Origin of the sequence: Devosia beringensis (assembly GCF_014926585.1) — a bacterium.
GTDB lineage: Bacteria > Pseudomonadota > Alphaproteobacteria > Rhizobiales > Devosiaceae > Devosia > Devosia beringensis.
Map to the genome: position 1 here is coordinate 57,672 of NZ_CP045422.1, position 51,911 is coordinate 109,582.

Annotated in this window: 70 protein-coding genes and 3 tRNA genes (2 of these 73 cut by a window edge); 26 read left to right on the top strand and 47 right to left on the bottom strand. The window is 60.3% G+C overall.

What is annotated here, in order from left to right; all coding sequences use genetic code 11:
• From GDR53_RS00300 to GDR53_RS00315, 4 genes are all read left to right on the top strand, one after another.
• Positions 1–1,005: the 3' portion of a LacI family DNA-binding transcriptional regulator gene (locus tag GDR53_RS00300; RefSeq protein WP_193337892.1), read on the top strand. The gene continues 33 nt to the left of window position 1, outside the view; only the last 1,005 of its 1,038 coding nucleotides appear in the window; its start codon lies off the left edge, out of view; it ends in the stop codon at positions 1,003–1,005.
• A gap of 32 nt (positions 1,006–1,037) precedes the next feature.
• A tRNA-Arg gene (locus GDR53_RS00305) sits at positions 1,038–1,114 on the top strand.
• A gap of 213 nt (positions 1,115–1,327) precedes the next feature.
• Positions 1,328–1,471 (top strand): hypothetical protein, encoded by a 144-nt coding sequence (locus tag GDR53_RS00310; RefSeq protein ID WP_193336150.1) that lies wholly within the window; start codon positions 1,328–1,330, stop codon positions 1,469–1,471.
• Between the two features lie 12 nt (positions 1,472–1,483).
• The gene (locus GDR53_RS00315) at positions 1,484–1,810 is read left to right on the top strand and encodes a hypothetical protein (protein WP_193336151.1); all 327 of its coding nucleotides are present in this window, start codon (positions 1,484–1,486) and stop codon (positions 1,808–1,810) included.
• 12 nt (positions 1,811–1,822) lie between these two features.
• Here GDR53_RS00315 and GDR53_RS00320 read toward each other — a convergent pair whose 3' ends face one another.
• Together GDR53_RS00320 and GDR53_RS00325 are read right to left on the bottom strand one after the other, a co-directional pair.
• Positions 1,823–2,056, bottom strand: coding sequence for an alpha/beta hydrolase family protein (locus tag GDR53_RS00320; protein ID WP_193336152.1), 234 nt, complete (start codon positions 2,054–2,056; stop codon positions 1,823–1,825).
• A gap of 47 nt (positions 2,057–2,103) precedes the next feature.
• A complete protein-coding gene (locus GDR53_RS00325) occupies positions 2,104–2,409 on the bottom strand; it encodes a hypothetical protein (protein WP_193336153.1) in 306 nt (101 codons plus the stop codon).
• A 51-nt stretch (positions 2,410–2,460) separates the two neighbouring features.
• Here GDR53_RS00325 and GDR53_RS00330 point away from each other — a divergent pair, with 51 nt between their 5' ends.
• Complete coding sequence (locus tag GDR53_RS00330) at positions 2,461–3,150, top strand: SOS response-associated peptidase (protein WP_193336154.1); 690 nt, start codon at positions 2,461–2,463, stop codon at positions 3,148–3,150.
• Between the two features lie 451 nt (positions 3,151–3,601).
• Here the strand turns inward: GDR53_RS00330 and GDR53_RS00335 are convergent, their stop codons facing one another.
• Genes GDR53_RS00335 through GDR53_RS00345 form a run of 3 tightly spaced genes read right to left on the bottom strand, consistent with a single transcriptional unit; the run spans position 3,602 to position 5,422 of the window.
• Positions 3,602–3,982 (bottom strand): DUF1515 family protein, encoded by a 381-nt coding sequence (locus tag GDR53_RS00335; RefSeq protein ID WP_193336155.1) that lies wholly within the window; start codon positions 3,980–3,982, stop codon positions 3,602–3,604.
• 56 nt (positions 3,983–4,038) lie between these two features.
• Positions 4,039–4,416, bottom strand: a complete 378-nt coding sequence (locus GDR53_RS00340) for a hypothetical protein (protein WP_193336156.1) — start codon at positions 4,414–4,416, stop codon at positions 4,039–4,041.
• A 1-nt stretch (position 4,417) separates the two neighbouring features.
• Positions 4,418–5,422 (bottom strand): N-acetylmuramidase domain-containing protein, encoded by a 1,005-nt coding sequence (locus tag GDR53_RS00345; protein ID WP_193336157.1) that lies wholly within the window; start codon positions 5,420–5,422, stop codon positions 4,418–4,420.
• A 431-nt stretch (positions 5,423–5,853) separates the two neighbouring features.
• Between GDR53_RS00345 and GDR53_RS00350 the strand changes: the two genes are divergently transcribed.
• A complete protein-coding gene (locus tag GDR53_RS00350) occupies positions 5,854–6,357 on the top strand; it encodes an acyltransferase (protein ID WP_193336158.1) in 504 nt (167 codons plus the stop codon).
• A gap of 2 nt (positions 6,358–6,359) precedes the next feature.
• The gene (locus tag GDR53_RS00355) at positions 6,360–6,587 is read left to right on the top strand and encodes a hypothetical protein (protein WP_193336159.1); all 228 of its coding nucleotides are present in this window, start codon (positions 6,360–6,362) and stop codon (positions 6,585–6,587) included.
• 9 nt (positions 6,588–6,596) lie between these two features.
• Here the strand turns inward: GDR53_RS00355 and GDR53_RS00360 are convergent, their stop codons facing one another.
• The 21 genes from GDR53_RS00360 to GDR53_RS19670 form a co-directional block, all read right to left on the bottom strand.
• A complete protein-coding gene (locus GDR53_RS00360; protein WP_193336160.1) occupies positions 6,597–8,963 on the bottom strand; it encodes an SGNH/GDSL hydrolase family protein in 2,367 nt (788 codons plus the stop codon).
• 67 nt (positions 8,964–9,030) lie between these two features.
• Positions 9,031–11,109 carry a phage tail protein gene (locus GDR53_RS00365; RefSeq protein WP_193336161.1) on the bottom strand — a complete coding sequence of 693 codons (2,079 nt, stop codon included), beginning with the start codon at positions 11,107–11,109 and terminating at the stop codon, positions 9,031–9,033.
• Positions 11,110–11,637 (bottom strand): DUF6950 family protein, encoded by a 528-nt coding sequence (locus GDR53_RS00370; RefSeq protein ID WP_193336162.1) that lies wholly within the window; start codon positions 11,635–11,637, stop codon positions 11,110–11,112. It lies immediately after the preceding gene.
• A gap of 2 nt (positions 11,638–11,639) precedes the next feature.
• On the bottom strand, positions 11,640–12,209 hold the full coding sequence (locus GDR53_RS00375; protein WP_193336163.1) for a hypothetical protein: 570 nt from the start codon (positions 12,207–12,209) through the stop codon (positions 11,640–11,642).
• Positions 12,206–12,931, bottom strand: coding sequence for a hypothetical protein (locus tag GDR53_RS00380; protein WP_193336164.1), 726 nt, complete (start codon positions 12,929–12,931; stop codon positions 12,206–12,208). The genes GDR53_RS00375 and GDR53_RS00380 overlap by 4 nt, the downstream gene beginning before the upstream one ends.
• Before the next feature lie 6 nt (positions 12,932–12,937).
• Complete coding sequence (locus GDR53_RS00385) at positions 12,938–15,238, bottom strand: tape measure protein (protein ID WP_232846683.1); 2,301 nt, start codon at positions 15,236–15,238, stop codon at positions 12,938–12,940.
• Positions 15,239–15,242: 4 nt separating this feature from the next.
• A complete protein-coding gene (locus GDR53_RS00390; RefSeq protein ID WP_193336165.1) occupies positions 15,243–15,485 on the bottom strand; it encodes a hypothetical protein in 243 nt (80 codons plus the stop codon).
• Positions 15,486–15,505: 20 nt separating this feature from the next.
• A complete protein-coding gene (locus GDR53_RS00395; protein ID WP_193336166.1) occupies positions 15,506–15,901 on the bottom strand; it encodes a gene transfer agent family protein in 396 nt (131 codons plus the stop codon).
• A complete protein-coding gene (locus GDR53_RS00400; protein WP_193336167.1) occupies positions 15,901–16,350 on the bottom strand; it encodes a phage tail tube protein in 450 nt (149 codons plus the stop codon). The genes GDR53_RS00395 and GDR53_RS00400 overlap by 1 nt, the downstream gene beginning before the upstream one ends.
• Positions 16,351–16,359: 9 nt before the next feature.
• Positions 16,360–16,821, bottom strand: a complete 462-nt coding sequence (locus tag GDR53_RS00405; protein ID WP_193336168.1) for a DUF3168 domain-containing protein — start codon at positions 16,819–16,821, stop codon at positions 16,360–16,362.
• Between the two features lies 1 nt (position 16,822).
• Positions 16,823–17,290 carry an HK97-gp10 family putative phage morphogenesis protein gene (locus GDR53_RS00410; protein WP_193336169.1) on the bottom strand — a complete coding sequence of 156 codons (468 nt, stop codon included), beginning with the start codon at positions 17,288–17,290 and terminating at the stop codon, positions 16,823–16,825.
• Positions 17,291–17,674 (bottom strand): head-tail adaptor protein, encoded by a 384-nt coding sequence (locus GDR53_RS00415; RefSeq protein WP_193336170.1) that lies wholly within the window; start codon positions 17,672–17,674, stop codon positions 17,291–17,293.
• Entirely contained in the window at positions 17,667–17,858 is a 192-nt protein-coding gene (locus GDR53_RS00420) for a hypothetical protein (protein ID WP_193338188.1), read from the bottom strand. The genes GDR53_RS00415 and GDR53_RS00420 overlap by 8 nt, the downstream gene beginning before the upstream one ends.
• Positions 17,858–18,493, bottom strand: a complete 636-nt coding sequence (locus tag GDR53_RS00425; protein ID WP_193336171.1) for a head-tail connector protein — start codon at positions 18,491–18,493, stop codon at positions 17,858–17,860. The genes GDR53_RS00420 and GDR53_RS00425 overlap by 1 nt, the downstream gene beginning before the upstream one ends.
• A gap of 385 nt (positions 18,494–18,878) precedes the next feature.
• Positions 18,879–19,787 (bottom strand): type 1 periplasmic-binding domain-containing protein, encoded by a 909-nt coding sequence (locus GDR53_RS00430; RefSeq protein WP_193336172.1) that lies wholly within the window; start codon positions 19,785–19,787, stop codon positions 18,879–18,881.
• 278 nt (positions 19,788–20,065) lie between these two features.
• Positions 20,066–20,467, bottom strand: coding sequence for a hypothetical protein (locus GDR53_RS00435; RefSeq protein ID WP_193336173.1), 402 nt, complete (start codon positions 20,465–20,467; stop codon positions 20,066–20,068).
• A gap of 53 nt (positions 20,468–20,520) precedes the next feature.
• A complete protein-coding gene (locus tag GDR53_RS00440) occupies positions 20,521–21,786 on the bottom strand; it encodes a phage major capsid protein (RefSeq protein ID WP_193336174.1) in 1,266 nt (421 codons plus the stop codon).
• A gap of 9 nt (positions 21,787–21,795) precedes the next feature.
• Positions 21,796–22,674 (bottom strand): head maturation protease, ClpP-related, encoded by an 879-nt coding sequence (locus tag GDR53_RS00445; RefSeq protein WP_193336175.1) that lies wholly within the window; start codon positions 22,672–22,674, stop codon positions 21,796–21,798.
• Positions 22,664–23,944: a phage portal protein gene (locus GDR53_RS00450; protein ID WP_210321373.1), complete on the bottom strand. Its 1,281-nt coding sequence runs from the start codon at positions 23,942–23,944 to the stop codon at positions 22,664–22,666. Before GDR53_RS00450 ends, GDR53_RS00445 begins: the two co-directional genes overlap by 11 nt.
• Positions 23,945–23,950: 6 nt before the next feature.
• Positions 23,951–25,720 carry a terminase large subunit gene (locus tag GDR53_RS00455; RefSeq protein ID WP_193336176.1) on the bottom strand — a complete coding sequence of 590 codons (1,770 nt, stop codon included), beginning with the start codon at positions 25,718–25,720 and terminating at the stop codon, positions 23,951–23,953.
• The gene (locus GDR53_RS19670) at positions 25,720–26,286 is read right to left on the bottom strand and encodes a hypothetical protein (protein ID WP_210321374.1); all 567 of its coding nucleotides are present in this window, start codon (positions 26,284–26,286) and stop codon (positions 25,720–25,722) included. Before GDR53_RS19670 ends, GDR53_RS00455 begins: the two co-directional genes overlap by 1 nt.
• Before the next feature lie 166 nt (positions 26,287–26,452).
• Between GDR53_RS19670 and GDR53_RS00465 the strand changes: the two genes are divergently transcribed.
• Positions 26,453–26,740, top strand: a complete 288-nt coding sequence (locus GDR53_RS00465) for a hypothetical protein (RefSeq protein ID WP_193336177.1) — start codon at positions 26,453–26,455, stop codon at positions 26,738–26,740.
• On the opposite strand, the gene GDR53_RS00470 is transcribed toward GDR53_RS00465, so the two are convergent.
• Entirely contained in the window at positions 26,734–27,087 is a 354-nt protein-coding gene (locus tag GDR53_RS00470) for an HNH endonuclease (RefSeq protein WP_193336178.1), read from the bottom strand. The genes GDR53_RS00465 and GDR53_RS00470 overlap by 7 nt on opposite strands.
• 210 nt (positions 27,088–27,297) lie before the next feature.
• Between GDR53_RS00470 and GDR53_RS00475 the strand changes: the two genes are divergently transcribed.
• Positions 27,298–27,561, top strand: coding sequence for a hypothetical protein (locus GDR53_RS00475; RefSeq protein ID WP_193336179.1), 264 nt, complete (start codon positions 27,298–27,300; stop codon positions 27,559–27,561).
• Positions 27,562–27,757: 196 nt separating this feature from the next.
• The gene (locus GDR53_RS00480; RefSeq protein ID WP_193336180.1) at positions 27,758–28,372 is read left to right on the top strand and encodes a hypothetical protein; all 615 of its coding nucleotides are present in this window, start codon (positions 27,758–27,760) and stop codon (positions 28,370–28,372) included.
• 143 nt (positions 28,373–28,515) lie between these two features.
• Here the strand turns inward: GDR53_RS00480 and GDR53_RS00485 are convergent, their stop codons facing one another.
• From GDR53_RS00485 to GDR53_RS00535, 11 genes are all read right to left on the bottom strand, one after another.
• Positions 28,516–29,148, bottom strand: a complete 633-nt coding sequence (locus GDR53_RS00485; RefSeq protein ID WP_193336181.1) for a hypothetical protein — start codon at positions 29,146–29,148, stop codon at positions 28,516–28,518.
• Between the two features lie 71 nt (positions 29,149–29,219).
• Positions 29,220–29,804: a hypothetical protein gene (locus tag GDR53_RS00490; RefSeq protein ID WP_193336182.1), complete on the bottom strand. Its 585-nt coding sequence runs from the start codon at positions 29,802–29,804 to the stop codon at positions 29,220–29,222.
• Position 29,805: 1 nt separating this feature from the next.
• Positions 29,806–30,705 carry a helix-turn-helix domain-containing protein gene (locus GDR53_RS00495; RefSeq protein WP_193336183.1) on the bottom strand — a complete coding sequence of 300 codons (900 nt, stop codon included), beginning with the start codon at positions 30,703–30,705 and terminating at the stop codon, positions 29,806–29,808.
• Positions 30,706–30,919: 214 nt separating this feature from the next.
• Complete coding sequence (locus tag GDR53_RS00500) at positions 30,920–31,525, bottom strand: helix-turn-helix domain-containing protein (protein ID WP_193336184.1); 606 nt, start codon at positions 31,523–31,525, stop codon at positions 30,920–30,922.
• Positions 31,522–32,124, bottom strand: coding sequence for a class I SAM-dependent methyltransferase (locus GDR53_RS00505; RefSeq protein WP_193336185.1), 603 nt, complete (start codon positions 32,122–32,124; stop codon positions 31,522–31,524). Before GDR53_RS00505 ends, GDR53_RS00500 begins: the two co-directional genes overlap by 4 nt.
• On the bottom strand, positions 32,121–32,327 hold the full coding sequence (locus GDR53_RS00510; protein ID WP_193336186.1) for a hypothetical protein: 207 nt from the start codon (positions 32,325–32,327) through the stop codon (positions 32,121–32,123). Before GDR53_RS00510 ends, GDR53_RS00505 begins: the two co-directional genes overlap by 4 nt.
• The gene (locus GDR53_RS00515) at positions 32,324–34,270 is read right to left on the bottom strand and encodes a DNA cytosine methyltransferase (protein ID WP_232846684.1); all 1,947 of its coding nucleotides are present in this window, start codon (positions 34,268–34,270) and stop codon (positions 32,324–32,326) included. The genes GDR53_RS00510 and GDR53_RS00515 overlap by 4 nt, the downstream gene beginning before the upstream one ends.
• A 3-nt stretch (positions 34,271–34,273) precedes the next feature.
• The gene (locus GDR53_RS00520) at positions 34,274–34,837 is read right to left on the bottom strand and encodes a hypothetical protein (protein WP_193336187.1); all 564 of its coding nucleotides are present in this window, start codon (positions 34,835–34,837) and stop codon (positions 34,274–34,276) included.
• 817 nt (positions 34,838–35,654) lie between these two features.
• Complete coding sequence (locus GDR53_RS00525) at positions 35,655–36,695, bottom strand: DUF2312 domain-containing protein (RefSeq protein WP_193336188.1); 1,041 nt, start codon at positions 36,693–36,695, stop codon at positions 35,655–35,657.
• A 3-nt stretch (positions 36,696–36,698) separates the two neighbouring features.
• A complete protein-coding gene (locus GDR53_RS00530) occupies positions 36,699–37,049 on the bottom strand; it encodes a LexA family protein (protein ID WP_193336189.1) in 351 nt (116 codons plus the stop codon).
• Positions 37,046–37,243: a hypothetical protein gene (locus GDR53_RS00535; RefSeq protein ID WP_193336190.1), complete on the bottom strand. Its 198-nt coding sequence runs from the start codon at positions 37,241–37,243 to the stop codon at positions 37,046–37,048. Before GDR53_RS00535 ends, GDR53_RS00530 begins: the two co-directional genes overlap by 4 nt.
• Positions 37,244–37,335: 92 nt before the next feature.
• On the opposite strand from GDR53_RS00535, the gene GDR53_RS00540 reads away from it, so the two are divergent.
• A complete protein-coding gene (locus tag GDR53_RS00540; protein ID WP_193336191.1) occupies positions 37,336–38,100 on the top strand; it encodes a S24 family peptidase in 765 nt (254 codons plus the stop codon).
• A 203-nt stretch (positions 38,101–38,303) separates the two neighbouring features.
• The gene (locus GDR53_RS00545) at positions 38,304–38,816 is read left to right on the top strand and encodes a hypothetical protein (RefSeq protein WP_193336192.1); all 513 of its coding nucleotides are present in this window, start codon (positions 38,304–38,306) and stop codon (positions 38,814–38,816) included.
• Here the strand turns inward: GDR53_RS00545 and GDR53_RS00550 are convergent.
• Positions 38,809–39,123 (bottom strand): hypothetical protein, encoded by a 315-nt coding sequence (locus GDR53_RS00550; RefSeq protein ID WP_193336193.1) that lies wholly within the window; start codon positions 39,121–39,123, stop codon positions 38,809–38,811. The two genes, GDR53_RS00545 and GDR53_RS00550, sit on opposite strands and share 8 nt — an antisense overlap.
• Before the next feature lie 178 nt (positions 39,124–39,301).
• Here GDR53_RS00550 and GDR53_RS00555 point away from each other — a divergent pair, with 178 nt between their 5' ends.
• From GDR53_RS00555 to GDR53_RS00565, 3 genes are all read left to right on the top strand, one after another.
• Positions 39,302–39,550, top strand: coding sequence for a hypothetical protein (locus GDR53_RS00555; protein WP_193336194.1), 249 nt, complete (start codon positions 39,302–39,304; stop codon positions 39,548–39,550).
• Between the two features lie 21 nt (positions 39,551–39,571).
• The gene (locus tag GDR53_RS00560) at positions 39,572–39,889 is read left to right on the top strand and encodes a hypothetical protein (protein ID WP_193336195.1); all 318 of its coding nucleotides are present in this window, start codon (positions 39,572–39,574) and stop codon (positions 39,887–39,889) included.
• A gap of 83 nt (positions 39,890–39,972) precedes the next feature.
• Positions 39,973–40,347 carry a hypothetical protein gene (locus GDR53_RS00565; RefSeq protein WP_193336196.1) on the top strand — a complete coding sequence of 125 codons (375 nt, stop codon included), beginning with the start codon at positions 39,973–39,975 and terminating at the stop codon, positions 40,345–40,347.
• Between the two features lie 193 nt (positions 40,348–40,540).
• Here GDR53_RS00565 and GDR53_RS00570 read toward each other — a convergent pair whose 3' ends face one another.
• Entirely contained in the window at positions 40,541–41,203 is a 663-nt protein-coding gene (locus GDR53_RS00570) for a hypothetical protein (protein WP_193336197.1), read from the bottom strand.
• Between the two features lie 269 nt (positions 41,204–41,472).
• On the opposite strand from GDR53_RS00570, the gene GDR53_RS00575 reads away from it, so the two are divergent.
• Positions 41,473–41,919: an HNH endonuclease gene (locus GDR53_RS00575; protein ID WP_193336198.1), complete on the top strand. Its 447-nt coding sequence runs from the start codon at positions 41,473–41,475 to the stop codon at positions 41,917–41,919.
• A 2-nt stretch (positions 41,920–41,921) separates the two neighbouring features.
• Here the strand turns inward: GDR53_RS00575 and GDR53_RS00580 are convergent, their stop codons facing one another.
• Positions 41,922–42,158 carry a hypothetical protein gene (locus GDR53_RS00580; RefSeq protein WP_193336199.1) on the bottom strand — a complete coding sequence of 79 codons (237 nt, stop codon included), beginning with the start codon at positions 42,156–42,158 and terminating at the stop codon, positions 41,922–41,924.
• Positions 42,159–42,266: 108 nt separating this feature from the next.
• Here GDR53_RS00580 and GDR53_RS00585 point away from each other — a divergent pair, with 108 nt between their 5' ends.
• Positions 42,267–42,452: a hypothetical protein gene (locus GDR53_RS00585; protein ID WP_193336200.1), complete on the top strand. Its 186-nt coding sequence runs from the start codon at positions 42,267–42,269 to the stop codon at positions 42,450–42,452.
• 7 nt (positions 42,453–42,459) lie between these two features.
• On the top strand, positions 42,460–43,569 hold the full coding sequence (locus GDR53_RS00590; RefSeq protein WP_193336201.1) for a tyrosine-type recombinase/integrase: 1,110 nt from the start codon (positions 42,460–42,462) through the stop codon (positions 43,567–43,569).
• A 122-nt stretch (positions 43,570–43,691) separates the two neighbouring features.
• Here GDR53_RS00590 and GDR53_RS00595 read toward each other — a convergent pair whose 3' ends face one another.
• From GDR53_RS00595 to GDR53_RS00610, 4 genes are all read right to left on the bottom strand, one after another.
• Positions 43,692–44,339 carry a hypothetical protein gene (locus GDR53_RS00595; protein WP_193336202.1) on the bottom strand — a complete coding sequence of 216 codons (648 nt, stop codon included), beginning with the start codon at positions 44,337–44,339 and terminating at the stop codon, positions 43,692–43,694.
• Between the two features lie 3 nt (positions 44,340–44,342).
• Entirely contained in the window at positions 44,343–44,984 is a 642-nt protein-coding gene (locus tag GDR53_RS00600; protein WP_193336203.1) for a hypothetical protein, read from the bottom strand.
• Positions 44,977–45,729, bottom strand: coding sequence for a hypothetical protein (locus GDR53_RS00605; RefSeq protein ID WP_193336204.1), 753 nt, complete (start codon positions 45,727–45,729; stop codon positions 44,977–44,979). Before GDR53_RS00605 ends, GDR53_RS00600 begins: the two co-directional genes overlap by 8 nt.
• A gap of 469 nt (positions 45,730–46,198) precedes the next feature.
• Positions 46,199–46,639, bottom strand: a complete 441-nt coding sequence (locus tag GDR53_RS00610) for an ArsR/SmtB family transcription factor (protein ID WP_193336205.1) — start codon at positions 46,637–46,639, stop codon at positions 46,199–46,201.
• A 185-nt stretch (positions 46,640–46,824) separates the two neighbouring features.
• Between GDR53_RS00610 and trhA the strand changes: the two genes are divergently transcribed.
• The gene (trhA, locus tag GDR53_RS00615; RefSeq protein ID WP_193336206.1) at positions 46,825–47,505 is read left to right on the top strand and encodes a PAQR family membrane homeostasis protein TrhA; all 681 of its coding nucleotides are present in this window, start codon (positions 46,825–46,827) and stop codon (positions 47,503–47,505) included.
• A gap of 97 nt (positions 47,506–47,602) precedes the next feature.
• Here trhA and GDR53_RS00620 read toward each other — a convergent pair whose 3' ends face one another.
• Entirely contained in the window at positions 47,603–48,082 is a 480-nt protein-coding gene (locus GDR53_RS00620; RefSeq protein WP_232846685.1) for a DUF192 domain-containing protein, read from the bottom strand.
• A 10-nt stretch (positions 48,083–48,092) separates the two neighbouring features.
• Positions 48,093–48,716, bottom strand: a complete 624-nt coding sequence (locus tag GDR53_RS00625; protein WP_193336207.1) for a cold-shock protein — start codon at positions 48,714–48,716, stop codon at positions 48,093–48,095.
• Between the two features lie 181 nt (positions 48,717–48,897).
• Between GDR53_RS00625 and GDR53_RS00630 the strand changes: the two genes are divergently transcribed.
• The 7 genes from GDR53_RS00630 to GDR53_RS00660 all read left to right on the top strand — a co-directional run.
• A complete protein-coding gene (locus GDR53_RS00630) occupies positions 48,898–49,314 on the top strand; it encodes a VOC family protein (RefSeq protein ID WP_193336208.1) in 417 nt (138 codons plus the stop codon).
• A gap of 139 nt (positions 49,315–49,453) precedes the next feature.
• The gene (locus GDR53_RS00635; protein WP_193336209.1) at positions 49,454–49,930 is read left to right on the top strand and encodes a YcbK family protein; all 477 of its coding nucleotides are present in this window, start codon (positions 49,454–49,456) and stop codon (positions 49,928–49,930) included.
• Positions 49,931–50,002: 72 nt separating this feature from the next.
• Positions 50,003–50,077, top strand: a tRNA-Glu gene (locus GDR53_RS00640).
• Positions 50,078–50,125: 48 nt separating this feature from the next.
• Positions 50,126–50,200, top strand: a tRNA-Glu gene (locus GDR53_RS00645).
• Between the two features lie 211 nt (positions 50,201–50,411).
• Entirely contained in the window at positions 50,412–50,954 is a 543-nt protein-coding gene (locus tag GDR53_RS00650) for a sigma-70 family RNA polymerase sigma factor (RefSeq protein WP_193336210.1), read from the top strand.
• Entirely contained in the window at positions 50,951–51,610 is a 660-nt protein-coding gene (locus GDR53_RS00655) for a ChrR family anti-sigma-E factor (protein ID WP_193336211.1), read from the top strand. Before GDR53_RS00650 ends, GDR53_RS00655 begins: the two co-directional genes overlap by 4 nt.
• Positions 51,607–51,911, top strand: partial view of an SDR family NAD(P)-dependent oxidoreductase gene (locus GDR53_RS00660; protein ID WP_193336212.1) — the 5' end (the start) only. 454 nt of this gene lie beyond the right edge of the window; the window shows 305 of its 759 coding nt (coding positions 1–305); the start codon lies at positions 51,607–51,609; the stop codon falls past the right edge of the window. Before GDR53_RS00655 ends, GDR53_RS00660 begins: the two co-directional genes overlap by 4 nt.

The following is a 51,911-nucleotide window of genomic DNA, read 5'->3' on the forward strand; positions in this document are numbered from 1 at the left end:
CGTCCCGAGCGGGTCAGTTTGCAGACCCGCGAGCGGATTTCGGAGGCGGTGCGCCTGACGGGCTATACGCTCAACCAGGCGGCCCGTTCGCTGCGTCAACGGACGGCCCGGACGATCCTGGTGGCCCTGCCCGACATCCGCAATACGTTCTTCTCCAGCATCCTGGACGCCATCGAGCGCGAGGCCTGCGGGCGCGGCTATGGCGTGCTGGTGGTCAACCGTTTTGCCGGCGACGGATCGGTCCGCCGGCTGCACGATTATTTCCTCTCCAACCGCGCCGATGGCCTGCTGCTGCTCGATGGCTCGGTCGAACTGGCGCAGTTGCTGGTGCTGACCGGAGAACCAGCCAATGTGCCGCTGGTAATGGCCTGCGAAACCATTGCCGGCGCGCCATTTCACAGCGTGACCACCGACAATGTCTTTGCCGCCGAAGTCGCGACCCGGCACCTGATCGGGCTGGGCCATACCCGCATTGGCCATATAAGGGGCCCGGCCCATAACGGGTTGACGCTGGCCCGAGAAACCGGCTTTGGCAATGCCATGGCGGCGAGCGGATTGGCGATCAATCCGCAATGGATGTTCGCCGGCGGCTTCGAGATGGAGCGCGGCCTGGCGGTCGCCGAGCAGTTCATGGCCCTGGACGAGCGCCCCAGCGCGGTCTTTGCCGCCAATGACGAATCAGCCATCGGCTTTTTGTCGGGGCTGCGCCGGCATGGCGTGGAATGTCCGCGCGATGTGTCGGTGGTGGGATTCGACGATCTGGCCGTGGCGGCGCATGTCTGGCCGCCCCTGACCACGATGCGCCAGCCTCGTGAGGCGCTGGGCCGGCTGGCCGCCGAGGCGCTGATCGACCTGATCGAGGGCAAGCCGCGCAACCGCGTGCCGCTGCATACCGTGCTCAGTTCAGGCTTGGTGGTGCGCGGCAGCACCGCGCCGATGGTGGCGGCCGCCGAGACAGTTGTCCCGCAACGACGGGAGAACACGGCTGCGGCCTTCCTTTTGTGACAGAATCCGCTACATGGAGCAGGTCTGGGTGTGGTCCCGTAGCTCAGCTGGATAGAGCAGCAGCCTTCTAAGCTGTTGGTCGCAGGTTCGAGTCCTGCCGGGATCGCCAGTACCTTATATAAAACAACAGCTTATCAGAATAGTGCGGGGAAACGGCCCCATTGAAGTGTAAGGGAAATTTTCAGCGGTCCCCGCACCTTCCTTTGATGCCCATTGGTACAGGTCGCTAGGGCACCGCATCCTTATCAGTGCTGGCCGAGAAATCTGGCTAGCATGAACCTTTCAAGCGCCCGCGGATTTACTCGTTTCGTAGGAGGTCCACATGCCCGAAGAAAAGCCAAAGCCCGCCCCGCTGGAAACCGAAGATGGCGAACAGATCGATGACAACATCGATGATCTTGGAAACAAGAAGGATGGCTCGGAGCACGACCAGCCAGAAGCCAAACCGCCTGTGAACCCCACGTAGTCTATGTCGGCCATGACCACTTACGCCTGGACCACCGATGATGACGAGATCGCACTCGATGCAATCATCGTGGGAATCGGCGACGACGCCCCTGCCCTGATTGCCGCGGGTATGACGCCTGCTGAGCCGCTGGCCAATGTCTATTGGCCGGACTGGATCAGCCAAGGCGACAAAATCAACGCCGCTATGGAAGGGCCCTACCCCGTTGCCGAGGCGTTGGAGCGGGCCGAAATCCTGTGCGCTGTATGGGCCTATGAGCGGGTCGTGATCTCGCTGCAGGACCGCGCAACGTGGCGCAGGGAGTGGGGCGAGCTTCGAGAAGTGGAAGGGCTAGACTGAAAAGGCGACTGCCTACCAGTTAGCTTCCAGTGCCTCGCGTGCCTGCTCATCGGTCCACTCCGCAGGGACCCACAAGCCAACTTTACCGCCCTCGCGATCGATGAGAGCGTGCCGCATCAGCGTTGGGCCGTTGTCGCCAAGATTCTCATCGTGGTCATATACCGGCATTTCGTGGCTGAACTCTTTGCCTTGCCAAGCGCCCTGGTGAAGCCAACGCCCGGCAAATTTCCCTGTAGTGTCCGTCATAAGGAATCCATGTTCTCTGGTGGGGACCTATTTCGCTTGGGTTCTGGCTACCGCTGGTCGTTGTAGCTGTCCTTGGTTTGCCCAACCAATTTCGCTAACTCTGAAAACGACTGGATGTCGCGGTCGGCAGATCCATTGTTTGCCAGACGGAGCAGCCGTATTGGGAAAGCGATAGCGTCGCGCTGCGCCGGGTCCAGCTCGTCCGTGCGGTAATCGCCCAACACCGTCTGTTCGGCTCGTTCAAGGGCGCCGATAACCTCCTCGGTGCTGATCAGGCCCTTGGTCACCAGCATGTTGTTCATCGACGCCAGCGCTATCAGCAGGCCCTCGAGTTGCAAATTTGCGGTGTTCATCGTTTTCCTCCATGGTTTCGATCGACAACGCCGGCCAGCGGGATGCGATGCATGTGCGGACGATTCACCAACGAGATGACCTGGGCCGAGCTGCACGCGCTCTACAAGCTCAGCGACAAGCTGCACCCGATGGCGCCATCCAACATGCAGCCCCGGTACAATATCGCGCCGACGCAGGACGTGGACTTTGTCCACCTGGATAAGGCCGGAAGCCTAGAATTCGATAGGGGCCGCTGGTGGCTGGTACCCTTCTTTGCCAAGGAACTCCCCAAGGCCGCCATGTTCAATGCCCGCATCGAAACAGTCGACACCTCGGGCGCCTTCCGCGAAGGCTTCAAGTCCCGCCGCTGCCTGATCCCTGCCGATGGCTATTTCGAATGGACGGTCTCTAACGAGGACGGCAAGAAAGATCCATGGCTGCTGCAGCTGCCCGGTGGCGCCGGCTTCAGCTTTGCCGGCATCTGGGCTCACAATGACAACCTGGGCGTCACCAGCTGCACGATCATCACTGCGCCGGCAGTGCCGGAGATAGCCCAAATCCACACCAGGATGCCGGTCATCCTGTCGCCGGACGCCTATGGTGCCTGGCTCGACACGGACGTCCAAGGCGCCGATGCCAAGGCGCTCCTGCTCGGGGCCCAGATCGATAGCCAGCTTGAATTTCACCGCGTTGTCCGCGACGTGAACAACAGCCGATACGAAGGCACCGGCACCAAGAAGCCGCTCATCAACTCTCTATAGGCGGAGCATTGCGCTTTGCTGCCGCTGCCGCGGCCTGCCTTGCCGCCTTCCGTCGGGCTATTCCCTCAAGATGGAGCCGGCGCCGCTCGGCGATTGCGGCCTCGTGGATTAGGCGAGCCTGCTTGAAATCAATGTCGTGAGAATGAGCCCCGCTGGCGTCGAAGGCGCCCCCTGTATCTCGTGCCATCGTGTTCTCCTGAATGAGAACAAATATGGAACGAACAGCGATTCCGCGCCAGCCGCTAGGGCTTGGGGCTCAGGCGTAGCAAGGCCACAAGTCAAACATCGATCAGGTCGACAGGCACCAACGGCCGAGGCTCTCTCGGTCGCTCTGGCCGTGATTTCAATTCATCAATGCAGTCCTGAATGAAAAGGTCGACGTCCCGGACGCCCCGCAGGTCCGGCCGGCGGCGCAGCACGATGGAATAAAGGTCGGTCAGCTCAGCGAGGGTCATGAGATGCGCAGAAAGCCCCGGATGGCGGCAATCATCTGCTCTCCCCACCAGATCAGTGACGCGCCGAACGCCGTTCCGCCTAGGGCTATGACGCCCACAGCGCTTAGACCAATGGCGCGCATGCGGGTGAAATCCTCGACGGCTGGCTTCATGGCATTGAGTTCGTTGCGGACCTGGACGTCAATCGCTGCCGCCACGGTGATCGAACTCTCTGCCTTCGTCATCCGGTCGGTTAGGTCATCCAACTTTTGATGAATGGCCGCACGATTGTCACGGGCGTGCTCCTGCTCTTTATCGAGATCCGCGCGGACGCGATCCTGTTTCTCCTCTATGCGCCCGAGCTTCTGGAGAATTTCATGCAGTATGGGATCGGACATAAGCCAGCGTCTCGCTGTCTAGTGTTGAAAGTCTGACGCTGGCGAAGGGTGCGGAGCTACTGCCTGGTCAGGCGTTCCCAGAGCGTCCGAGGCCTGGGGGCAGCAGTGGCTACCGCCTCGATCTGGCTAGCGGCCCGGGTATTCTTGGCTACTGGGATCTTCTTACCGTCGCCGGTCACCACCTGCGGAACCACAGTGGCTCCAAAGGACTGCCACTGCGTCCACAGATACCAGGCGAGGCCCAGGACGGCGCTGACAGACAATCCCCCGCCCTGCCCCGTGAGGATTTCTCTGATGGTCTCCTGATGCGCCGCCGGTAGCGATAGATACAGCGGGACCAGCGTGAAGGCCCAGGCGACCAGCTCTTGGGCGCGGCGCCAAAGCCAGCCAAGAACGACATTCTGGGCAATGCCCACTGCGATGGAAGTCAGCATTTCAAAACCTCACAAAAAAGCCGCCCAAGATGGCGGCGATGACGACGACGGCGAAAATGATTGCCCAGGGAGGGCCGCTGGAGCGCGTGTCCTCCTGACCGGGCCAGACGGGCGGTGGGAGCGCCAAATCCTCCTGCATGACCGCGAGTGCAGTGGCGATGGCCTTGCTGGTCTTGCTGCCGACCTTGCCGTCGACGGTCAGCTGGTTGGCCGCCTGGAAAAGCCGGACATTGGCCTCGGTCTCGGCGCCGAACCTCCCGTCAACGCCTTTGGTGAACTTGAAGCCCAGCGCCTGCAGGTCTGCCTGCAGCACGCGGATGGCCTCGCCCTTCATGCCGGGCTCGAGCAGCACTGCACCCGACGGCACCACGACCTTTGGCGGCAGCGCCGCCCCAGTCTCGGCGTCGATGCCCTTGTCGTGCTTGACGAAGGCGGCAGCTGCCTTGACGTGGTAATTGTTGGCCTCATAGCCCTTGCCGTTGTAGCGGCTGACCGCAGTGCGCCAGCTGTCGGGCTTCGAGAAGTCCTTGCCCGTCAGGTGGGCTGCCAGACCCCAGGACTTGAGCAGCGTCACCATGGCGAGCAGCTGCTCGCGCTCGCCCTGCTGCATGGCGGTAAACATTTCCTCGGCCGAGGCAAAGCCGGCGGCCTTGAAGTTCTCGCCCAGGATCTGCGGCAGCCCATAGGAGGCAGACCGGAATCCCTGCTCGCGCGCTATGTCGATGGCTTTGGCCAGCCGCGGGTAACTGTCGGCCGGGTAGTTCCGTTTCCACTTGGCATAGGCGATGCCCGCTGCCGCCGCCATGTCGCGCAGCTTGCCGGCGAGGTTGCGCCAGAGGACATGCGGTTCGAACAGCATCTTGGGCCGGTTCTGGCTGTCAAAGCCCCTGCCGGCAGCCTCGACTTCGAGGAAGGCCAGCAGCACGGCGGTCGATACGCCAATGGAGAGAGCGGCATAGCCGACATCGCCTTGGGCCAGGCGGCGGCCCGTTCCGACAAAGTTCATCACGCACTCCCAGCCATAAAGAAGTCGCGCCAGCTCTTGTAGAGCTTGCTCATGGTAGTCTCCTATGATGTTGGGATATTGCGTGCAGAACCCCGCCGTGCCTCAATGGGCAATGGCTTGGGAGGGCTCAGCGATGAACGTGAGTGTCTTCGTTACTCGAGTAGATGGGGCACTGCATACAAAAAGCGCCTTGAAGGAATTCGGACGGCTGTCTAGGTTGCGACGATGAAGGGTATCTACATCATAACAGCGGAGATAAGCCGCACACCAATATTCGATCTGCCATTTCCATCAGTGCTCGCTTGCGATGGCAACATCTGGCAACTGCGAAGGCGACACGCCGATGGCAGTGAAAGTTTGATCAGCGGGCAAGGACTTCGAATTGAAGTCGGAGACGCAGTTATATTCGACACGCTTGCAAAGGCCGGGGCATGAACGACGATATTGAAGAATTTCGCAGGGCGCGCCAAGCTGAGAAGATCGACAAGCACAAACGCCGCGTCTCGTTTGGCGACCTAGTGACCGACCGATGGGAAAATGCGCGCGAGTATGGTTTCGGCAAAGGCTCGTCTTGCTACGACAACGTCTTGATCATTGGCGACGTGCAAGTGGGCGAGAATACGTGGATCGGCCCAAACGTCATTCTAGACGGATCGGGCGGCGGCCTTGAGATAGGCGACCATTGCTCGATCTCGGCGGGTGTTCAAATTTACACCCATGACACCGTGCAGCGCAGCATTACCATGGGCGCGGCTCCTACCGATACCAGCCCCACTAAGATCGGCAACGGAGTCTATATTGGCCCTAACTCGGTGGTGTCACGAGGCGTCACGATAGGCGACCGCGCTGTGGTTGGAGCTATGTCGTTCGTCAACAGCGACGTGCCAGCTGATGCGAAGGCTTGGGGAGCTCCCGCCCGGGTTCAGGGAGTTTAGCTATGGTCAACAGCATCTGGCAAAAGGTACGTGATTGGCTGACGCCAAAACTAGATGCCGAGGGTTGGGAGGTTTATGCTTCGACGGTGCTTTGGGACGAACACGATGCGAAACATGTGTTTCGCCAGTATCGTAGGAAGCTGTCGCGCTTTAATTACGAATTCAAGGAAGACCCGATGCCTTTATGGGCGGACAACGCCGAGCAAGCCTATTACAAACGACAGTATTGAGGTCGACGCTTAATCCAGCGTCTCGATATCGACATAACCGTTGATAAATTCTGCTGCACCGCCGACACTGCGCACTAGCTGCACAAACTTCCCATTTGGATCTGGCGTGACTAGAACCGGCGTATCATCAAAGCCCGACGTCAAGCTCGTAAGTGTGGTCAGAGCTGTATGGCTCGCGCCTTCGTTCACCGCGATGGCATGGCTCATATAACGTTCGCGAATATAGAACGGCGCGTTCTGGATGCCGAGAGACAGAATCGGAGCACTCAGCGATGCAGGGGCATAAACCGCCACTGAGTGCCGAACGACCGTTGGCAGAGTTTGCTCGTAGTAGGGAACATCAGCCATGTACCGGCGAGCAAAATCGATGCGCGTGGGAACGTCGGTGCAGCCGGTATAGGGCGTGAAGATGATCGGGGTCGCGCCGATCGCCTGTATCTTGTTGATCAATGCCGCCAGACCGACTGAAAAGGTTGCCGGCGCATCGCTTCCTGCGATGTCGTTGGTTCCGACAACAACCCAGACGTAGTCGAACGGGCCGGCCGCGGTCACGTCTGCGTCGAAGCGGGCCAGAAGGTCGGCGACCTTGTTGCCGCCGACGCCAGAGTCGGCAACGGTGGCACTTGTCAGTCGGGCAGCCAGGCGAGCAGCGGGGCCAACTGGATCAAATACCCAACTATCGCCCAATACCATGTGCGAGCCATAGTTGATCGGCGCGATAGGCATTTCTTCAAGCTGGAATATCTGCATGTTGCTGACGAGGAACGCAGTCGCAGTGCGGGTCAGGCTGATGGCCACTTCGCCAGGGGCGTAGAACTCGAACTCGTGCCGACCAGCAGTTGCGGTCTTAATCACGCCCGAGGCGATCGTCGTTCCCGCGTGCGTGATAGCCAGGTCAATATCGGCACTGCCGGTCGAGACCTTATTGCACTCGAAAACCAGCCTGTAGATGCCGGCCATTTTCGGCTTGAACTGCCAGTACGCACCGCCGCCGGCACCGGACGGCGTGACAGTCCAGCCAAAGTTGGAATTTGCCGAGCCCGGGTTTGAGAAGGCGTTTGATGTGGCGACCACAACAGTTGCCGGCGGATCGATGCGGGGCGGCCGCTGATAAATTTTGCGCCACACAGCCAGATCCTGGCGCAGCCCATAGTCTGCAATGGCGGCATAACCCTTGGAGTTTGGGTGGGCGTTATTGTCCCAAAATGACCAGGCGTTCTGGCCAGATGCCACATTGCATGGCAACGGCTCCAGCAGACTGCATGTCCCGCCCGTAGAAGACGCCACGACTACCGTGTAATATTCTGCGTCGGTGCCCAGCAGGACAATCAGCTGGCCCGACCCAGGCGCCGTGCCTGTGTAGGCGAAGGACAACGCGCCTTTCGACGCGCCAGACGACAGCGTATAGTTGATCGTCCCGCTGTCTACGCCGCTAATGAAGCCTACGCCGCGAGCGCAGCCAAAGTGGAAGTCGATGACGCGCTGCCGGAGACTTGGCGCCGACGCACCGCCTAGCGCGCCGAGAGATACCCATAACCCGTTGGCACCCAGAACCCGGCCCGCTGCGCCGTAACCGGCGGCCGGTGCAGGCACAAGGCCAGCAACCCCGCCGGTACCGGAGTCCCCAGTGAATGGGGCGAGACCTACCCATTCCGATCCATCTTCATCCCCATTGACCTGCAATACCTTGCCCGCATCACCAGCAAGGATAGGGGCTATGTTGAGCCCGGCAGCATATCCCGCAGCTTCCGCAGCACTGTCGGAGGCCTCCCCGGCTTTGGTGTCGGCGATAACTGCCGATGCGGCCGATGCTGCCGCGGCGGCATCGGCATCCGGGTCGCTGAGCAGCCGCCATTCCGTCGTGCGGTTCACCAGCAGGATCAAGCGGCCAGCCGGCCATTCCCCAGGCGCCAGTTCGTCGCCATTGACGTTGCGGACTGGAAACCCATTCAGCACGACATCATCGCTGTTGGTCAGCAGGGGCTCGATGAACCAGACCTTGATATCGGCTGGGTTGACGCCAGCCTCGACGCCGGCCAGGACCGCATTGGCGGTACCTTCAACTTCCACCAGTTCGGCAGCAGTGTCGGGGAAGCCCCTGCCCTTAACCCAATCGCCAGCCGCCCGGAAATAGTACCCGTTATTGTCGGGCTCCGGATCATTGAGCACCTGACCGCCATAGGTCTCTTCCGCCGGCGTCACCAGTTCGAGATCAGCAAGGGTCTCGCGAACCACGGCAGGAGCCAACGAGGAAGCCTGAATCTGCTCGAGCAATTGCACGATCTCGGATTTCTTCGGCTTGTGCTCGGTACCAGGCGTGGGGACGCCGTCGACTTCCCAATTCCGATAGACAGATTTTGGCGTCAGAATGGTCATAGAATTCTCCAAACAGAAGCGGCCCGCCGTAGCGAGCAAGATCAGGTTTCAGGTGTTCAGGGGACGGCTAGGTGACGGTGACGGGGCCGGTTGCGACCGGCGTGCCCTGGATGCCAGAGCCATTAATGCTGACGACAAACCCATATCGAGTGCCGGCACTGATGCCGGTAACCACGCGGCTGTCCGCAGCATTGGGAGCGCCATACTCCGTCGCCGCCAGGGTGGCGCCAACGATGGTGTTGGTGGTGTTCCAGAAGAGCCGAGCGCCGGCATAGTTGGCCGAGTTCGGAGCGGTCCAGTTGAACGTGATCTGCCCCGCCCCGCCCGACGCCGAGACGCCGACGACAACGCCCGGCGCAACTTGATCGGCTGTTGCCGTCAGCACCTGATAAGCGGACCAGACTGAAGGCACACCCGCCGACCAGGTGCGCGATCGGAAGCGGTACAGCACGCCGTCGGCGAGGTAGCTGCTTCGGATCTCCAGCGCGCCCGCTGCACCGGTAACGGATTGCTCCGGGCCGCCCGCCGTCGGCTGCCATTGGAGCTCATAGACAAAGGCGGCATTCTGCAGGGTATACGTCGCCCTGGCGTATGCCGCCGACGCGCCGCCGCCTACATCCTCTGTTTGGATCGAAACCGAAAAGCCCGCGGGAGCCGGCACGTCCTGCCGAGCCACTGGGATGACATTGGCGCCTGGTGCGCCCTCCTCCGTTACAGCAGTGAACGCATAAAGCGCCGCCGGAATGACAATACCCTCGACCTCATAGGTGAGATTTCGCAGCGACAGTGTGGGCCGGCCCGTGATCTCCACAATGGCTTCGGTCATCTTGGGCGGATAATGCACCTTGATGAAGCGGCGATAGGGAAAATTCTGGGCTGGTTCATAGTGCGCAACCAGCCGAACGCGCGGGGCATTGGCGCGGATGTATGCGATCTTCTGCAGCCGGGCGATGTGGTTGTGCTTCTGCACCGCCACGTTCTCGACCGTCTTTGTGCGCTCGTCATCGCTGGGATAGGGCAGTCCATAGATCGCGGCGTCGGTTGTGTTGTAGCCCTTGTCCGGGTCGGTATACCGGCCCCGCACGGCCAGCACATTGGTCGAACGGCGCTTGTTCGGGTCATAGCCAACCGAAACGAGGTCGTTGGCAGTCAGCCGGATATCGGGCTCGACATATTCGCCAGCGTGAACTCCGATCTTACCGTCGGCGCGTTCGTAGATGACCATTTCGGCGGCTTGATCCAGCGTCCGTCCGACCTGGACAGGGTCGGTATTGGCGCGGAACCAGAACCCGCCATGATAACGAGACTCGATGCCGCCCGTGCGATTGGTGACGACTTGGTCGCAGACATCGGCGGCATGGGCCCAGTCAGGCGTATAGAGGTCTTCGGTGGTCAACTTTCCGCCGACCGGATGTGTCAGGTGCCAATAGCGAAAGATCGCCAGATTGGTGCTGTAACCTGGAACGCCAGTTCTCGGGTCAATCAGCTCGTCGTGACCCTCTCCAATGGCCTGGTGTTGCGGCATCCCGCTTGGATAGACGCGCTGAAGGGCTTCAGGAGGGACTGAGCTCGCTCGCATTGCCACGGTAGCTAGGCCGTCACCCCGATGGTCGGCCGTCCAGATCGATGGGAAGAGCGCGGCGACTGTCGGATAGACGGTTGAGGCCGCGTCCCCACGGCGGGTGTCAATATTCACCTGGGCTTCGAAATGTGCGGGGCTGATGACGTTTCCGGAGCCATCAAGCGTAACCTGCTCATCGTGCAGCCAGTGCGAGACATATCCTTTGACGTGATGGGCTGCCCAGACCGTGATGTGGTACGCGACCCCTCCAGTCTCTTCCAGAAAGGCGTAATCCCCCGCCTTCTTGACCTTGCCGAGAACATAGACCAGTGGGGGCACAGACTGCTTGAGGTTATACTTACCGTCCTCTGGTTTTGGGGCCTCGGGCCGCTGCCCTTGCCCCCCCATAGCCCCCTGCGGGCTAAACGCGGACGACAGCAGGTACGCGCCGCCGGCCAGCAGTAGATAGGAGGCACCCGTCGCGATCAGACCGATGGTGGCGCCGAAGGCAAGCCCCGGCAAACCAATGGCGATGAACAGATTCGAAAGCAGCGGCACCAAGGCGCCAGCAATGGCCTGCGGCATCTATATTCTCCACATTCCAATTGCAGGCGCGGCAAATGCCGCCCAGGTCGGGTCATCTTTCGACAACCAACGCACCATCCAGTGATGGCCATCCCAGATCGCCGACCATTGACGGTCGGGTCGGGCTGCAGCGCCGATCACAGCGACACAACCGAATTCCGGCTCATAGAGCGGGGTTAAGCCAATGCTGGCTGCGCAGGCGCCGACGACAGCGCCCAGCCCGCCTAGCGAAGCCAGCAGCCCGCGGCATTCGGCTTCCGTGCTGTACTGGCCCCGCAGATGCGCTGCCGGGTCGGCATATCCATTCGCCATTGCCCAATCAGCGATCAGTAGCGAGCAGTCAGACGCGCCCCAGATGTGCGGCGTGGCATTGGTGGCCAGCATGAAGTTTTCAAAGCGCGCCATGCGCTCGACCAAATCATCCTCGCCATGATGTCGGCGGATCGTCTTGACCACACCGATCGACATGCATGGCCTGTCGGCCGCAGCCTCAAGGAGGGCGCGGGTATCGTGACGGGTCCAGTTCATGGTCAGCTAAATCGCGGCCAGACGATCGAACGGTCGGCCAGGCCGGGAATTCTCTCGGCAAATAGGTCAGGGTCCGCGCTCGGATTGATCACCGCAGACCTGGCTCGCTGATCCACGTCGGACAGTACCGACCCGCTGGTCAGCGTTCGCAGATCGAACCGGTTGCGCACTTCCAGCACGATGGTCGAGACAACCTGGTCGCCATTGACCGCGTCATCGCTCGGCATATTGTCAACGAAGCCAGTGAACTTTACCTCGGCGGCGCCAACCGGCTGATCCCATTCATCGCAGGGCTGGATCATCAGCTGCACCTTGGCGCCGATGACATTGCCCGCGTCGAGATCTTCATAGGCGAGCTCGGAAATCGTCTGGTCGACACCCGACAACGACAGCTGCAGCGTGGCCGCCTCGCCGTTCATTGCGCTTTCGATCTGGTCCAGGCCTTCGTTCAACCGCGCGCCGGCATAGACCTCGCCGTCGGTGCCGAGCATGGGCCCTGCCCCATCCCAGAGCCTGATCGTCTTGCTTGGAAACTCCATGACGCAGAGGACGCGAATGGACTTGATCGTCATTCTTCGAGCCCCAGCGCCACGTCGTTCCAATAGTCAACTGCTTCGACAAAGTTGACCGATGGCCGCGGCATCCCGCCCGCGGGAAACTCAATGCCCATCTCGCTATCGCTGGCCAGATGGCAGAGCACTGTCGGCCGGTCAGCTTCGAGCTTTGCCCCAGCAGGGATTGGCACCCGGATTGCCGGGGTAATCTCCACCTGAAAAACGGTTTCCGACGTCTGGCTGATGATCTGCCCGCTTTCGTACATGGCGTGCTGGTAGCTGAACCGGATGCCGGACGCCGTCGGCGCATGAACCAGGCGCAACTGCACGACCGTCGACCCAAGCGGCGCGTAGCGCGCCATCTCGATATCGACCGTCCCCTGAGAGTAGAGCGTTCCGTCATCGAATGGCGTGTCGTCATCGTGCGGCGTCAGGACGGGGGCGAAGCCCGAAAAGCCATCCGCCGCCCAAAGCCGTGTTGCGCAGACCGGGACAGCGATAAGCCCAACCGATCCGCCCAGCGCCGTCCGGATAGCATTCCAAGTTCTGGCCTGGGCTGACTGGCTGCCGCGCCGAAACACGATGCCGTTCAGCGAACCCTGCCAAAAGCCGCGATCTGTCCGGACAGACCGGTTGATGCCGCCCAGCGTCCGTCCGCCAGACCGCGAAAAAGCCGTGACGTCAAAAGGCGACGACTGCGGCGTCAGCAGCTGTGCCGGCCAGTGGATGATATCGACCATGAAGCCTCAACTTGTCCGGTAATCGCTGCCGCCGCGTTGCTCGCGGAACTTTGCGACCGCTGCAGGTGCTGTCTTGTTGGCCTGGTTGACCGAGGCGCCGACGATAGAAGGCGAAGCCTGCGCCACGACGGCGCCAGCCTTGTCGATCACATAAGCAGAGAACTTCTCGTCATCAGAAACGACGTGGACAGTCAGCGACCCAGCCGAAGGGCCTGCGCTAGGCAGCGAGGGCAAGCGAAGATCGACAGGCACCTTACCGCCGCCTGGCAGCGGGATAACCGCTTCCTGCCCGTGCACGACGCCACGCGGCTCGCCACGCTTGCCGCCCGTGTTGGCAGTGCCGGAAGCGAAGCCAAACAGCCCGCCGAGAAAGCCCAGCGGATTGAATCCACCTGACTTCATCCCGCCGCTGATGGAGTTGATCCCCATGTTGAGCAGGTTTTTGGCCAGATCCTTGAGCACTGAATTGAAGATTTCGCCGGCGTCTCGGCCGTCACGGAAGCCGTCAACGATCGTGTCCAACGCCTGCCGGCCTGCCTGCGCCATTTCCTCGGCGCTCTGTTTGACCATGTCCTGGGCTTCGGCCAGCCGGGCTGCATCAGAGGTCGCTTGCGCGAAGCCCTGAGACAACAGTGCAATCTGGGCCTGCCGCTCTGGCGTAAGTGCCAGTCCAGCCTCTGTCGCGGCGTTCTCCAGCTCCATCTGGGCATTGAGCCGTTCCAACGCAAAACCATAGTCATTAACCAAGGGATTAAGCTGAGCCTGCAGCTGCGATTTACGCTGCAGTGCAGCGATCTCTCGCTCTTGATTGGCGACTGCTGAGACGAACTGGTCAGCACGCGAACTTCCACCGCCTCCAACGCCGCCACTCCCACCCGCCGCTGTCGGCGCCGCATAGTCGGACAGCGATACCGGCTTGACGGCAGCCTTTGGGCGATTGCCCAGCTGCTCGGCGCGCTGATCGGCGATATTGCCGCCTGAGCTGTCGCCACGCGCTGCGGCCGCCACGGCACCGGCAGTTGCAACAGCCTCACTCCGCACTGCGAACAGTGCGTTGACCAGGGAACCCAGATCACCGATCAGCGTGCCGAAGTCCTGGTTCTTCCCAATCTCGTTTATCGCCTCGTTGGCGAGGTTTGCGGTTCCCTTACCCTCAAGCAACTGCTGAATAAGATCCTGAACAACAGGTTCAAGATCGCCAAATCCAGCGGCAGCATTGGTCGAGAAATTCACCAGGGCCTGCTCGGCCGCTGCTGTTGCCAGCTCGGCATCCGTGACCGATGCGCCGTACTTGTCCATTTTGCCGGCGACAAAATTGACCGCCTCGGCGATGGCTTCGAATTCGGCTGCCGTCTGATCGAGCGCACCCCGGCCGGCCTTGTCGCCAGCCTCAAGGATGAAATCAAGGAATCGATTGATAGCTGGAGCATTTGCATCGGCGGCATTGCCGAGGCCTGCGATCCTATTGGAAATATCCGTCAGGAATGTTGCCATTCTGGACGACGCATTGGTGGCATTGTCGAACTTGCCTGCCGTGTCGATGAGCACGTTTTGCAGGCGGATAAAGCCCTGTGACACAGTCAGTTCAGAACTGGCGACCTTGTCCCGCAGGATCACCGACCCGGCTTCGAAAGCCCGGAAGAACGCCTCGCTGCTGACTTTCCCGTCCACAACCAGACCGCGGAGCTTAGCCACCGATCCGCCGGCTTCCTCAAGCCCTGCAGCCGCTGCCTGGGCAACCGGCAGCGCGCCTTCCAGGATTGAGTTGAACTCTTCGGCGCGAACCGTGCCGGACCCGAGGGCCTGGCTCAGCTGCAGCAGTGCACCGGATGCGGTCTGGGCATCGGTGCCGGCCACGCGCAGCGCCGTAGCGACGTTGTCGGTAAAGCCGAGCAGCTCCTGAGTGCTGACCCCTAACTCTTTCTGCACGATTGCCGCGCGACCATAGAGCGTGACCAAGCTTTCTAGCGGAGCGGCATTGCGTTGCGCGGATTCGAACAGGCTATCGTAGACGCTGGCGAGTTCTTCCCCGGCCAGACCGGCAACCTTGAGACTGTTTTCGATGCGGGTAGATGCGTCGATCAGCTGCTGTGCGCCCCGAAGGGCGAGAGCCCCACCGAATGCCGCTGCTATGCCGCGCTGCAGGCCCGAATAGCCCTTCTCCAGGCGCTGAGCCATGGTGTCGTGCCGGCGCTCGATCTTTTGCATGCTGGTGTTGGAGATGCCGACGGCACGCTGCATATTTCGGTCAAATTTCGTGAGAGAGGCTTCTAGCGAAACCACGAGCCGTTCGACGTCTGTGGCCATGCTGCTAAACCTCGAATGTCACGACGCCGGCCGGCACCAAGCGGGCGCCGTTCAACTGATAAGTTTGAGTTGAGAGGCTTGTTGGGCTTGGCGCATCAAGTTCCTGCATCCGTTCCCAGATGCGATCCTTGTCGTCTTCGCTGAGCTTGTTGCCCTGCTTGGGCGTATTGGCGTCGACATAGCCATTAAAAGCAGAGAAGAACTCCCAGACCGACGCCTGTTTGACGTCGTGGACTGTCCAGCCCATTGCGGCGCCTAGGCCATAGATCAGGCCGAACCGCCACTTTCCGTTGGGGAGGTCGTCGAGCTTTTGGCCTTCGCCCTCCCCTGCGGTTTTTTTAGCGGTTCGTCTGGAGCCCCCTGCACTCCTGCCGAGACGATAGCCCAGGCCAGCATGTGGTTTTCCAGAGGTGGGCGCTTCTCGACATACGCCTCGACCAGCTTGAGGGCTTCCGCCGGCGGAGTGCCGCCGCCGATCAGCGCCAGCCGGATTGAGTGGCTGATGTCCTCGATGCGCCACTGCCGGCCGCCGAGGCGGTCGAGCAGCGCAAGCGGGCCGCAGTCCGTCTTTTCCTGCAGAAGAGCCAGTTCGCCCCAGCCCAGGCGAAAGGTGAACTTGCCATCGGCCCAAGGGAGCGGGCCGATGGATGCATCGCGGCTCATCAGGACGTCGCGACCGATGTGCGGACCATCTCGCCATCCGACTGCAGCGAGAAGTTGCCGGTGACGCGACCGGTATTGCTGGCGGCGCCGAGCTCGGCCGTCTCGACATGCATCAAGCCGGTCCAAGTCCACGTGGTCGTGGGAAACTCGAGCTCGATCTTCACTGGTGTGGAATCTGGGCTTTCCTGAGCATCGAGCCAGGCGTCCATACTGGCCTCTGCCAGAACGCCTTCGCCCGACACCGACATGCTGAGGGAAACTGCATCGCGGCCGAGCCAATCGATCGCCAGAGGGTCATCGCAGTCTGGGATGCTTACCTCTTCCAGGCCCTTGCTGAGCGTGAGGGACTTGGAAGTCAGGCCGCAGGGAGCAGCATAGACGACGGGACCGGTGCCGCTGCCCAGCAAAATGCGCAGCAAGCCACCTTTGGTAGTGACGGGTTTGGCCATGCGGCCCTCCTATGTTGAAGTTCTGTTGCTCTCGACCAAGGCAGTGAACTGGATCACGCCGTGATTGGTGATGCCGTCGCTGTCGCGAAGGATGCGGGTGAGAACGTGCCGGATGGACACCAGGGCATGTGTCGTCAGCTGCAGATCGGCCTTGTGGAGCGCCTTTTTCACCAAGCCCGATATCTGACGGCACTGAACCGACCCATAGGCCAGCCCTGAACCCCAGGACCAGACATCGATCTGGAAAGTGATTTCCTCGCTGTCGATGCAGTCGGAATCGTCTGCCTCGTCTGGCAGAGAAGTCACCGGGCCAAACGAAATATACGGACTGACCACATCTGGAACGAGCTGGCCATTGACCTGCTTTTCAGGCACCCGGTCGTAAATCTTGGCCCCGACCATTGCGGTAAGCGCCGTCGATGCTCGGAGCGCATTGAGCGCCGCGAGCTGCAATTCATAGGTCGGTTCCATATCAGCCCCCGGCTGCAACTCGCTTGGCGGCTTTATTGATTGCCCGGGTCACCCGGCCGCGAACGCGTTTCCGATAGGCGCGCCAGCTCGGATAGAAAAACGGCTGCGCTGCCGTGCCCGGATTCTGCGAACCGGCAAACCGTCCGCCGTTCACATGCGGGGCAGTCCCAAACTCAATGAACCGGGCGTAGTAGGCATCCGGGCCGCCGGCATATATGGTAATCTTGAGGTTTCCCGACTGGCTCTGTTTGACCTTGCCGAGCACGATCGCCCCTTGCGGCGCATCGCCGTAGGTCCATGCAATGGAGTTGACCAGGTCGCCGCTATCGGTCGGCGAAAGCGACTTAGCCAGTGCCACAACTTCGTCGGCGCTCTGCTCCATGAACTTGCGGATCTCACCCTCAACAGCAGCGGGAAAGCTCCGCAGTTTCGTCCGCAGCCTATCCAGCCCAAGGATGCGCGTAGCCATCTATTCCAGAACCGCCGTTTCGCCATTGTCCACGGCCAGGAATTCCAGCCACTGGTTCCGTCCGTCCGGATCCGCAGGCGGCGACGTGATGGCCAGCACCCGATTCCCGCCCCTGGTATCGACCAGGCGCCAGGCGGGCGTAATCTGCCGGGTCTGCGAGGTATTGCGGACCGTAACCACAAATGGCTGACTTCCGCCCAGGCGGGCCGCATCCACCCCTTCGCCACCGGTGCGGGGCTTCATCCCTGCCGACACGATAAACTGCGTGGTAAACTCGCCAGCGCCGGAAATCGGCCCGCCCCAGCCGTCATCTGTCGGAGTAGACGCGAACTGGCAGGCCAGCCGCTCGCGCAGCGCCCCTGCCCGGCGGAAATCCTCAGCCATTGGCCTTGGGCTTCTCGGCGGCACCGTTGGTCAGGTCGGCTGCGCCAGCCTTCACAGCGACTTCAGCGCAAGCCTGTGTTACTGGGCCTTCCCATCCCGCCTTATAGCCGATGGTCGACTGGCTCGACGGCTTGAAGTCGAAGTCGCGCTTGAACTTCAAGCGGGGAATTGTGCGTTCAGTCATCAGATAGATATCCTTCTGAAAGGCGCAATGAGCGCATTGACGGCAAAGGGTAGTTCTGAGGAGTTGCCGGAGACGGTGGCCTCGCGGTTGTCGAACCAGGTGCCCACCAGCAGCAGAATGGCGACCTTGAGTGCTGCGGGAACAGTGCTAACTGCTGGGACGGCTTCAACCGGCGGCTCTGCCTCTGGATCGGCCTCAACGGCCGGCGTGGTCGAGTATCCGGCTTTCACCTGGACCGAAACCGCCGCGCTCTCATAGAGCCCAGACGGGGACCCATACGCCCGGTCCCAATAGACATAGGCGCCGCGCTCGTCAGAGCGCAGGGCATAGTTGCTGTCGCCGATCGTGGCCACCTGCCCGGCTTCGTTCCGCCAAGTGATGGATTCGATCTCTATGATCGGCCAGAGCGGAAGCCGCATGCAGCGGCCGAAGGTGTCGAAATCCAGCCGCCACGTCTGTTCGACAAGGCAGCGCCCAAGAACGCCGGTCCAGCCATCTAGATGCGAGACTGCCGCCCGCAGCAGCGCATTGATCAGCGTGTCTTCATCATTGTCCTCGACGCGGAGATGCAGCTTGGCTTCCTCGAGCGAGACCGGCAGTATTTCCGGAGGTGTGACGAGAATGGGCGCGATCATAAGCGCTCCTAAAAAACCGCCGAGGCGGGTTGGTTGGTCCCTGATAGACTTGGCTATCGGTCTGGCATGACTATCGAAGAACTGACACCCGAAGCCGTCGCCCTGGTCCGCAGCCTCGTAAACAATCCCCTGCCATCGATGACAGCTCGACGCTGCGGCTGCCAATGGTCGATCGAATGGTGATGGGATTGCCGGCGAAGGTGCATATCAGTCGCGCCGGAGGCCGCCTGCTGGCAGCATAAGCAGCGGCAGAGATGACTGCTTGAACCCCCACAATGGAGCAGATGGGTTACGTTCGCCTCGGATGGCCTATTGCTTACATAGAGAAGCCCACTCAGCAGGTTTGCTGGCGGGCTTGGTAGAGCTTGGTCAGTGCGGCGCTAGGTTACGGGCCAATGCACCATAATTTTCCGTCGATGTACGTGCAACCTGGCAGCTCCGGCGGCGGCCGGCCGCATCCATCGGTTGGGCACGTATTAACTTGGACAATATCATTGCCGTCGACCAGTACGGCGCTCAGCGGGGTCTCGAAGTAGTTTTCTTCCCCCGTCGTTGTCATTTGCAGGCTACGCACTAGTTCATGTCCCAACTGGAAAGGGTCCTCCCGGGCAATAAAGACGTTCGGGTGACCGGCGATTGCATCAGCAGATACGTCTCTTAAGAATAGTTTGAATTCCGACATGCCTTGAGACGAAAGAAGGTTGGACGCCGCAGATTCTCCAGAGGCAACAATCGTGTTGCTTCCAGCATGCAAAGATAGCGCGTGCGAGACGGCAGTAGCCAATGACGTGGACCCGTCATGCTGCATGGAATGGATGACCCGACAATCGGGCAGCTGAGGGCGGTCTTTTCCGTCTTCAACTAGCAAGACATCGCCGATCTCTGGAATCTCACAAAGGCCCCTGCCGAGCGCGAGGTCGAACTGTGTCCCTTCCGCGGTAACGATAGATTGGGGGCGCCCTTCGGGCGTTCTGCCGTAAGCCAGATAGGGTAACTCTGCATCGTCGGCTTTTTGGAGAGCGGCCGCCAAACTGGGAGAATAAGGTGCGACGAATGGAAAGCCGTCCGCGATCGCGTTTTCAACGGCCGCGTTAATCACATCCCATTGGTCGGCAAACTTAGGTGTGACGAGAACTAAACTGATATCACCCGCCTCAGCGGCATCAGTAGCGCCGTTGCTGACCTGAGACCAATAATCCGAGGTCTGGGGCCCGTTGAGAATTACTACAAACTTTGGTGCAGCATTCACCGCTACGGTCGAAAGGCCGACTAAAAGGATAGCAAGGCGGAACATGGGTTCTCCTTAGTCCTGCAAGTAAGCGATCACACTTTTACAGCAATAATACCTGCGGAACAACAGCCTTCCCCCTTCCCAGTCAGCAAACGAACTCCTGCCGCCAAGTCTGCTGAAACGGGCGCCGACCGAGAATGCCAGTCCACCCATCGAGGTGTGAGGCAGCGGCCTCGATCAGCACATCGATTCGTGAATGGTACGGGCGCCAACTGAATTAGGCTTCAGCTCACACCATTGGTGAGGGAATGGCGTGGCAGGTTCACCGCCACGCTCTTGAGTTACTTCTTCGTCTGTTCGGCCTTGCCGTACACGCTCATGTCGAGACCCTGGCCAAGAAAGCCGGGGTCCTCCGGATCGCGAACAGGATCGTTGAAATCCTGACCGTTTTGCACGGCCGAGGTGGCTTTGCGCGGGTTGTTCTCGACAGCGGGATGGTCGGCAGGGACACCCATGATGATCGCTGGCTCAACGAATGCGCCGCTCGCCGGGTCCATGGTGTTGCCAGGTGCCGGATTGGTGACGGCGGTGTTTTCCGGCAGACGCCCTTCGCCGGCAGCCTTGGCGGTTGCGGCTTCGGCCGCCGCCTTGGCTTCCGCGGCAGGCTTTTCCGCCAGTTCGGCAGCAGTCTTCGCTGCCGCCTCGGCCGCATCAGCAGCCTGATTGGTTTTCTTCACGGCCATGTTGGCCTCCATGATGTTGGAAGGAGAGGCGGGGGATCCCCCCGCCCCGAGGCTTACGCCATCTTCAGAACCTTGATGGTGTCCGGGTTCAGCAGGCCGCCGCCGACGCGCTTCGTGGTGTAGAACATTACGTAGGGCTTGTTGGTGAACGGGTCACGGAGGACACGAACGCCGACGCGGTCGATGATCAGATACCCGCGTTTGAAGTCGCCGAAAGCGATCGGCAGAGCGCCGGTCGTCATGTTCGGCATCGCCGCCATCTCGGTCACGGGAAAATTGAGCAGCGTGGCAGGCTCGCCGGCCTGATACGAGGGCTGCCACAGATAGTTGCCCTGGCCATCCTTGAGCGCCCGGATCTTGCCCAGGGACAGACGGTTGAGCACCCAGCGAGCGGCGTCGCTGTAAGCCTGCGGCAGGGAATAGGTCAGCGCCAGAAGCTCGTCCGACGTGACAGCGGTAGTGCCGACCACGGTAGTGGCTGTGATTGCGCCCCACGGATGGGCCGCGGCATTGGCGGCGCCGGTCGCATAAGTCAGGAAGCCGTTGGGCTTGTTCGTGCCGTTGCCGGACACAAAGGCGATGCCTTCCTGGTACGCGAACTCGGTTTCGACATTGTCGGCCAGCCAGGCCTCGATATCGACTTCGGAGTCATCGAGCAGACCCTGGGTGACCGAAGGATTGGCGTAGATTTCGCCCAGGGCATAGTTGAGCGTGCCAAGCGTCGGCGTGGTGGTCTCTGGGCGAGCGGCGGTCTCACCGACCCAGCCAGAGCCAGTGCCGCGGTTGTTGAACAGCTTCGAAAAGCCGGCGCCGCCAATGGTCTGGATGGAAGCGATCTGCCGCATGGCAGAGAGGATAACAAGCCGGTCGGTGATGGTGCGATCCCATTCGATCGGGGCGGTATAGCCGCCTTCCGATGCAGCGCCCTTATTGAGGGACGCCTGCAGGTCGTGGTCGCGCAGTTCGCCCTTGCGGACATGCGCGGCGAAGGCCTTGGTATAGCCCGGGTCTCGGACCTGCGCGGTGCCGGCGCCGAGTTCGGCAGCAGCCAGTTTGGCGTTCAAATCATCGATCGCCTTCTGGAAGTCGCCGACGCTGAGATTGATCTTGTCGATCTTCTCATTGAGCACGACGTCATCGACCTTTGCCTTGAGCTTCTGGTCGTGGGCGGCCTTGAATTCTTCGAACGAACGGTTCAAGGCGTCGATGAGAGCCTTGGGGTCGGTGGCATCGGCACGAATCTGGAGAGATGCGATGGCGCGCGGGGTGACGAGCGCCGTCGACCGCGCGAGGAGCGCGGGCGGTGAGAAATGCTTCATTGGGTCCTCCTAGGACTGAAGCGTTGCAAGGAGGTCGGTAAGTCCCGACCAGTCGGCGCCAGCGCCCGGCGTGGCATCATCGAGGGCAGCGCCTGGCGTGCCCTTGATTTTGTTGATGCGGGCCCGCGCATCGGTGCGCGTGCTGCCCGCAGAAACCAGTTGAAGCTCCATTGCGCGAAGATCATTGATCTCGCGATCCTGCGCCTTGGCCTTCTCATCGACCTTCACCGCGTCGGCATCGAGCAGAGCGTCGGCAAAGCCGCGCTCGATGGCCATCGATCCGGACATGAAGGTCTCGTCGTCCATCCACTCGGCGATCTTCTTGGCATCGCCACCGGTGCGCTGCGCATAGACATCGACCATCGCCTGGTCGAATGGCTCGAGGAACTCGGCCGTTTCGCGCATGTCATGCCGGTTTCCCATCGCGAGTACCCAGCAGTTGTGGATCATGATGAAGGACGCGGCGCCGATTTCGATCGTGTCGCCGGCCATCGCAATCACTGAAGCGGCCGAGGCCGCCATGCCCATGACCTTGATCGTCACGGGCTGGGGATGCTCACGCAAAACGTTGTAGACGGCGATGCCCTCGAACATGTCGCCGCCTGGCGAATTGATCTGCACTTCGACCGGACGGGTGCCGATCGCGCGCAGCTGAGCAGCAACCTTTTTCGCTGTGATGCCGCCGCCAGACCAGTAATCTTCACCGATGACGTCGAACATGGTGATGACGTTGTCGCCCTGCTCCACAGCGTTGGGCCGCAGCCCCGCCGCTTCGTCCGACCACTTCTCGAATACCTGCGGCTTGGTGAAAGCCGAGACATCACGATGAGCGGGCAGGGGCAGCGCGCCGGGACGAGCCTTGGCGAAAACGCGAGGATTAAACCGCATCAGAATTCTCCTGGGTCGGCGCTGACTTCGCGCTTGTCATTGGGTTCGGGGCGACTTCGCGCTCTGGAAGGTCCATCGTCTCGCGGACCTCTTCGTAGTCCATCCAAGGCTGATGCCCACCGGCGCCAAGCGCCTTGCTGAAGAAGTCGGCCTGGTCCTTCATCGAGCCGCGCAACAGAGCGCCCTCGTTGAATTTGGCCTCATATTCGTCGACTTCGTCATCGGTTAGGAGAGAGCGTTCGATCGCCTGCTCCCAGGCCGTGAACCATGGATTCAAGCCATACCGGACGAAGAACTGCCCAAGAACATCGATACCAGAGCCCCAGGAGGTGTCATCCACGCCCAGAAGTGGCCGCGGCACACCGAATGGACGGGCAATTTCCTCGATCTGGTGCTTGGAGGTTTCGATGCGCTGACTGTCCCGGCCATTGGCCGTGAATGGCTTGGCTTCGAGCCCCTGCTCCGCGACGATCCACTTGTGCGCCCGGTCGGCGCCCTCGCGCTCGTCCATCTGCGCCTTCAGGCGCTCATAGGCCTCGGGCGAGAGCTTGTCCTTCACGGCGAGCACGCCGCCGACGATCATTCCATTGCGAAACAACCGGGCGGCCGCCTTATCGGTCTGAATTGCGAGGCCGATTGCCTCTGCGGACTGCTTCACCAGCGAAAGGCCGGTGATCCCATCGACCGACATGCCGTAGCGCAGATGAAACACCTCGTCCGGCGCCAGAACCGTCTGCGTCCCATCGGGCCGGGTCCAGACATACTCGATCTGCCAGTCCGACCGTTGCCGCGGCGCGACGCGCTCAGGATCCAGCGGGATCATCGCCTGTGGCACACGCTGCCGACGCACCACGTCGCGCGTCCAGACAATTCGTGCGTATGCGCTGCCGTGGGTCAGAGCCCGCTGCTGCATCAGCACTCGGAATTCGAACGATGTCTGCCAGGGATTGGGCTTCCGATGCAGAAGCCGAAACAACGGATGGTCGGTGGCCTTTTCCTTTGTCGCTTTGACCCGCAGGTGAAGCGGCAGATAGCCGATCGCGAACGAAACCAGCGAAACGCAGCGCAGCACGGTCGGGTTCTTCAAGGCAGTCTTGACGCTGACGGTCACGCCGCTTTCAGTCATGCCGCCAGAGCGCATAAACTCAAGCAAACGCGGGTCGTCCAAGTCGTAAAATGCCGATACCTGCCCAATTTGGACGCTTTGCATATCCACGGCCGGGAGCGCTGCTGCCGGTTCGGCGCGGTGGAATAGATCAAGAAGTCTCATTCCACCTCACAGGGTCAAAAGGCCGCGGTCTTCGTAGACTGATCGACCCTGGGCGACCGGGTTACGGCTCATCAGGGTGACCGAGTTGAATAAGGCCATCGCCGGATCGATCTTGGCGTCGCCGGCCGTCTGCTTCGTGGCCCGGATGCCAGTTGCCGTAGGCTCAATCTTAAGGTTCGGCACGCACCAGTTCATCAGCGGGCCGCCGGCATGCTTGAGCAGCCCCGACGCCAGCCGGCGCTCTGCGCCCTTGATGCTGCTCATCATCCAGCCGCCCTGCGGCGCCGCCACGAGCAGACCGGCCTCTTGGGTGACCTCGATTTCATCGAGGGCATCTTCCATTTCGCCCAGGCCGGAGGCGTCGACCGCCACCCCGCCCAGGAGCCCCATGCTTTTGATGCGGCTGATGTGCTCGATGATGGTCGCCACGTCGCCAAGAGGATCTTCCAGGATCGTCAATTCGTCCGCGGACTGAATTTTCTGCAGGGTCGTGACGATCTTTGGTCGCCGTTTCAGAACACTCGAGTGGCACCACGCGTGCGACCAGGCGAGCCAACGTTTCATTTTGCGAACGACCGGAACGCCATCAATCTCGATACGAACTTCGATCTCGCCTGGCTCCCTGCCCAGGATGTTCAGGCCGAACAGATCATCCAAGCCGCCTCCGTCGATCCCGACGACCACCACTTCGCTGCGCTCGAGCAAACGGTCGAGAGCCTCATAGTGGGGGAGTGCGGCGAGCTCGGCATCCTCTGCAGCTGCCCAGTGATCAGCACCAGCCCAGCGGTTAGACCGCAGGTTCATGCCGATCTCGACGTTCAGATGCTTCGCCAGGAAGGTCGCTAGCGTGGTCTTGTCGCCCGAAAGCTCCTTGATCATCTCCTCTTCGAGCCATTCCTGGCTGACTGACCGACCCAAATTTGGGTTGGTCACATAGAAATTGGCCGGATCCTCGTAGGCTTTCGCCTCGACCATGGCGTCCGGGAACTCATAGAGCACCGGCAGAAACTTGCGGTTGACGATCTGGCCGTCCCGCACCTGGCGGGCATAGTCCAATTTCGCCTTGAAAACCCCGGCCGGCGGATCATTGCTCTGCGTCGAGAGCGAGATCACGAAGCCTTCCGGCCGAGAGACTAGACCACCAGTGGCCTCGCGCAGCATGGCGTCAGCCCCTGCCCGCTTGCCGAACACCCAAAGCTCATCGATCAGGATGCGGCCCGACTTCTTGCCCGACACGGTGTCGGTATCGGCCGCCACGACTTTGAGCACCGCGTCATTGCCGAGGTGCTTGATGGTCCGGATATGATCCTGAACCGTGAGAAACCCGCCCTCGCCCGCATTGGCGTCGAGCTCCGGATCGGCGCGCACCATGGCGGCCGCCGGCTTGTAGCTGTTCTGCGCGACCTCGATCGTCGGTGCCAGGATCAGCAATTCTTCGTTGTGGCGCCAGTTCACGATCAGCGCCGTCAGCATGATCGCCGCGGCGATCGTAGATTTCGTGTTCTTCTTGCTGATCAGCAGGAAGAACTCGGTCACCAGCTGCTTGCCGGTCTCGGCATCATAGGCGCCGAAGATGGCGGCCACAAAGTCGAACACCCACTGGTCGCTGACCTCGCCGAATGTCGGCTGGCCCGGCAGATCGACCACCTTCAGAGCCTTGAACACGCCCAGGGCATACTCAGCTTCGGCCGGAAACAGCGGCCGAAACGGGATCAATGACCGCTGCGCGACGATCCGCTTCTCCCAATCTGGGCATGCGGTCGTCCATTCCGGCATCACTTACCGACCACCGAAAGTTGTGGCGGGCCTGGCCGCGGGGCAAACTTGCCGCCCGGCGCCGTTGCCGCGTCAGCTGCGCTTTTCTGCGCGGCCTTCTTGCCCTTCGGCTGTTCGGAAACTGTCTCGCCCATGGTCTTGAGGGCCAGCGCGATCGTCTGCAACGTCTTGGCGCGAGATGGGAGACTGACCGCCTGGCGCAGCGCCTGGGCGCGCTCGGGATCGGTTTCTGTCATTTGGATGATGACTTCCAACTCGCCTTTGTGGAGCGTCTCGGCGCCGAGCTCATCGAGCATGCGCTCGGCTAGGTTACGACCGCGGCCAAGCACTTCCTCGACCTTCGAAACTTCGCCGATCGGCGCTGGAATTGCTGGTTGGTTCGCACTGGCCGTTTGCTGCGAACCAGCGGGCTGGTTCGCACGCTCCCATTTGCGCTTCTTGGCTTCCTTGCGGATCGCCGCGTCGGAAATCGAATACCACTTGGCAATCGCCCGGATGCTCTGCTTCCCAGCCCGATATTCGGCCTCGATTGCGGGCCAGTCAGTGGCAGTTTTTTTGGCGTTCATCGTGAGGTTCGCGCCTTGGTTCGCACCCCTGATTTCCACCAGAGGAAAAAATCTCTACGTGAGGGCGTCGTGGGTGCAGCGGTGAGGGTCGTCGGAGACTTCTTCCCACCCCCCTTACGCCGGTACCATCTCCCTGCTATCGGTTTGCCACCGACAGGAGGTCATGATGCTTCTGCTTCTTCAGGGTGCCACCGCATTGACTGGTTTCGCCGCTGCAGTGTTCTGGTGGCTATCAGCACAGCGCTTCTTTACTCAGACCCGGCTACCTGGCGGTACAAAGCCGGTCGGGGGCAAGGATGGCGACAAGGCCTACGACCTCGGTGATGTTGTGATCGTTGAGCATCACTCGCGAGCAGCCTGGGCAAATGCTTGGGGAGCCGTACTGTCAGGCTTTACGGTACTATTGCAGGCGGCTCCGTCAGCGCTTGCGATGATCGGCATCACGCTTCAATAGGCTTGCTTCTCTGTCCGCTGCGCCTCGCTATCGTGCCATTCCTTCGATACGGCTTCGAGGTTGTTGATGTCCCAAAACAGCCGCTCATCGCCCTTGTGTGGCACCTTGTGGTGCACCACAGCGCTGTTGAGCGCTGGGGCCTTGCCAGCGAGTATCTGACCAGTGTGCCGGCAGGTGTAGAGATCACGCTCTAACACCTGCAGCCTGAGCTTCTGCCACCTGGCCGAGTGATACCAGCCACGCACCGTGGCATCTGGGCTGTAGCGGGTGTCTCGTATTGCCCTAGCTGTGGAGAGGCGCGGCGCCAACTTGCTTAGCCTAGGCTTGAGTACCTTCAGGTTGGGCATGCGTGCATTTCCCCACGCCGGTATGGTGCAAAAAGAAAAGGCGCACTAATCGGGCGCGCCTTAGTTTTCTCGGGGGGAGAAGGGAGATGTCTTCAGGTTGAGCGCCAGACCTTAACGCACTGTTAAACACAACTTAGCGTCGATCGATGGCTGACCGCCCTTGATTGGCCTAGGCAACAGGGTGGTAAGCTTGGGCATTAGGAGGAACCTATGCCATACGTCAGGATGCCAGGAGCTAAGCCGCGCGAATACGTCGAGGTGACTATCTACGATGATGGCAGCGCCACTATCTCGATCTTCGGGACTCCTGAAGATCCAGCGCCGATCGAACATCTTCCGGCAGAGAATGCACTAGGGCTGGGACGCCACATGGCCCAAGCCCATGGCTTCCCGTTGTATGTTTCTGCCACACCAGAGCAGTGGAACAGGGATTGGGGGAATCTTACCGATAGCTTCGTCGAGCGGCATCGCTAATTCCTGTTAATCGAACCTGTGCATTTCTTGCATGAGTTGGGTGACCAGACCGAGCGGCGCAGCGCCCGACCGAGCTTGACGAAGGCCGGAAGCCCAACGCATTCCGCCTCCACTTGCTATTGATTCTTTTTGATCTTCGTTCAGAAAAGGCGCAAAATCTCAAGTACTGCACCATTCACCCAATAGGAGGCTGACTATGATCGTGCGTATCTGCTTCTTACTCTTATGGTCACTACTTGGATGCTTGTACGCGCCCACTTATGCTCAGTCCAACCTACCTGCGGACGCATTTAAAGTGATGCAGGTTGAACTTGGTTGGAAAAACAACCCCGACAGTCCTATTCAGTGGCTTGCAAGCCAGCGAACCACTGGCGAAGGACAGAAAATCACTAAGGCCGTGGCAGCGTATTTCGGCATACCGCCGCAGATTGTGGATATGTCGACGAAAGCTTGGTCTGGTCTCATCGAATACAAAACTCAAGGTATAGAGACCAGAGGCATAATCCGAGCGCCTGTGGGATACACAATTTGCCAAGCTGATAGGGTTGGCGAATTGTCGATCACTGGGGGAAGCACCTTAGCTACACGAGTGCTTAGGACGCAGAACGACAATGGGCTTGGGTACTATGTCGTTGTGCCGAATCCGACTTGGTTAAAGGGCGGGGAATGGGCATACGGCTTGCAGAACATCTCGTTCTTGAAGACTTCGCTTATGGGCTCGCCAACGGGTCAGCAATGCCAAGCCGACAATTGGATGCCGATCGATTGTGACCATGGAAACTGCCGCGCCCCTCACATCTTCGGACAGTAGGCAGTCCTTTTGGCTGGAGCAGATGTCTGCGAACGAAAAAACCCGCCGGATTGCTCGGGCGGGTATTTGGAGGCGCGTATCTCAACGTCGCATTAACTGCACCTTGGGGTGATTCGTCCGTTGCGTCAAGCGGGCGATCGGGATCAATAAGGACACGCTTGGATCTCTAGCTTGATGTCAGCCCATTCGCACATCTCAACAAGTGGATCAAAGTAGTCGCCAAACGTCTTATAGCTCTGGGGGATAGTGGCGTCGAAGTAGGGAGCAGAGAAGATGCGGTCATAGGCTGCGGCCGAGAGCGCACCGGCCCGAATTAGAGACGCGCCTTGAGCCCCGAAGGCATCGACGACAACATCTCGCCGCTCGTTCAGATATTCCGTCAGCGTAATGTCTGGTTGGGGGAGTTTGTAAACATTGATGTCACATTCGATCGTAGGGTAGCCGTCATAAAAATTATCGAATTTAGACTGAAGTCGATTGCATTCATTTTTCACTGAAGTGACCACGCCGCCGACAATTTTTGCTTGGGATTGCTCGTTTTGCCGATCGATCATGTATCCTTGTACAACCCAAACAATGATGCCTGAGGCAACGCCGCTTACCACTGTCAAAAGAAATGTTCGGTGCGAGAGATCCCGTAGCCACGTTTTGAATTCATTGAAGAAGCTGCGCGGAGTTTTGTCCAGCGCTTCCGCGCCGGTCACTTCGGATTGTTGGTTTTCCGGCCCGCCAGCTACTTTGCTCGGCGCCTCTGGGCCGTTCTGTGGGTGAACCAATTGGGCCTCTAATGTTAAGTCAGATACTCACGCAGGCGGCAGAGCAAGTCGAACAACGCATATATTTATACTCAGGCCACATTTTTATATACAGATGCCGGCTTCTCTTTGGGGATTATGCCAAGATGATGCCCCACCGCGTTTAAAGCAAGACGCAAATCTCCAATCATCTGCGGGTGCTGCTCGTCGCGATTTACAAGGTAGTCGAGCGCAGCCCACATGTTCGCGCCGCGGTTCTCGTGGAAACCCTGCTCAAGCTGCACGGCTGCCTGCAGGGCATTCCAGCGACTGATGGCCGCTTTGCACCGCCGAGCATAGTCCTCGCTCTCGCCCTGGTCGCCGCCACCTGTGCCGGTGCGTAGCGCGTCTGGTGACTTCACTGCCCGCTGGAATGCCTCATAGGCCTGGCGCCATGCTTGGGCAGCATCATACTGTGCATTTGTGATCCCATCTGCGCTGTTCTTGTTCCCGGCCATGCAAAGCCGGCCTACATAAGTTCCGGCCCGCTGATCCCGGGCATCCTTTTCAGAAAGTCCGAACACGCGCATCCGCAGCGCAATGCCGTCGGCGTTCTCTGCATAGGTCGATGCCGCGCGGCTGATCTGCCCGCTCTTCGTCCGCTTGACGCCTATCTTCCTTGGTCTGCCCTTTGCCATTCTATGCCCTCTTCAGTTGATTGTTTGACTTGCAAAGCGGGCTAATTCCCTGCCTCGCCTGCTCGATTTCTTCAATGCGGAATGTTGCCTTGCCGCTGTTGCCAACCATCACGGGCTTGCCGCGAAGCCGCTGGACGGCGATGAAGTCGGGGTGATCCGAGGCCAGCACGACCAGGCCATTAGCTGCCGGCGGCACGGGGTCGGACTTGAGTGGCACGGTCAGCGCATCGACCCAGGCGCCTGATGCAATCCAACGGCCCATGCCCATCCTGAATTCCAGCTGGGCTTTCGGATCAACACCGCGGGCTTCGCTGTCCTCGATGTGCCACTGGTGCATGCGCTTGGTGGCGATCAAGAGCCGATGCGTCTCCGCATCGCTCAGCGCTGCCATGGCCTTGGTCCCTGCCAGACGGTTATCCATTGGCCTGTGGGGGTACTCGTCCCAAAGATCATCATCGCAAACCCGCGCTCCCGAATCCGAGCGAAGCGAAGGATGGTCGTTGGAAGAAAGGTCGTTATGTTGTGACGTAGCTACGTCACAGGGGCTGTGATGTTCAGGCGTCACAACCCCCTGTGATGCTGGCGTCACAGGGTCAGCTACATCTGGTGGTTCGTCGGGACGATCCATCAACACCCGGTACTGGCTGATAGTGCGGCCCTGGGCCTTCGTGAGCTGATCGCGCTTGCTCAAATAACCCATCTCACACAGGTCACGAATGGCCCGATTGATGGTCTCGCGGGTCTTGCCGCATGCCTCTCCAAGCTTGCGCTGATTGACCGTGCACCAGCCCTTATTGTCGGTGTGCGTGCCGATCTGGGCCAGGACGCGCAGGTGCACATCCTTGAACCGCGGATCGGTCAAGCAGTCGGCCGGAAATATGCTGTAGCGGGGTCCGCTCATGCTCCGGTCCGCAACCCGTGTTTGGCATGAGGCGGGCGTGCCGTAGTCGGCAGCCCATTAGCCCAGCGGAATTCGTGGATAGCCCGGCCGACCGCGCCGCGAGACGCGCCAGTGCGTTGCCTTATGGCTATGTTGGCGGCGCCGGCCAGGTGCATAGCGACAATGGCCGCTGTCTGGCTGGGATGGCCCAAGGTGAGTTTGGCGTTGTGGGTACTCACGCGGCGCTCCCGGCTTTGGAGGCGTCGGCGGCACGCATGCGCCTGACATTTTTGGGCAGAAACTTGCCCGTCATTGGCCTCTGAAGCTTTGGGAACTTCTTAAGGGAATTGTTGACCGTGGAATGATCTCGGCCACCGATGACCCGGCCAATGGCAGGGAGGCTTAGGGCTGTATGCGCGGCGATCAGATAGACGGCGTAGTGCCGGGCCGCTGCGATTTCCTTGAAGCGCTCGGGCCCGATGATGTCGCGCGACTTAACGCCGCCTTTAACCGCAGCCAGGGCAACAAGGAACCGCCAGGAGGGCTCCGACAGCATATTGAGCGGGCAGCCGTAATACCGCTCAGTTAGAGCCACTAAGGGCTCTGTTGAGGCATTCGGCGCCACATCGTTGGACCCATCCGCCGGCGGCGCCAGGCGAGGTACTGGGGCGGCCGGGGCACGCATGCGCAGATAGACCGCCCGGCTATTGGCGAGCACGTCCGCAGCCGTCTCCAGCCGCTTGGCGGGCATGGCATAGCCCTGCCCGTGCGAGCTCTGCTGCACTGCCATGAGCGGGATAAACGAGCTGTGCATGGTGATGGTGGCAAGAGCCTGGCTCATACGTCCCTCCTGTGTTCGTGCGGGGATGGGCTGGCTGGCAGGATTTTGGCGCCCCATAGCATGCGCGGCGTGGCCTGAAGGGCTTTTGGACCCCAGACGTACCAGGCATGATCTTCCGTGCCCGTCTCTCCATTGCCGGCCCAGCTGATGCGGTCGAGCAAAGCGATTTTCGCCATGAACCGGGGATTGTCTTGGAACAGGTGGCGGCGCGTCTTGCCGAAATCGAACTTGGCGGTCAGCAGCAACGCGACCAGGCCGTCGCAGCGATCAAGCGCCAGTTCGGCGAAGCGCACCGCGTCACGGTTGCCTTTCCCATATGGCGGGTTGGTGATGATGGCGTCGAAGGCTGGACCAGTGTAAGGCGCGTTCAGGAAGTCCCGAATTGCGTTGTGCTCGCGGTCATAGGTGACGATGTCGCTGGTCTTTACGACGGCACCGTGATGGCGCAGGACGTCAGCCATCAGGTGATTTCCCGCTGCTGGCTCCCATACTTGCAGCCCGGCCAGCGGGAAATGCCGCAACAGCACTTCAGTCGCCCAGGGCTCGGTTTGGTACAGGTCATTGTCCGCGCGGACATAATTTGAGGCAGTGACGGTCAATGCGACCTCCCCGCGATATCGTCCAGTGCTTGCTGGATTGCTGGGGAGACGCCTGCCTCGGCAGCACGCAGCTCCCTGGCATGTTCAGCCATAAGCTTTGCCGTGGTTTCTGCCCGGCGTGCGCGTTCCCGGATCCGTGCGCCTGTAGAGCCAGGAGGCAACGGCTTCGGATTGGTGATGCTCTGGATGGCTTTAATGTTCATTCAGCAGCTACCTTTTCGGCCTTGGCCATGTCGGCGCAGTTGGCTGCCACCAGCGCCGCCGCGATGGGTGGGCAGACGCTGTTGCCGCACATGCGGACCTGGGCGGTTTTGGTGAGCGTCCGGCGGCTGCCATCGGCAAAGACGCCAGTCTCGATCTCGTAGTCGGCGGGGAAACCCTGAGCCTTGAACAGTTCGCGAGGCGTCAGCATCCGCATTCCGATGTCGACAATCTCGTAGGGTTCCCCCTCGACGGTAACGATGCCGAAGCGGTCCTTTGTCGTGACCGTGCCCATTGGCGCCCCCACTTCGTGCCCGTCACCTTCCGCGCCGTAATATTTCATCAGGAAGGCGCGGACCTCGGCGACATGCTCGCTACCGGCCGTCTGGGTCGGAGTGCCGCCATCGATCGGCAGCGAGGCGCGCTGGCTGCCCTTCATGTTCATCAGGCCGGCCGAGACGACCGATTGCTGGCTGCCAGTGGCGGTGACTGCTGAAATGGGCTCTTCAGCCGGATGGCCTGCATGGACGCCGCCCGCCGGCATGGTGTTGTGCTGGGCGAGGAAGGCGGCCACCAGCGCATGACGGTTGGATGTCACGACCGTGTTGACCGGGTCAATCGGATCAGACGAGCGATCGTTCGAGCCCTCGCCCTCGCCATAGTAGCTGGACAGATGCGCGGCGATGATCTGGTTCTGATCCTTGTCGCTGGCGGCAATGGTCCGGTGCGGCTCGTCAGCGGCCCTATGCGAACCGCCATGCTGGGCAGACGACAGTATCGGCGCGACCAGGACGGTTTCGGCCTTGGTGGTGCCGGTGGCGCAAGGCTCGTCGGCCGAGCGTGGCCGGCTTTGGCCGGCGCGCCCACCAACACCAGCCAGCACGGGCGCGACCAGGGACAGGCCAGCGCCGCCCGCCGTGACCGTATGGGTTGGCTTGTCGGCCTCGTTATAGGGCTTGCCAGCGTTCCGCATTGTCATCAGGTGCGGCATCACAACGCCAAGGGGCGCAGCGCCGCCTGGGCGCTTGACGAAGCTGTTGGCGGTGACCGTGGGCAGCGGAGCGTCGATGTCGGAACCAACGGCGCCGGTCTGAAACTTGATGATGAACGGCTTGGCCGCGTCGAGCACATACCGCTTCACGCCCTTGGCGATGCGGGCCATGGTGTTGTCGGCCAGCGGCCGGATGGCGCGGACGCCGAACTTGTCCATGATCTGCGCGGAGGTATCGAAGATCGACGGGCACGGTATCGACCAGTCGATCACATGGCTGGCGGCAGTGTGGTACGGCAGACGGCCTGGGCCATGCGTCGGGGCTGGCCAAGTGATCTTCTGGCCATCGCAGCGAGCGATGAGGAACAGGCGCTTGCGCGTGGTCGGCGCGCCGTAGTCACAGGCCCGCAGTTCCTTCCACTCGACCTTGTAGCCATGCTTGCGCAGCGCGCCGATCCACTCATTGAACGTCTGCCCCTTGCGGTCTGGGCAAGGGAAGACGCCTTTGGCTGTCTCGATCAGCGGGCCCCACGTCTGGAATTCCTCGACGTTCTCCAGGATGATGACGCGCGGCCGCACACGCTCGGCCCAGAGCACCACCGTCCAAGCCAGATCGCGGATCTCGCGCTTGACCGGCGCCCCGCCCTTGGCCTTGCTGAAATGCTTACAATCGGGGGATGCCCAGAGCAGCCCGACCTTGCGCCGGCCGACGACGTCCATGGGGTCCACCTTGTAGATGTTTTTGGACAGGTGGACGGTGTCGGGATGATTGGCCGCGTGCAGCGCCAGTGCCTCGGTATCGTGGTTGATCGCATAGTCCGGCGAACGTCCAAGCGCCATTTCGATACCGGTCGATGCGCCACCGCCTCCGGCGAAGCTGTCAACGATCAGTTCGTCAGCATCGGGCGCGCCCTGGTCGAGCATCCAGAATGAAGGCGGGAGTCGTGCATTCATGGCCTAGATTCCCCATCCTTGAGACTGGTCGGCGGTCTCGTCTGCATCGGTGAGGCCGATTCCGGGCATATCCATTGAGCGAACGCCTCGGCCCTTTGGACGCACGACCTGGCCCATTCCGCCCTGGTCAGCAGCGGCAAGGATCGCAACAAGGCGTTCCTCACGAGCTTTGAGATGTTGCCTTTCACGACGCGCCTCCTCGACCGCAATGGCCGTCAAATCCTGAATTTCGTAGTGGTCGATGCGCCGGGCTTCCTTGAACCAGAGGGCGCGAACTCTCCGCTCCGTCCAGCGCCGCGGCCGATCCCGAACCACCCCTGCAGGCAGCTGGTTCTCCCGCTTCTTCAGCGCATCGAAGGCTTCCCCTATCGCGCCGGCTACCTTGCGAGAGGCGCTGACTGGGTAGATTTCTTGAATGAATTCGGAGGCGAACTGGACGTCAGTCATTGCGCCCTGCCCCTTGGATGAAAAATCCACGATGTTGGAGTGAGTTTCCACGACCTTGTCTCCACTTGCTGGCATTGTTTGAACCAGCAGATGAACCGGGGTTGGAAAGGCGACGGACATGAATAGGCGCAGCAGCGACGGCAGTTATGAGCGGCTGATGCGGAAGGCGATTGCGAACGGAATGGGAGGCAACCCGACCGGACGCGGAAACACAGCGAGCAGCGGAAACGCGCTCAGCTTTATGGGTTGGGCGAATGCACAAATCGACCGGGAGGGCGAGGACGCGCACTCGCCCCCGACGGGGAGGAGCCGCCGGATGGGAATGGGGATGAAGAACGAGGGAAAGGCCACTCTCCCTCGCGATCCCAGCCCGGCCCATGGCCGGCCTGTCCTGCGGCTTGTCAGCAGCAAGGGTGGGCGCGCACTTCTCCGAAGCGAGCGATTGCCCCCGCTCTTTGCGCGTCCATCTTTGGTGCTGGTGAAGGGATGACATCACGCCACCGCCTGGCTGAGAGACACAGGCTGGCGGGTCAATCGATAGCCCTGGCCCCATACACCCATGACGCCCAGGCCAGTACCAGCCAACCTCCGGTTGCAATGGTGGACAAAGGCTCTGACCACATTCTCTGGCCGATCGGGCCCGCCGTTCGGATCGTGACCCCAGAGCAAGTGGTACAGATGCCCATGGGCCACCAGCTGCCCGTTCCTCGCTGCAACAGCCAGGAATAGCGTTGTTTGGCTCGGGCTAAGCCCGCACCTTTGGGCTATCGCGGCATATGGCTCGGGCAACGCCTGACCGCAGCACTCGCAAACCTTGGCGCTCATCACCGGCCCCCTACTAGCCGAAGGACGAATGCGATTGATGCAACAAGACCGGCAGCTGCAGTCAGGGCCCACATGGCGGGTGCGATATCGAAGTGACGGGCGCGGGTCGTTTTCATGCCAGCACCATGCCCAGTTCGAAGGCGGCATAGATGTCGGCCTTGCGCTTGGGCTCGGCTTTGGCGAGACGCTGGGCGATGCGGAACGACTGTTCTTCGGTCAGCATCCGGCCGGCCGTGTTCCACTTGATGCAATCGATCAGCGGGTCGCAGCCATCGTATTGGACGACGGGGTAATCGATGCCGAGGCTGCGGGCTTTCATGAACCGTGTCCAACCGTCGAGGATGACATTGCCGATCTTGACGATGGGCCCCGAGGCCGCATTGGCCATGTCATCGTCGATAACGTCAGTGTCCTGCCCGGCCTCGCCGAAGGCTTGGCTGTATTCGTGACGGATCACGCCCTGTGGTGGAGTGGATTCCCAAGTGATGACGCCAGGGGCGGCGTAGAGGGGGGCCGAAGCGGCAGAGGCCGAAACCCCCACCGACTTACCCGCAACCTTCAGTTCCGCAGAAGGGGTAGCATCGTCAAAGCTGTCAACATTCGGAGCGTCGCTTCCTGTGGAAGTCTGGGCATTGTGATCTGCGATCTGGCCGTCATCATTGGCTGGGGATCCAGCCAGGTCGCTGCCAGCCTGGAGGACAGGCTGGGGTTCGGATTGTTCTTCTGCCTCGACCATCACGTCGAGCGCCGCAACCAAGGCATCACGACCAGCTTGGGTCTGAATGCCGTCGGCAACTGTGTTCAGGAGCTTGGCAGTCTCCGGGGCAGTTCCGGTCGCTTCGGATGCATGCGTGTGCGTAGCATGAACCGTGCCAACTCGACCGTCATAGGCGGTCAGGTAAAGCTCGAAGATCGCTTCGCCTTCCATCACCGCAGCAGCATCGGTCTGGCGCTTCTCGACGTAGTTGACCAGCTTTCCCAGCACCGTCTTGTCGAAGCCGTTGCCCTTGGCCTCGGCATAGATTTCGCGGATGTCGGCATTGATCTCGTGCACTTCGCCCTTGAGGCGCAGGATGCGGTCGACAAAGGCCTTGATCTGATCCTGGGCAACGCTGCTGCCGTCGCTGGGCACTTCGTTCGATGGGTAAGCCATGGCCTATGCCCTCGCCGTGATGGTGATGGATCGGGGCCGGTTGGGATGGTCGGCAACGACGCCGCGCGCCTTCATGCCCTTGACCAGATCGAAGGCCCTAGTCTTGCTGCGGCCGACAGCCACCGCGATCTGCGAATAGGTCGGAGAGGCGCCCAGATGCTCGGCCTGATAGGTGCGGATGAAAGCCAGCGCCTCAGCCTGGGCAGACGTCAGGCCGCCGGGAATTGCCGTTGCGGCTGCCTGCCCCGCCATGAACGCCAGCGCGATCATATCGACCTGATCTGTGTCGAGGTGATCGTCCCAGAAGTCAGCGGCCCAATTCAGTATTTCGGCTGGGATGGGTTGAGCGTTCATGCTGCTGCACTCGCAAGCAAGTCAGCTGCCCGCTCGACGGCGCGCCAGTTATCGAGACGAGGCGTAGTCGAACCATTCTTCCAGCGCGTCCACATGGACCGATCTATGGTCGCCTCGCGCAGCACATCGGCTATGCGGAGGCCACGGTCCTGAACGCTTTTTTCAAATGCGGCAATTTCATCTGCTGTGCTCATGCCCAGCACATTGCAGCATTAATGCATCTATTGCAAGCATTAATGCACGGTGCATTTGTGCATTTATTCGCTACGCTTTCGGCATGACCGGAATGAGCGACGATACAAAGGCTTATGTGCGCCATGTGATGCAAGTCACAGGGCTCTCAGCCACCGCCTTAGCGAAAAAAGCAGGGATGCCGTCGACCACCCTGACCCGCCCGCTGAACGATCCAGAGCACAAATTCTCGCTGTCGAACTCGACAATCGAGAAGATAGCCTCAGCCACCCGCATTACCTTGGCGTCATTTTTGAGCCAGAAGGGCGGCGTCCGCGAACTCGATCGCGTTCCGCTTGACGAAGACTGGCGGCCGACTTCGGACAGCGATGGCGAGGGCTATGACCGCGACAGCTACAGTCCGCGTATCCCCGGCGCTATTCCAGAGTTGGACGCCAGGGCCGGTGCCGGCGAGGGTTCTGTGGGCGAAGTGATGGTCTTGCCCGTAGGCAATGGGACGATCTCAGCACACAAGATCCTGGACGAATGGCGCATTCCACCGGCTTATCTTCGCGAAGCCGTCGCCAACCCAGACCGAGCTATTGTTCTAGGCATCCAGGGCGACAGCATGATGCCGAACTATGCGCCAGGTGATCGGGTGATCATCGATCTGACAGAGCACGAACTGCGGGCCGATGGGGTTTACCTGATCAGCGACGGGTATTCAGAGCCTCAGATCAAGCGGCTGCAGCGGATCATGTTTGCTGTACCACCGCGGTGCAAGATCATCAGCGATAACCCGAGCTATGATTCTCAGGAGGTTGACGTTGATGGGGTGAAGATTTTGGGGAAGGTGGCTGCCTATGTCGGCCGACGCTGATAAGACCAACATAAAACTCCGGCAAATGCAGGCGCAAATGCTCGCAACAGCGGCATGCGTCGTCGAAATTCAGGCATTTCTGACAACCCTTAGGATGCAGATGCCCGCAGACTCCGTAAGGGCTACAAAAGCGCCGATGGAGGATTTTCAAAAAGCGTCGAGGTTAATGCTCGAGGAAATCCGAAAAGGAATTGAGCTGCTCGATGACTAGCGATGACAAGATCAATGTCGAGCTACTCAAACGCCGACTTTCGGAGTTAGAGTTTCGCCCCGTGCCAGAGTTGAAATCGGGAGGCGGAGATGGCACATCTGATGGCATGAGCCAGTTGCACGATATCGATGTTCGCCTCGCTAAGCTGGAAGGCGGAAACGGCATGCTGCAGTTCGCTGTGGGCGTAGTGTCGGCGGCCTTGCTAGCAGGTATGGCAATACTTGTCGGGGTTCAGATGAACACCCAGCAGCAGGTTGCAGGTCTCAGCGCAAAGGTGGACCAGCTTCCTGGCGAGATCAATTCGAATCTCTTGGAATTGAGTTCGGCCCTTTCGCTTACGGCCAGCGCCGCCAGGCAAACTGCCGAAACACCGGCACCCGTTACACTTGATCGAAGCGCAATCGATCTACTTCTGGGGCCAGACCGGCATTTGGACTTATCAGCGCCGCCTCTGGAACTCAGGCCTCAGCTCGCACCAGGCGAACCACCTACCACAGCTAATTAACGAATCTTAGCGGCTCAGATCCTTCGATGATTCCGAGGGACCGCAGCAATTCGGGTATAACCAGCGGATCTAGTGGGCGGCAAAGCCTCACCTCATCTGCATCAGCGCACTGCCCCGCTACGCCAGTCACCGGGATCACCGCGAAGTCGTCATCGTCTGCCATGCTGCCTTCAAAGGCTTCCAGGGCGTCGAATTCGTAGTGGGGATATTGGCGCTGCAGCGCGTCCATGAGCACCTTCTTTTCATCGTAGCTGGCGGCCATCAATCTGGTTGGAAAGACGACAACGAAGTGCGTCACGTCACGCATTTTGTTCTCCATATGTTCCGCTATGCCATTAACGACTCAGAACCCGGCGAGAGTCGAGGCACTTTATACGCATAGCCGGTAACATGCATTTATGCATTTCATTGCTTGACGCGATACGTGCATTAATGCATTCTCCCCACCAACACTAGCCAAACGGCTCAGGCAGATGGAGAGAACGATGACAATCAAACTTGGCGCGACTTACACGGATCGGATCACCGGCTTTACCGGCGTCTGCACTGGCCTCTGCCAGTACATCAGTGGCTGCAATCAGGCCCTGCTGACGCCCAAGGTCAACGCCGACGGCTCCACCAAAGAAGCTCACTGGTACGACGAACAGCGCCTTGTCGCTGCTGATGGCGTCGAAATGGTCGTGCTTGACAACGGTGCATCCCCTGGCTTCGACAAGGCCGCTCCCAAGCGCTGATCTTCACCCCTGCCGATCTGGATGGTCAGCAGCAGCGAAGATCATTTCCAAGGAAGGGACGGCGGGCCTGCGCTCATGGTGCAGGTGCTGACAAGGCAACCGCCGATTTATTCAATGCCTGAGATTTCCGAGACGCTACTGGCTGCCCACCATCGGGTTGCCCATACCGCTGCCGCTGTTGCTGCCAAGATCCAGCAGGATGAAACCGGCGACATCATCGGAACCAGTTTCACTGGCAATGGCAACGGCGGGAACATGTCCACCGATCTGCTGAGGCTTAAGGGACAGCTGCAGCTTGACCTTGCTGCGCTGAATGCTGCTGGCGGGGTTCAGTCATGAGGGGCGTTCGCAGGCTCACCGCTCTCGAGCAGCGCGGCTATCGGCCCGGCCGGCTACGCACCCGGGCGCCAGTAATACCCCCAATGACCCCGGAAGAAGCCGACGATAAAGCCCAGCAGAACGCTGTGGCCGTCGCGGCTTTCATCGAGAGCCAGACCGCAGACTTCAATGCCTATGTCGACAGCGTCCGCGCCAAGAAGGCCCTGCAGAAGATCGCAGACCGTGAAGCCCGGGTGGCTGTCGAAGGCGATACCGATTTGAACCATGACAATGTGGAGGGGGCGCCAGTCGATCACTACGCCCGCAACACCGCCGATCTAGATCGGTCACGCGTACATCTGGCGAACTGCATCATGAACTGCGGCACCCGCATCTATGAGGGCGACAACTTCCTCGTCGTGCCGCCGAGCGATGAATTCTATTGCGCCGAGTGTTCCCAAGCTGGGGCAGCAGCATGAACCCCACCCTTTCCGCCACCCTCTGCATTACCTGGGCGGCTGTAGCTTTGGCTGCTGCTTACTGGATGAGGTTTGATGCTCCGATCTGGGGAGCGTGCTGGTGACGTCCACCACCCTAATCTCCCTACCCCGGTTTCTCCCTATTCGTTTTTTCCTGGCCTATGGGGTTGGGGAGGAGACGCTGGTACCACGATCAAAATTTGAACAGCATCTTCACAAATTCTGCGTCCTGAATTTGCATCCCAACCAAGTTAAAGTTAGCTCGATCAGCCTCAGGAACTTCTATTTTTTGGAATTTAAACTTCCCGTCACGAACAAATTCCCTGGGCTCATCCATAAACGTTGCCATGATGCTTGCATATTGCGTCACCGATTGCTGCGACTGGTCTCGGGCTTTACCAGTTTGCGTTTGCATGATCACAAAATTGCTCCGCATGACTTCGAGACAGTAGAGGAGAATGTTGCAGAGCGCCTTGGCGTCAGCTGCATAGGCGCCGCTCTGCGTGCGAATAGCATCGGAGTGTCGATCGTATTCGTCCTGAGTTACGGCGCGCCTAAGGACCAAACTCCCCAACGATCTAAGCGAAAAGGCCGTAATTGCTATAGCGGAGATCAGTTGTTCCGAACGCTGGTTCTTGTCATCCCGTATTTTGTGGGAGCGCTCAACCAAGGTATTCACGATAATGAACGCGGCGGCGGCGGCAGCGATAATACCGCCAAGCAGGGTTTGATAGCGCTCCACCCATCCGAGCAGGAAATAATCCCCAAGCTGATCAAGAAAAGCTCTTACGGCATCCGCGCCTTCGGGAGCTCGAGAATACCAAGACCAAGCATATCCACCAACGTGAATCAGCAAGAACGCTCCAGCCAGCCCAATTCCAACGAACCAATGTCGCAAGTTTTCGATTCCCCCACTTTTATAGTCACCAGATCGCGACTGGCTAAATGCCGTCAAGGGGCTGGGAATGCGTAAGCTCACAGACCAAGAGCGCCAGCTCCTCTTCCTGATCTCCTCGGCCGGCGGCTCTGTCTGCCCAGGTACAGACGCAAGTATTCCGAAGGCTGGGCATAAGTCGCTCCGGAAGATGGTGACGCGGGGGGATCTGACTGTCGAGGAAACCGACGATGGTCCTCGCTTTACCCTCACTGCTCAAGGATATCTGGAGACGGACGATGCCCCGGCATAACTTCTCCGCCAAGGTAAAACGCAAAGCCAGAGAGCGCAGCGGAGGCCGCTGTGAGGCGATTGGCGCTGTCTATGGCCTTCGCCCCGGCCAGCGCTGCAACGCCTCTCTGGACGGCAAGCGGGTCGAAATAGACCACTATCCAATTCCAGCGACGGACGACGGCAGCGACGTGCTGGGGAATGCTGTCACCTGCTGCGTCGATTGCCACGGATTCAAGACAACCACCTACGACATTCCGATGCAGGCGAAGGGCAAGCGTGTCTCGGATCGCAGCCTCGGTCTTCGGCCGCAGGGCTCAATGCCTGGCGCCCGCATCAAGTATTCCCGAGCCAAAGGCGTGTGGGTTGACCGCGTGACCGGCCAGATTGTGGAGCAAAACCCGTGACCTTAGTTCGTCTTGGTCTTCAGCCGATCCGCCAACGCTTCCCAGCGCCGCACCAAATCGCCGACGCTCATTGCTTTCTCGGGATGGCGAGCAACGATCTGCTGCAGCGCCTTCACTTCGTCCAGCAGCAGGCCAAGCGTCTGCTCTGGCTGGACCGCTGTCGACGCCATCTGCTCGTACTTTGCGAGCGTATGTCGAGACAGGACTATGCGGTCGTTGGTGACTTGATCAGCGGACATAGGAGCGAATGCTATAAGGGGAATTCCCGGTGATCAAGCTAGTGCATTGCCCCTGCTCGACTGGCACCTCGACAGGCGTCTACACCGACGCCAGGCGGCTGTGAAGCCATGAGTAGACGCCCCGCCATGGTTACCCAGGCTGATGTCGCTCGCGCTCTTCGTGCGGTCGATCAGGTCGGCATTGCGGCCGTGGTGGAGATCGCCCGGGACGGCACAATCCGCATCGTTCCCGCCGACCTGGCGCGCGCCAGCAAGCTAGCCCCTCTTGACGATGACGATGACTTCCAACTTTGATGCGCTTATGCGCACCAGGCTTCCCCCCAATGTCACTCGCGAAAAGACCCGGCACGGTGCCTGGGTGTTTTACTATCGCGTCGGCAAAGGGTCGCGGGTGCGCCTGCCCGCCTATGGCACGCCGGAGTTCGACCCGGCCTATCAGGCCGCGCTTCGTGGCCAGCCGGTCTCTCACATCCGTGGCGCCGCCGCCGTGCACCAGGGCACGCTGCGCTGGCTGGTGATCGAGTACAAGAAATCGAGCCACTTCCGTAACGAGATCGGCGCCGAGACGCAGAAGCGCCGCGACTCGATCTTTGCCGGCATGGTGGACAAGTCCGGCGCCGTGCAAATCAGCCGCATCACCGCTCAAAAGATCATTGATGGCCGCGAAAGCCGCGCCGCCACCGGCCGGGGCCACGCCGCCAATGCCTACATGAAGGCCATCAAGCCCATGTTCGCCTATGCCAAGGCCCGCGGCTGGATCGAAACCGATCCGTGCCGCGATGTGGATTTCGTCAAGACGCGGATCATCGGGCACCGGCCGTGGGGCATTGAAGATGTGCAGCGCTTCGAGGAACGCCACCCGCTGGGGACCATGGCCAACCTCGCAATGCGCATCCTGCTGTTCACCGGCCTGCGCCGCTCCGATGCGGTGACCCTCGGCCACCAGCATATCCGCAACGGCATTGTCCGGTTCCGGCCGAGCAAGACGGTCAACAGTTCGGGCGTGTTCGTGACCTTCACCGCACTGCCGCCGCTGCTCGAGGCTATCGAAGCCACCCAGACGGGAGACCTGACGCTGCTGGTCACCGAGCGCGGCACGGCCTTCGAGAGCAGCAACAGTTTCGGCAACTGGTTTCGCGATCGTTGTGAGGAAGCCGGCGTGCCCTCGCGCGCCCATGGCCTGCGCAAGACGGGGCCGACGCTGGCCGCCCAAGCTGGCGCCAGCGCCAGCGAGCTGATGGCGATGTGGGGATGGTCGACGCTCGCCCAGGCCGAGCATTATACCCGCTCTGCCAGCAAGGAAGTCTTGGGCGGATCGGCGGCATCAAAGCTGATGGCGGGGTACCAAACCGAGAACGCAATTTCTCGTATCTCGGACGGGAGTGCAGTGACAGCCCGAAAAGAACAGTAAATCGGTGATAATGGTGGTCGTGTGAAATGTCAGAACGAATAAGAGCTGCCTGCACCCTGTCCGCTCGGCAAGCGCACTACGGTTAGATCAACTTTTGTCGGGCAACACAGCAGACACATTTCTTACGGTTTTAAGCGGCCCCTGTGGAGATCACTGGGTTGAGCAGCAGGCTCGCCTCGTGATCTACATTCTTCAGGAAAGAACGATAGAACCGAATCTCCGATTGGCGTCAAGAATTCCAACAAGTCAGCATCGCAATCACAAAATTTGATCCGCGGCCGATACAGCAACCGGAACATTTGGTCGATCAGGTCAGTGCGAGCGGTTGCGACATCATCATCGTCGATTCTCTCCAAGGCATCGTCTTTAGGCCGCCATTCAAGATGCCAGTGAGCCTCAAAACCCTTCTGATGGAGGTCGACAACGCCAAACGAAAAAAATATCGATTCCAGTGCTTCCACGGACGCTACATCGATATCCAATGATCCAATGTAATGCGCCGTGTCACGGGGACGCTGATAGTCTCTCTGTTTTTTAGCGAATTTCCGTTGAGAGGCCGCGCGTGCCTTCTCGGCGACCTTACATCCGAAGCCATGGGCATCGTCGTCGGTGGGCAATAGAGATCTGGCTCCGACCGACAACGCGAGCACAGGTTCACCGCCCTGAGATTTTGTTTTTCCCGGTGCCATCATTTTTTGTGGTGATATTACACCGTCAACCTCTATCCGAGGATGGACCACCGAACGGACGACAGTTTCCTCAACAGGCACGTTCTAGAACCCTGTCAAAAGCAGGGAGTTCGACGTCGCCGCCTCGCCCAATGCACGCAAAACCTCAGACCTACCATCGTCACTCTGCAAGTCCAGCAGCTTAGTTTCACGTTGGTTGGTAAGCTTATTTACGTGTAACAAAGAAACTTTTCGCCGTGTAACCGTCATAAGATAAGCGCGATCGATCTCTTCCCAAGTAAGAACGATAGCATCTCCACCGTGTGAAAAAACGCGAGGCGGATAGGCATTGGTTTGAGCAATCATTCCAATTAAGGACTTGGCCCTGTCTGCAATCGCAACAGATACATGGTCGTCTTCATCATCTTCGAGTGTAGACAACCAGTCTATATAGTTCACTAGCGCGGGATATGCGACCCTCATCGACTTACCGCGATCGAGGTATGAAGAGCGCTCCTCGGCGAAGTTCAGCCTATAGACACGCTCATGGGTAGCATGAGGTTGACGGGCATTGCCCCAAAACCACTGCGTTGCCGAATTTTCTAAATGATAAGCCCAAAAATCTGGACGTAAGGAAGAGGCGTTTCTGGGCTCCTCTTTCTCTTGGTTCTCCAAAACTTTGGTAAGCGAGTAAGGCTTAGCTTTCTTTTGCTTTTTCGCTCTTTCAGGAATCTGCGCTCTAGCCATCTTTCAAACCTGACAGACTTCCAGACAATGCGAGCTTGCGGGCCTCATCAAACAGCTCAATGACTAAACTCGGCGTTATTGTGGGCAAGTATGTTTTGCCATCAATTGCCAAATTAACATCGATCTGTAGTGCAGCAACGTGACGCTCCGGGCCGAACTGGGGGCTAGTCGGCTGCCCTGCATTCACGCCAAGGGTGATATCCCGCAGTGATGCTGTGTGGAATTTCATCAGCCTGTTCATTCTACTACCAGCAGGTCCCGGCCTCTGCATATTTACTTGAAGCTGGACGTCAATGGCCTTCGCATCTAAGTCCAACCCAGACCGCTGAACAAGGTATTTTGTCGCGTCGGAAGCCTGAGGAAGATTGCGAATTAGCGTAATGATGACCGCAACTCGATTGAGCTCGCCCATGCGTGCCGTGCTTGCGGAGACCTTTTCCATAAGCCGCTCGGCGTGTCTTACGCCCTCAGCTAGCTTCCAACCCCATGGCCCCGACTGCTGGCGGTCGGCGTGTGCCAGGATAATGTCGATGCGACCAGGGGATATAGTCACTTGTTCAAGCCGCTCATCCATCAATGTGCTGGCTTGCGAATTAAAGGGTGCGGATGGAGCAAGGCTTCGATTTGTCTGCGTGTTATCTGGCTCTTCGCCGAAAACGTTTAGGAACACCGAGGCAGCCTTAGCGCCTGTGAATTCGTCCTTAAACCAGGCAAACTGCGCGTACTGAAAAAGCCAATCTTCCATAAAACATCAACGCTCGCGATTTCATGGGCGGCATAGTGCAATGCCAATGGTTCATCAACTGATAAATTAATCAAGGGTTACTGCGACAAAGTGAGCAGCGGCAACGCTGAACAACAAATGGCGCCAACTTCTGCCGCGGGATTCCCAGTTGAGACCGCAGTGCAGCAAACTTCATGTTGGAGAGAAATGGTAGTGGCGACGGGAGAATGTAAGGCCTTCGCTGCCGGTTCGCGGATGCCGCCTTGGTTTCGTTCACGGTTGACGAAGTCCAGCGCATTTTCTGGCGTGAGGAACAAAGTCTCAGTCTATTTAGCCGCCTTCAGCTACTCGAAGGGTATCAAATCGAGAACGCAATTCCCCGCACCTTGGATGCGGGTGCGGGAATAGCGCGAAAAGAGCAATGAAATCAACGGCAGAAACCCCGGCTTCGAGTCCTGCCGGGACCGCCAGATTTTCCTTGCCCTGATTGCTAGAAATCAAAACCCATCTGCGAGACGGCAGGCTTGGCCGGCGCCGGTGCCGCGGCTTCGGCTGCAAGGGCCGGGACCAGAATGACGGGCGTGGCGGCCGGTTTGGGTATGCGCCTGGCCTTGGGCAGTGGCTGCTCGACGGCCGGGATGACAACGGCCGGCGCCTCGGTGATCCTGGCGGCAGGCAGCAGGCCGGCCAGCCAGCGCTGCACCGGCGCCAGCTTGCCGGGGTGCAAGGCATAGCGGTTTTCCCGGCCGAACTTCTTCTCGCTGATCAGCCCGGACTGCTTGAGCACCCGCAGGTGCCGCGAGATGGCGGGGCGGCTGATCCGGAACGCAGCCGCCAGCACGTGTACGGGCTGCGGGCCGCCCTGCAGCAGCTCGATCAGGCGGCAGCGAGTCGGATCGGCGAGGGCGACAAGAATGGCGATCGGGGGCATGGCGGTTCCCAGGCGTTTCCTGCTGCCTAGGTAACGATGGGGTTACTCGTCAAGGGGCGCACTGGATATGCAACCGATTGTTCACCAGATACGTTGGTCGAGCGTTCATGATGCCCCGCGATCGGTCGGCATCGGCAATATTCTGGTCACTTCCCTGCGCGAAGGTCGGAACAGGGAGACATGGCATGGAAAAATCTCAGGCGGCATATTCGTGGTGGAGCCGGGCACACCGCCCCTACACCACGGCTGAGCTGATTGCCGACGGCATTGTGCATGTGCTGGGTCTTATCGGCGCCGGGGTTGCCGGTGCAGTTTTGCTGGCCTTTGCCATCATGGAAGCAGCGCCCGAACTGCCCGCGCTATCGATCTATGTCACCAGCCTGATCGTCGTGCTGGGGGTATCGCTCGCCTATAACCAATGGCCCGTCTCGCCGATCAAGATGTGGCTGGCCCGGCTTGACCAGGCGGCCATATTCCTGTTCATCGCCGGAACCTACACGCCCTTCCTGGCGGTGCTGGGTGGCACCACGACCGGTGCGCTGATGACGACGTTCGTCTGGGGCGCCTCGCTGGTCGGGGTGGCGCTCAAGCTGATCGTGCCCGAGCATTTCGGCCGGCTGGCCATCGCGCTCTACCTGGCCATCGGCTGGAGCGGCATCCTGGTATTCCAGTCGCTGGCACAGACCCTGCCCCACTCCACCATGATGCTGGTGCTCGCCGGCGGCGTCACCTACTCGCTGGGGATCATTTTCCATCTGTGGGAAAAGCTGAAGTTCCAGAACGCGCTGTGGCACGTCTTCGTCGTGGCCGGCGCCAGCCTTCACCTCTGGGCGGTGATCGACTTCATGGTCATCCACCGGGTCTAGAGCATTTCACCGTTTCTGAAACGGTTCTATGGCTCTAGCTCTTCGGTTTGTCGCGTTTTCGAACCGCAAAAGTGGAGCCACTTTTGCTGAAAACGCTCTAGTCGACCGGCGCGCCGACCCGCTCATGTTCCATCGTATCGCCCGGCTGCAGGCCCAGCTCTTCGGAGCGGCCACCGGGAATTTCGAGCACGAACTGCACCGGTACCTGCGAGGGAATGGAGGTCAGGTCCTGCGGCCGGGCATTGACATGGATGGTCTTGACCACCCCGTCGGCGCCGACAAAGATCATGTCGAGCGGGATCAGGGTATTGCTCATCCAGAACGACACCTCACGCTCTTGCTTGAAATCAAACAGCATGCCGGCGTCGTCAGCCAGTTCCTCGCGGAACATCAGCCCCTTGGCGCGGCTTTCCGGCGTGTCGACAAGTTCGACATTGAAGGCGTGCTCGCCGGTGGCGGTATGCAGCACCAGCTTGCCCTCGTCGCTGCAGGCGGCGAGCGGAGCAGCCACCATGAGCACGGCCAGAAGCACACCGGCACGCCGTACGGCCGGCGCGAAGCCTTGGGCAATCATCATCAGAATATTCCTAGTGCGAGGAAGGAGCGTCGCCCCAACCATCGGGCCGAATTTCGGCGACCATAAGGCCCTTAGGGCCGTTGCCGTACCGAACCAGCACGAACTGACCGGGCCGCAATTCGGTGATGCCGAAGCGGCGCAGGGTTTCCATATGCACAAAAATGTCGGGCGTACCCTCACCGGCCGAGAGAAAGCCGAAACCGCGGATGCGGTTGAACCACTTGACCTCGAGACGCACCATGCCGGAAGTCGGCTCGACCACGACATGGGTGCGCGGCGCGGCCATCTGGGCCGGGTGCCGGGCGGTGGATTCATCCATTGAAACGATACGGAAGGCCTGCAGCCCGCCGGGCCGGTTGAGTGCCTCGACAACGATGCGGGCACCCTCATGGGCGCTCTGGTAACCGTCGCGGCGCAGGCAGGTCACGTGCAGCAGGACATCGGGCATGCCGTTGTCGGGCACGATGAAGCCGAAACCCTTGCCGGCGTCGAACCACTTGATGGATCCGGCAATCTCGATGGTGTCGAGCCCGGACTCGCCGGAATTGCCCAAAGGATCGGCATGCGTCACCGCACCATCCTCCTGCGACAAGCCCAAGGGCTCGTCACCATTGCCACCAGAATCGGCCCCCATCGTCCCAGCCCCTTGTACTCGCCCCGCCGCTGCGAGGTACTCCACACTAGACGCCACTCTGTCCGATTCAGAGTCGCTTGTTAAGCATCTCTTAGGAATTTGTTGTGTGGTGCGGCGATTGCGGCCTGGCGTGACACTTGCTAGGCCAAGACCAGACCGAAATTGCACTGAGGAATACGCCATGCGCTATTTGCACACGATGGTTCGCATCACCAATGTCGAAGACAGCTTGCGCTTCTACTGCAACGGCCTGGGCCTGGAGGAAGTGCGGCGCATCGACAATGAAAAGGGCCGCTTTACGCTGATTTTCCTGGCGGCACCGGGCGACGAGGGCGGCCAGGTCGAGCTGACCTATAACTGGGATCCGGAAGTCTATGCCGGCGGTCGCAATTTTGGCCACCTGGCCTATCGGGTCAAGGACATCTATGCGCTGTGCCAGCACCTGAGCGACATGGGCGTGATCATCAATCGCCCGCCGCGTGACGGCCACATGGCCTTTGTGCGCTCGCCGGACGGGATTTCGATCGAGCTGATCCAGGAAGGCGACCTGGCGCCGCAGGAGCCGTGGCTGTCGATGCCCAATACCGGCAGCTGGTAACCGCCGCCCTGCATCACTAACGATTTGCTAACCGTGGCGCTTAGGCTGCGGTTAGCAAAACCGATGGTATTTTACCGACTTCAGCGACGGGCCATTGCCTGTTGTACGAGAGCAACACAAGCGTTCCTCGGAAGTCGCCATGTTCCCCGCCTTGCGTTCCCTTGCCGCCATCGTCGCCTGTACCGTGAGCCTGGCCGCCTGTGTGCCGATGGCCATGTTTGCCAGCTCGAGTGGCGCCAGCTATGCCAACAAGCGCAGCGACTGGGGCACCTATGTATCCAGCCGCGACGTCAATGCCCTGTGCCTGAGCCCCAAGCTGCGCTTCCTGGTATGGGAGTTCGAGGGCCATTTCGGGCGCAAGGTGATCATGAATTCGGGCTATCGCGACGGCAACCACAATGCCCAGGCCGGCGGCGCCGACAATTCATATCATACGCGCTGCATGGCCGCCGACTTCTACATCCCGGGCGTCGACAAGCGCGACCTGATCCTGTTTGCCATGCGCACCGAGGCGGTAGGTGGATTGGGCTGTTATCCGGGTCGGGACTTCATTCATGTGGACGTGCGCGACCGTCCGCGCGGCTACAACCGGCCCGTGACTTTCTCGGGCTGTTAAAAAAAACGGCAATGAATGCGCAAATGGGTTGCACAACCCAAATGTCCCAATTATACGACCGGCAGCGCTTAAGCGCCCTTCGTCTATCGGTTAGGACGGCACCCTTTCACGGTGCAGAGAGGGGTTCGATTCCCCTAGGGCGTACCATTCCTTCCTGTTGAAGGATGGTACATATTAAGCTAGATTTCTAGGTCTGCGCCCATCGTCTATCGGTCAGGACGGCACCCTCTCACGGTGCAGAGCGGGGTTCGATTCCCCGTGGGCGTACCAGAAACCTTTTCCCTACTACTCTATGCGCGTTCTGCTGCGATTGTGGCTGGCCCCAGGGCCGGCTGATGGCCTGTACAGCAGACACCATTTGCCCATTTGCATGATCCGCCGTCGAATTGCCTGCGTAAGAGGGCTGACAGGTGCGGAGCTGCCGATGTATGCCTTTGCCATGACAGATCCAGAAATCGCGCGCATAGCCGGAACAGTGGCGATGGATGATCCAACAAGTCTGTTGCTGCGCGTCGCCGAAAGCCGCGACAAGGCCGCCCTTGCGGCGCTCTTCACCTATTTCGCGCCGCGTGTGAAATCGATGATGCTCAAGCTGGGCGCAGGCGATGCGCTGGCCGAGGATCTGGTGCAGGAGACCTTTGTGTCGGTGTGGCGCAAGGCAGCGCTCTATTCCAGCCAGCGCGGCGCGGCCAGCACCTGGATCTTCACCATTGCCCGCAACCTTCGGATCGACCAGCTGCGCCGGCAATCAAACAAGCCCTATGAGGATCTCGAATCGCTGGAGCTCGCCAGTGACGCGCCGCTGGGCAGTGCCCTGGTCGAGCAGCGCCAGGTGATCGACCGCGTCACTCTGGCGCTCAAGAACCTGCCCGCCGAACAACAGGACGTCGTGCGCCTGAGTTTCATCCACGACATGCCGCATGCCCAGATTGCCGAAAGCCTCGGCGTTCCCCTGGGCACCGTGAAATCGCGACTTCGCCTCGCCTATGGACGGCTCCGGCCCCTGCTGGAGGATCTGCAATGAATGTGAACCACCACCCCGATATTACCACCCTGATGGCGTTCAGCGCCGGAACGCTCGAAGACCCCTATGCGACCGTGATTGCGACGCATCTGGCGATGTCGGAAGGCGGCAGGGAGACGCTGCGCCACATCAACACCATTGGTGGCGCCCTGCTGACGGACGAACCGGAGGCTGACTTGGCCAATGGCGCGCTCGACCGCCTGCTGGATGCGCTGGGCGAGGACGGCGACACGATCGCTGTCGTGCCACATGATGCCCGTCCGGCCGCCGGTGACGTGCCCCTGCCCCTGCAGCGCCATCTGCCGCATGGGCTGGGTGGCGTGCGCTGGAAGTGGACCGGGCCCGGCGTGGCCACGGCTGACCTGGCCTGGGGCCAGGACGGCCGCTCGCGGCTGATGCTGCTGCGCGTGGCGGCCGGCCGGCCGGTACCCGAGCACGGCCATGGCGGCCAGGAACTCACGCTCATCCTCTCGGGCGCCTATCGCGACCGCTTTGGCGTTTTCGCCAAGGGCGACATTGCCGACCATGACGAGGAGGTGGAGCACCAGCCCATCGCCGAGCCTGGCGAGGACTGCATATGCCTGGTGGCCGTTGACGCGCGCCTGACCTTCCGCGGTCGGCTGATGCGCGCACTGCAGCCGCTGTTCGGGCTATGAGCCTGCAACCGGGCGTGGCCTGGATCATCGGCGGGGGATCGGGGATCGGCGCCGCCGTGGCCCAGCTGCTGGCCAAACGGGGCTGGACGGTGGCGATTTCGGGTCGCCGCGAGGACAAGCTAGCTGCCGTTGCGCAAGGCCACCCCACGATCAGTGGTTATCCGCTGGATGTGACGGATGGCGAGGCCATCGCGGCGACCGTGCAGAAAATCGCCGCCGAACTGGGCCGGATCGACCTGTTCATCTTCGGCGCTGCCGCCTGGCAGCCGATGGATGTCGGCGATTATGACTATGACAAATT

What these genes read in the sequence shown, in the direction of transcription:
- GDR53_RS00445 (WP_193336175.1), bottom strand. Translation starts at nt 22,674, where the DNA reads ATGCGGTTTAATCCTCGCGTTTTCGCCAAGGCTCGTCCCGGCGCGCTG.
- GDR53_RS00540 (WP_193336191.1), top strand. Translation starts at nt 37,336, where the DNA reads ATGAGCGACGATACAAAGGCTTATGTGCGCCATGTGATGCAAGTCACA.
- GDR53_RS00530 (WP_193336189.1), bottom strand. Translation starts at nt 37,049, where the DNA reads ATGAACGCTCAACCCATCCCAGCCGAAATACTGAATTGGGCCGCTGAC.
- GDR53_RS00390 (WP_193336165.1), bottom strand. Translation starts at nt 15,485, where the DNA reads ATGGGCTGGACAGTCCACGACGTCAAACAGGCGTCGGTCTGGGAGTTC.
- GDR53_RS00560 (WP_193336195.1), top strand. Translation starts at nt 39,572, where the DNA reads ATGGTCAGCAGCAGCGAAGATCATTTCCAAGGAAGGGACGGCGGGCCT.
- GDR53_RS00455 (WP_193336176.1), bottom strand. Translation starts at nt 25,720, where the DNA reads ATGCCGGAATGGACGACCGCATGCCCAGATTGGGAGAAGCGGATCGTC.
- GDR53_RS00605 (WP_193336204.1), bottom strand. Translation starts at nt 45,729, where the DNA reads ATGGAAGATTGGCTTTTTCAGTACGCGCAGTTTGCCTGGTTTAAGGAC.
- GDR53_RS00625 (WP_193336207.1), bottom strand. Translation starts at nt 48,716, where the DNA reads ATGGGGGCCGATTCTGGTGGCAATGGTGACGAGCCCTTGGGCTTGTCG.
- GDR53_RS00525 (WP_193336188.1), bottom strand. Translation starts at nt 36,695, where the DNA reads ATGGCTTACCCATCGAACGAAGTGCCCAGCGACGGCAGCAGCGTTGCC.
- GDR53_RS00465 (WP_193336177.1), top strand. Translation starts at nt 26,453, where the DNA reads ATGCTTCTGCTTCTTCAGGGTGCCACCGCATTGACTGGTTTCGCCGCT.
- GDR53_RS00405 (WP_193336168.1), bottom strand. Translation starts at nt 16,821, where the DNA reads ATGGAACCGACCTATGAATTGCAGCTCGCGGCGCTCAATGCGCTCCGA.
- GDR53_RS00430 (WP_193336172.1), bottom strand. Translation starts at nt 19,787, where the DNA reads ATGTTCCGCCTTGCTATCCTTTTAGTCGGCCTTTCGACCGTAGCGGTG.
- GDR53_RS00450 (WP_210321373.1), bottom strand. Translation starts at nt 23,944, where the DNA reads ATGAGACTTCTTGATCTATTCCACCGCGCCGAACCGGCAGCAGCGCTC.
- GDR53_RS00650 (WP_193336210.1), top strand. Translation starts at nt 50,412, where the DNA reads ATGGATGATCCAACAAGTCTGTTGCTGCGCGTCGCCGAAAGCCGCGAC.
- GDR53_RS00360 (WP_193336160.1), bottom strand. Translation starts at nt 8,963, where the DNA reads ATGACCATTCTGACGCCAAAATCTGTCTATCGGAATTGGGAAGTCGAC.
- GDR53_RS00365 (WP_193336161.1), bottom strand. Translation starts at nt 11,109, where the DNA reads ATGCCGCAGGCCATTGCTGGCGCCTTGGTGCCGCTGCTTTCGAATCTG.
- GDR53_RS00440 (WP_193336174.1), bottom strand. Translation starts at nt 21,786, where the DNA reads ATGAAGCATTTCTCACCGCCCGCGCTCCTCGCGCGGTCGACGGCGCTC.
- GDR53_RS00335 (WP_193336155.1), bottom strand. Translation starts at nt 3,982, where the DNA reads ATGTCCGATCCCATACTGCATGAAATTCTCCAGAAGCTCGGGCGCATA.
- GDR53_RS00490 (WP_193336182.1), bottom strand. Translation starts at nt 29,804, where the DNA reads ATGGCAAAGGGCAGACCAAGGAAGATAGGCGTCAAGCGGACGAAGAGC.
- GDR53_RS00575 (WP_193336198.1), top strand. Translation starts at nt 41,473, where the DNA reads ATGGTCCTCGCTTTACCCTCACTGCTCAAGGATATCTGGAGACGGACG.
- GDR53_RS00480 (WP_193336180.1), top strand. Translation starts at nt 27,758, where the DNA reads ATGATCGTGCGTATCTGCTTCTTACTCTTATGGTCACTACTTGGATGC.
- GDR53_RS00630 (WP_193336208.1), top strand. Translation starts at nt 48,898, where the DNA reads ATGCGCTATTTGCACACGATGGTTCGCATCACCAATGTCGAAGACAGC.
- GDR53_RS00590 (WP_193336201.1), top strand. Translation starts at nt 42,460, where the DNA reads ATGCGCACCAGGCTTCCCCCCAATGTCACTCGCGAAAAGACCCGGCAC.
- GDR53_RS00520 (WP_193336187.1), bottom strand. Translation starts at nt 34,837, where the DNA reads ATGTCCGTCGCCTTTCCAACCCCGGTTCATCTGCTGGTTCAAACAATG.
- GDR53_RS00375 (WP_193336163.1), bottom strand. Translation starts at nt 12,209, where the DNA reads ATGACGATCAAGTCCATTCGCGTCCTCTGCGTCATGGAGTTTCCAAGC.
- GDR53_RS00495 (WP_193336183.1), bottom strand. Translation starts at nt 30,705, where the DNA reads ATGAGCGGACCCCGCTACAGCATATTTCCGGCCGACTGCTTGACCGAT.
- GDR53_RS00585 (WP_193336200.1), top strand. Translation starts at nt 42,267, where the DNA reads ATGAGTAGACGCCCCGCCATGGTTACCCAGGCTGATGTCGCTCGCGCT.
- GDR53_RS00370 (WP_193336162.1), bottom strand. Translation starts at nt 11,637, where the DNA reads ATGAACTGGACCCGTCACGATACCCGCGCCCTCCTTGAGGCTGCGGCC.
- GDR53_RS00320 (WP_193336152.1), bottom strand. Translation starts at nt 2,056, where the DNA reads ATGACGGACACTACAGGGAAATTTGCCGGGCGTTGGCTTCACCAGGGC.
- GDR53_RS00500 (WP_193336184.1), bottom strand. Translation starts at nt 31,525, where the DNA reads ATGAGCCAGGCTCTTGCCACCATCACCATGCACAGCTCGTTTATCCCG.
- GDR53_RS00380 (WP_193336164.1), bottom strand. Translation starts at nt 12,931, where the DNA reads ATGGTCGATATCATCCACTGGCCGGCACAGCTGCTGACGCCGCAGTCG.
- GDR53_RS00395 (WP_193336166.1), bottom strand. Translation starts at nt 15,901, where the DNA reads ATGAGCCGCGATGCATCCATCGGCCCGCTCCCTTGGGCCGATGGCAAG.
- GDR53_RS00355 (WP_193336159.1), top strand. Translation starts at nt 6,360, where the DNA reads ATGGTCAACAGCATCTGGCAAAAGGTACGTGATTGGCTGACGCCAAAA.
- GDR53_RS00470 (WP_193336178.1), bottom strand. Translation starts at nt 27,087, where the DNA reads ATGCCCAACCTGAAGGTACTCAAGCCTAGGCTAAGCAAGTTGGCGCCG.
- GDR53_RS00330 (WP_193336154.1), top strand. Translation starts at nt 2,461, where the DNA reads ATGTGCGGACGATTCACCAACGAGATGACCTGGGCCGAGCTGCACGCG.
- GDR53_RS00515 (WP_232846684.1), bottom strand. Translation starts at nt 34,270, where the DNA reads ATGAATGCACGACTCCCGCCTTCATTCTGGATGCTCGACCAGGGCGCG.
- GDR53_RS00545 (WP_193336192.1), top strand. Translation starts at nt 38,304, where the DNA reads ATGACTAGCGATGACAAGATCAATGTCGAGCTACTCAAACGCCGACTT.
- GDR53_RS00565 (WP_193336196.1), top strand. Translation starts at nt 39,973, where the DNA reads ATGACCCCGGAAGAAGCCGACGATAAAGCCCAGCAGAACGCTGTGGCC.
- GDR53_RS00385 (WP_232846683.1), bottom strand. Translation starts at nt 15,238, where the DNA reads ATGGCCACAGACGTCGAACGGCTCGTGGTTTCGCTAGAAGCCTCTCTC.
- GDR53_RS00350 (WP_193336158.1), top strand. Translation starts at nt 5,854, where the DNA reads ATGAACGACGATATTGAAGAATTTCGCAGGGCGCGCCAAGCTGAGAAG.
- GDR53_RS00415 (WP_193336170.1), bottom strand. Translation starts at nt 17,674, where the DNA reads ATGGCTGAGGATTTCCGCCGGGCAGGGGCGCTGCGCGAGCGGCTGGCC.
- GDR53_RS00475 (WP_193336179.1), top strand. Translation starts at nt 27,298, where the DNA reads ATGCCATACGTCAGGATGCCAGGAGCTAAGCCGCGCGAATACGTCGAG.
- GDR53_RS00325 (WP_193336153.1), bottom strand. Translation starts at nt 2,409, where the DNA reads ATGAACACCGCAAATTTGCAACTCGAGGGCCTGCTGATAGCGCTGGCG.
- GDR53_RS19670 (WP_210321374.1), bottom strand. Translation starts at nt 26,286, where the DNA reads ATGAACGCCAAAAAAACTGCCACTGACTGGCCCGCAATCGAGGCCGAA.
- GDR53_RS00510 (WP_193336186.1), bottom strand. Translation starts at nt 32,327, where the DNA reads ATGAACATTAAAGCCATCCAGAGCATCACCAATCCGAAGCCGTTGCCT.
- GDR53_RS00580 (WP_193336199.1), bottom strand. Translation starts at nt 42,158, where the DNA reads ATGTCCGCTGATCAAGTCACCAACGACCGCATAGTCCTGTCTCGACAT.
- GDR53_RS00410 (WP_193336169.1), bottom strand. Translation starts at nt 17,290, where the DNA reads ATGGCTACGCGCATCCTTGGGCTGGATAGGCTGCGGACGAAACTGCGG.
- GDR53_RS00550 (WP_193336193.1), bottom strand. Translation starts at nt 39,123, where the DNA reads ATGCGTGACGTGACGCACTTCGTTGTCGTCTTTCCAACCAGATTGATG.
- GDR53_RS00435 (WP_193336173.1), bottom strand. Translation starts at nt 20,467, where the DNA reads ATGGCCGTGAAGAAAACCAATCAGGCTGCTGATGCGGCCGAGGCGGCA.
- GDR53_RS00340 (WP_193336156.1), bottom strand. Translation starts at nt 4,416, where the DNA reads ATGCTGACTTCCATCGCAGTGGGCATTGCCCAGAATGTCGTTCTTGGC.
- GDR53_RS00400 (WP_193336167.1), bottom strand. Translation starts at nt 16,350, where the DNA reads ATGGCCAAACCCGTCACTACCAAAGGTGGCTTGCTGCGCATTTTGCTG.
- GDR53_RS00610 (WP_193336205.1), bottom strand. Translation starts at nt 46,639, where the DNA reads ATGCCCCCGATCGCCATTCTTGTCGCCCTCGCCGATCCGACTCGCTGC.
- trhA (WP_193336206.1), top strand. Translation starts at nt 46,825, where the DNA reads ATGGAAAAATCTCAGGCGGCATATTCGTGGTGGAGCCGGGCACACCGC.
- GDR53_RS00310 (WP_193336150.1), top strand. Translation starts at nt 1,328, where the DNA reads ATGCCCGAAGAAAAGCCAAAGCCCGCCCCGCTGGAAACCGAAGATGGC.
- GDR53_RS00555 (WP_193336194.1), top strand. Translation starts at nt 39,302, where the DNA reads ATGACAATCAAACTTGGCGCGACTTACACGGATCGGATCACCGGCTTT.
- GDR53_RS00600 (WP_193336203.1), bottom strand. Translation starts at nt 44,984, where the DNA reads ATGGCTAGAGCGCAGATTCCTGAAAGAGCGAAAAAGCAAAAGAAAGCT.
- GDR53_RS00345 (WP_193336157.1), bottom strand. Translation starts at nt 5,422, where the DNA reads ATGAACTTTGTCGGAACGGGCCGCCGCCTGGCCCAAGGCGATGTCGGC.
- GDR53_RS00420 (WP_193338188.1), bottom strand. Translation starts at nt 17,858, where the DNA reads ATGACTGAACGCACAATTCCCCGCTTGAAGTTCAAGCGCGACTTCGAC.
- GDR53_RS00620 (WP_232846685.1), bottom strand. Translation starts at nt 48,082, where the DNA reads ATGATGATTGCCCAAGGCTTCGCGCCGGCCGTACGGCGTGCCGGTGTG.
- GDR53_RS00635 (WP_193336209.1), top strand. Translation starts at nt 49,454, where the DNA reads ATGTTCCCCGCCTTGCGTTCCCTTGCCGCCATCGTCGCCTGTACCGTG.
- GDR53_RS00655 (WP_193336211.1), top strand. Translation starts at nt 50,951, where the DNA reads ATGAATGTGAACCACCACCCCGATATTACCACCCTGATGGCGTTCAGC.
- GDR53_RS00425 (WP_193336171.1), bottom strand. Translation starts at nt 18,493, where the DNA reads ATGATCGCGCCCATTCTCGTCACACCTCCGGAAATACTGCCGGTCTCG.
- GDR53_RS00535 (WP_193336190.1), bottom strand. Translation starts at nt 37,243, where the DNA reads ATGAGCACAGCAGATGAAATTGCCGCATTTGAAAAAAGCGTTCAGGAC.
- GDR53_RS00315 (WP_193336151.1), top strand. Translation starts at nt 1,484, where the DNA reads ATGACCACTTACGCCTGGACCACCGATGATGACGAGATCGCACTCGAT.